The sequence below is a fragment of the Cupriavidus phytohabitans genome, from assembly GCF_000426345.1.
Lineage (GTDB): Bacteria > Pseudomonadota > Gammaproteobacteria > Burkholderiales > Burkholderiaceae > Cupriavidus.
In genome coordinates this window covers 1-56,808 of the sequence record NZ_AUFE01000029.1, presented here as the reverse complement: position 1 = coordinate 56,808, position 56,808 = coordinate 1, and the positions used below count along the sequence as shown (strand labels likewise).

The 56,808-nt window shown below is 67.7% G+C and carries 50 protein-coding genes (1 of these 50 only partly in view); 18 read left to right on the top strand and 32 right to left on the bottom strand.

Translation table 11 applies throughout. From position 1 onward, the window contains the following. Positions 1–417, top strand: the 3' portion of a protein-coding gene (locus tag K309_RS41800) for a hypothetical protein (protein ID WP_156914404.1). 552 nt of this gene lie to the left of the window's left edge; 417 of the gene's 969 nt are visible here — the last part of the coding sequence; its start codon lies off the left edge, out of view; it ends in the stop codon at positions 415–417. 545 nt (positions 418–962) lie between these two features. Here the strand turns inward: K309_RS41800 and K309_RS0120485 are convergent. Continuing rightward, positions 963–1,817: a tyrosine-type recombinase/integrase gene (locus K309_RS0120485; RefSeq protein WP_369796465.1), complete on the bottom strand. Its 855-nt coding sequence runs from the start codon at positions 1,815–1,817 to the stop codon at positions 963–965. Between the two features lie 267 nt (positions 1,818–2,084). Then, a complete protein-coding gene (gene moaC / locus K309_RS0120480) occupies positions 2,085–2,570 on the bottom strand; it encodes a cyclic pyranopterin monophosphate synthase MoaC (protein WP_029048159.1) in 486 nt (161 codons plus the stop codon). Between the two features lie 83 nt (positions 2,571–2,653). Here moaC and K309_RS0120475 point away from each other — a divergent pair, with 83 nt between their 5' ends. Then, positions 2,654–4,483 (top strand): M48 family metalloprotease, encoded by a 1,830-nt coding sequence (locus tag K309_RS0120475; RefSeq protein ID WP_029048158.1) that lies wholly within the window; start codon positions 2,654–2,656, stop codon positions 4,481–4,483. A gap of 27 nt (positions 4,484–4,510) precedes the next feature. Here K309_RS0120475 and K309_RS0120470 read toward each other — a convergent pair whose 3' ends face one another. The 6 genes from K309_RS0120470 to K309_RS0120445 form a co-directional block, all read right to left on the bottom strand. Continuing rightward, positions 4,511–5,077, bottom strand: coding sequence for a DUF2946 family protein (locus K309_RS0120470; protein WP_029048157.1), 567 nt, complete (start codon positions 5,075–5,077; stop codon positions 4,511–4,513). A gap of 44 nt (positions 5,078–5,121) precedes the next feature. After that, entirely contained in the window at positions 5,122–6,216 is a 1,095-nt protein-coding gene (locus K309_RS0120465) for a YheT family hydrolase (protein ID WP_029048156.1), read from the bottom strand. A gap of 89 nt (positions 6,217–6,305) precedes the next feature. Beyond that, complete coding sequence (locus K309_RS0120460) at positions 6,306–6,746, bottom strand: YybH family protein (protein WP_029048155.1); 441 nt, start codon at positions 6,744–6,746, stop codon at positions 6,306–6,308. Between the two features lie 18 nt (positions 6,747–6,764). Then, a complete protein-coding gene (gene waaF / locus K309_RS0120455; RefSeq protein WP_029048154.1) occupies positions 6,765–7,787 on the bottom strand; it encodes a lipopolysaccharide heptosyltransferase II in 1,023 nt (340 codons plus the stop codon). Between the two features lie 136 nt (positions 7,788–7,923). Next, complete coding sequence (locus tag K309_RS0120450; protein ID WP_010812205.1) at positions 7,924–8,118, bottom strand: zinc-finger domain-containing protein; 195 nt, start codon at positions 8,116–8,118, stop codon at positions 7,924–7,926. Positions 8,119–8,213: 95 nt separating this feature from the next. Beyond that, positions 8,214–9,134, bottom strand: coding sequence for a branched-chain amino acid transaminase (locus K309_RS0120445; protein WP_029048153.1), 921 nt, complete (start codon positions 9,132–9,134; stop codon positions 8,214–8,216). A 202-nt stretch (positions 9,135–9,336) separates the two neighbouring features. On the opposite strand from K309_RS0120445, the gene K309_RS0120440 reads away from it, so the two are divergent. Both K309_RS0120440 and K309_RS0120435 read left to right on the top strand, forming a co-directional pair. Beyond that, complete coding sequence (locus K309_RS0120440) at positions 9,337–12,327, top strand: DEAD/DEAH box helicase (protein ID WP_029048152.1); 2,991 nt, start codon at positions 9,337–9,339, stop codon at positions 12,325–12,327. Positions 12,328–12,477: 150 nt separating this feature from the next. Continuing rightward, positions 12,478–13,497: a Bug family tripartite tricarboxylate transporter substrate binding protein gene (locus K309_RS0120435; protein ID WP_029048151.1), complete on the top strand. Its 1,020-nt coding sequence runs from the start codon at positions 12,478–12,480 to the stop codon at positions 13,495–13,497. 92 nt (positions 13,498–13,589) lie between these two features. On the opposite strand, the gene K309_RS0120430 is transcribed toward K309_RS0120435, so the two are convergent. Beyond that, positions 13,590–14,726, bottom strand: coding sequence for a helix-turn-helix transcriptional regulator (locus K309_RS0120430; RefSeq protein WP_029048150.1), 1,137 nt, complete (start codon positions 14,724–14,726; stop codon positions 13,590–13,592). A 104-nt stretch (positions 14,727–14,830) separates the two neighbouring features. Next, positions 14,831–15,937 (bottom strand): helix-turn-helix transcriptional regulator, encoded by a 1,107-nt coding sequence (locus K309_RS0120425; RefSeq protein WP_029048149.1) that lies wholly within the window; start codon positions 15,935–15,937, stop codon positions 14,831–14,833. Between the two features lie 356 nt (positions 15,938–16,293). On the opposite strand from K309_RS0120425, the gene K309_RS0120420 reads away from it, so the two are divergent. From K309_RS0120420 to K309_RS0120390, 7 genes are all read left to right on the top strand, one after another. Continuing rightward, a complete protein-coding gene (locus K309_RS0120420; protein ID WP_029048148.1) occupies positions 16,294–17,490 on the top strand; it encodes a phosphoglycerate kinase in 1,197 nt (398 codons plus the stop codon). Positions 17,491–17,549: 59 nt separating this feature from the next. Beyond that, positions 17,550–18,986 (top strand): pyruvate kinase, encoded by a 1,437-nt coding sequence (pyk, locus tag K309_RS0120415; protein WP_029048147.1) that lies wholly within the window; start codon positions 17,550–17,552, stop codon positions 18,984–18,986. Positions 18,987–19,035: 49 nt separating this feature from the next. Then, entirely contained in the window at positions 19,036–20,100 is a 1,065-nt protein-coding gene (fba, locus tag K309_RS0120410; RefSeq protein WP_029048146.1) for a class II fructose-bisphosphate aldolase, read from the top strand. A 240-nt stretch (positions 20,101–20,340) separates the two neighbouring features. Beyond that, on the top strand, positions 20,341–21,249 hold the full coding sequence (locus K309_RS0120405) for a phosphoribosylaminoimidazolesuccinocarboxamide synthase (RefSeq protein WP_029048145.1): 909 nt from the start codon (positions 20,341–20,343) through the stop codon (positions 21,247–21,249). 169 nt (positions 21,250–21,418) lie between these two features. Next, on the top strand, positions 21,419–21,916 hold the full coding sequence (gene purE / locus K309_RS0120400; protein ID WP_029048144.1) for a 5-(carboxyamino)imidazole ribonucleotide mutase: 498 nt from the start codon (positions 21,419–21,421) through the stop codon (positions 21,914–21,916). 55 nt (positions 21,917–21,971) lie between these two features. Further along, positions 21,972–23,216, top strand: coding sequence for a 5-(carboxyamino)imidazole ribonucleotide synthase (locus tag K309_RS0120395; protein ID WP_029048143.1), 1,245 nt, complete (start codon positions 21,972–21,974; stop codon positions 23,214–23,216). Between the two features lie 54 nt (positions 23,217–23,270). Next, positions 23,271–24,260, top strand: coding sequence for an L-threonylcarbamoyladenylate synthase (locus K309_RS0120390; protein WP_029048142.1), 990 nt, complete (start codon positions 23,271–23,273; stop codon positions 24,258–24,260). Positions 24,261–24,303: 43 nt separating this feature from the next. Here K309_RS0120390 and K309_RS0120385 read toward each other — a convergent pair whose 3' ends face one another. The 7 genes from K309_RS0120385 to K309_RS0120355 form a co-directional block, all read right to left on the bottom strand. After that, positions 24,304–24,627, bottom strand: a complete 324-nt coding sequence (locus K309_RS0120385) for an AzlD domain-containing protein (RefSeq protein ID WP_029048141.1) — start codon at positions 24,625–24,627, stop codon at positions 24,304–24,306. After that, positions 24,624–25,439: an AzlC family ABC transporter permease gene (locus tag K309_RS0120380; protein ID WP_029048140.1), complete on the bottom strand. Its 816-nt coding sequence runs from the start codon at positions 25,437–25,439 to the stop codon at positions 24,624–24,626. Before K309_RS0120380 ends, K309_RS0120385 begins: the two co-directional genes overlap by 4 nt. 194 nt (positions 25,440–25,633) lie before the next feature. Next, positions 25,634–27,277: a D-alanyl-D-alanine carboxypeptidase/D-alanyl-D-alanine endopeptidase gene (gene dacB, locus K309_RS0120375; RefSeq protein ID WP_029048139.1), complete on the bottom strand. Its 1,644-nt coding sequence runs from the start codon at positions 27,275–27,277 to the stop codon at positions 25,634–25,636. Positions 27,278–27,320: 43 nt separating this feature from the next. Then, a complete protein-coding gene (locus K309_RS0120370) occupies positions 27,321–27,905 on the bottom strand; it encodes a MarR family winged helix-turn-helix transcriptional regulator (RefSeq protein ID WP_029048138.1) in 585 nt (194 codons plus the stop codon). Then, a complete protein-coding gene (locus K309_RS0120365; RefSeq protein WP_029048137.1) occupies positions 27,902–29,071 on the bottom strand; it encodes an ABC transporter substrate-binding protein in 1,170 nt (389 codons plus the stop codon). The genes K309_RS0120370 and K309_RS0120365 overlap by 4 nt, the downstream gene beginning before the upstream one ends. A gap of 52 nt (positions 29,072–29,123) precedes the next feature. Beyond that, complete coding sequence (locus tag K309_RS0120360; RefSeq protein ID WP_029048136.1) at positions 29,124–30,377, bottom strand: flavin-dependent oxidoreductase; 1,254 nt, start codon at positions 30,375–30,377, stop codon at positions 29,124–29,126. 135 nt (positions 30,378–30,512) lie between these two features. Then, positions 30,513–30,968, bottom strand: coding sequence for a PACE efflux transporter (locus K309_RS0120355; protein WP_029048135.1), 456 nt, complete (start codon positions 30,966–30,968; stop codon positions 30,513–30,515). Positions 30,969–31,081: 113 nt separating this feature from the next. Between K309_RS0120355 and K309_RS0120350 the strand changes: the two genes are divergently transcribed. Continuing rightward, positions 31,082–31,984 carry a LysR family transcriptional regulator gene (locus tag K309_RS0120350; RefSeq protein WP_029048134.1) on the top strand — a complete coding sequence of 301 codons (903 nt, stop codon included), beginning with the start codon at positions 31,082–31,084 and terminating at the stop codon, positions 31,982–31,984. Here the strand turns inward: K309_RS0120350 and K309_RS0120345 are convergent. Genes K309_RS0120345 through K309_RS36925 form a run of 4 tightly spaced genes read right to left on the bottom strand, consistent with a single transcriptional unit; the run spans position 31,981 to position 41,479 of the window. After that, positions 31,981–33,543, bottom strand: a complete 1,563-nt coding sequence (locus tag K309_RS0120345; protein ID WP_232232436.1) for an efflux transporter outer membrane subunit — start codon at positions 33,541–33,543, stop codon at positions 31,981–31,983. The two genes, K309_RS0120350 and K309_RS0120345, sit on opposite strands and share 4 nt — an antisense overlap. A gap of 17 nt (positions 33,544–33,560) precedes the next feature. After that, positions 33,561–36,863 carry an efflux RND transporter permease subunit gene (locus K309_RS0120340; protein WP_029048132.1) on the bottom strand — a complete coding sequence of 1,101 codons (3,303 nt, stop codon included), beginning with the start codon at positions 36,861–36,863 and terminating at the stop codon, positions 33,561–33,563. Positions 36,864–36,865: 2 nt separating this feature from the next. Next, the gene (locus tag K309_RS0120335; RefSeq protein ID WP_029048131.1) at positions 36,866–39,988 is read right to left on the bottom strand and encodes an MdtB/MuxB family multidrug efflux RND transporter permease subunit; all 3,123 of its coding nucleotides are present in this window, start codon (positions 39,986–39,988) and stop codon (positions 36,866–36,868) included. A gap of 9 nt (positions 39,989–39,997) precedes the next feature. Further along, entirely contained in the window at positions 39,998–41,479 is a 1,482-nt protein-coding gene (locus K309_RS36925) for an MdtA/MuxA family multidrug efflux RND transporter periplasmic adaptor subunit (RefSeq protein WP_035877983.1), read from the bottom strand. Between the two features lie 351 nt (positions 41,480–41,830). Here K309_RS36925 and K309_RS0120325 point away from each other — a divergent pair, with 351 nt between their 5' ends. Together K309_RS0120325 and K309_RS0120320 are read left to right on the top strand one after the other, a co-directional pair. After that, complete coding sequence (locus K309_RS0120325; protein ID WP_029048130.1) at positions 41,831–42,574, top strand: response regulator; 744 nt, start codon at positions 41,831–41,833, stop codon at positions 42,572–42,574. Between the two features lie 66 nt (positions 42,575–42,640). Then, positions 42,641–43,909 carry an ATP-binding protein gene (locus K309_RS0120320; protein ID WP_029048129.1) on the top strand — a complete coding sequence of 423 codons (1,269 nt, stop codon included), beginning with the start codon at positions 42,641–42,643 and terminating at the stop codon, positions 43,907–43,909. Positions 43,910–44,008: 99 nt separating this feature from the next. Here K309_RS0120320 and plsY read toward each other — a convergent pair whose 3' ends face one another. The 6 genes from plsY to K309_RS0120290 all read right to left on the bottom strand — a co-directional run bounded on the left by plsY (position 44,009) and on the right by K309_RS0120290 (position 48,590). Further along, positions 44,009–44,617 carry a glycerol-3-phosphate 1-O-acyltransferase PlsY gene (gene plsY / locus K309_RS0120315; protein WP_029048128.1) on the bottom strand — a complete coding sequence of 203 codons (609 nt, stop codon included), beginning with the start codon at positions 44,615–44,617 and terminating at the stop codon, positions 44,009–44,011. A 135-nt stretch (positions 44,618–44,752) separates the two neighbouring features. Beyond that, the gene (locus K309_RS0120310; protein WP_029048127.1) at positions 44,753–45,244 is read right to left on the bottom strand and encodes an aminoacyl-tRNA deacylase; all 492 of its coding nucleotides are present in this window, start codon (positions 45,242–45,244) and stop codon (positions 44,753–44,755) included. A gap of 24 nt (positions 45,245–45,268) precedes the next feature. Then, positions 45,269–46,192 (bottom strand): site-specific tyrosine recombinase XerD, encoded by a 924-nt coding sequence (xerD, locus tag K309_RS0120305; protein WP_029048126.1) that lies wholly within the window; start codon positions 46,190–46,192, stop codon positions 45,269–45,271. A 29-nt stretch (positions 46,193–46,221) separates the two neighbouring features. Continuing rightward, complete coding sequence (locus K309_RS0120300) at positions 46,222–46,713, bottom strand: methylated-DNA--[protein]-cysteine S-methyltransferase (RefSeq protein ID WP_029048125.1); 492 nt, start codon at positions 46,711–46,713, stop codon at positions 46,222–46,224. Positions 46,714–46,830: 117 nt separating this feature from the next. After that, positions 46,831–47,799, bottom strand: a complete 969-nt coding sequence (locus tag K309_RS0120295; protein ID WP_029048124.1) for a tripartite tricarboxylate transporter substrate binding protein BugE — start codon at positions 47,797–47,799, stop codon at positions 46,831–46,833. A gap of 125 nt (positions 47,800–47,924) precedes the next feature. Next, positions 47,925–48,590, bottom strand: a complete 666-nt coding sequence (locus K309_RS0120290) for a chalcone isomerase family protein (RefSeq protein WP_084402475.1) — start codon at positions 48,588–48,590, stop codon at positions 47,925–47,927. 181 nt (positions 48,591–48,771) lie between these two features. Between K309_RS0120290 and K309_RS0120285 the strand changes: the two genes are divergently transcribed. Next, complete coding sequence (locus K309_RS0120285) at positions 48,772–49,665, top strand: AEC family transporter (RefSeq protein WP_029048122.1); 894 nt, start codon at positions 48,772–48,774, stop codon at positions 49,663–49,665. Between the two features lie 19 nt (positions 49,666–49,684). Here the strand turns inward: K309_RS0120285 and queG are convergent, their stop codons facing one another. Further along, complete coding sequence (gene queG, locus K309_RS0120280) at positions 49,685–50,902, bottom strand: tRNA epoxyqueuosine(34) reductase QueG (RefSeq protein WP_029048121.1); 1,218 nt, start codon at positions 50,900–50,902, stop codon at positions 49,685–49,687. A gap of 16 nt (positions 50,903–50,918) precedes the next feature. Here queG and tsaE point away from each other — a divergent pair, with 16 nt between their 5' ends. After that, positions 50,919–51,452: a tRNA (adenosine(37)-N6)-threonylcarbamoyltransferase complex ATPase subunit type 1 TsaE gene (gene tsaE, locus K309_RS0120275; protein ID WP_029048120.1), complete on the top strand. Its 534-nt coding sequence runs from the start codon at positions 50,919–50,921 to the stop codon at positions 51,450–51,452. Then, on the top strand, positions 51,446–52,945 hold the full coding sequence (locus K309_RS0120270; RefSeq protein ID WP_029048119.1) for an N-acetylmuramoyl-L-alanine amidase: 1,500 nt from the start codon (positions 51,446–51,448) through the stop codon (positions 52,943–52,945). Before tsaE ends, K309_RS0120270 begins: the two co-directional genes overlap by 7 nt. Positions 52,946–52,977: 32 nt before the next feature. Here the strand turns inward: K309_RS0120270 and K309_RS0120265 are convergent, their stop codons facing one another. Beyond that, positions 52,978–53,250: a hypothetical protein gene (locus K309_RS0120265; RefSeq protein ID WP_029048118.1), complete on the bottom strand. Its 273-nt coding sequence runs from the start codon at positions 53,248–53,250 to the stop codon at positions 52,978–52,980. 67 nt (positions 53,251–53,317) lie between these two features. After that, a complete protein-coding gene (locus K309_RS0120260) occupies positions 53,318–54,343 on the bottom strand; it encodes a bile acid:sodium symporter family protein (RefSeq protein WP_029048117.1) in 1,026 nt (341 codons plus the stop codon). A gap of 92 nt (positions 54,344–54,435) precedes the next feature. Here K309_RS0120260 and K309_RS0120255 point away from each other — a divergent pair, with 92 nt between their 5' ends. Continuing rightward, a complete protein-coding gene (locus K309_RS0120255) occupies positions 54,436–55,353 on the top strand; it encodes a LysR family transcriptional regulator (RefSeq protein WP_029048116.1) in 918 nt (305 codons plus the stop codon). A 13-nt stretch (positions 55,354–55,366) separates the two neighbouring features. Here K309_RS0120255 and K309_RS0120250 read toward each other — a convergent pair whose 3' ends face one another. Next, positions 55,367–56,125: a 3-hydroxyacyl-CoA dehydrogenase gene (locus K309_RS0120250; protein ID WP_029048115.1), complete on the bottom strand. Its 759-nt coding sequence runs from the start codon at positions 56,123–56,125 to the stop codon at positions 55,367–55,369. 192 nt (positions 56,126–56,317) lie between these two features. Then, positions 56,318–56,808: integrase core domain-containing protein (locus K309_RS36920; protein WP_035877979.1), on the bottom strand; the 491-nt coding region annotated here is incomplete at its 5' end.

Genomic DNA, 56,808 nt, shown 5'->3' with positions numbered 1-56,808 from the left:
AACGGTTCTTTCACTGAAAAGCAATCAATGTCTGGAACCGTGCAAAGCGGTACGCAGACGGTGACATTCAATGGCAACTACAATTCGCTCTACGACACGCCCGTAACCCTCGCTGACGCCCAAGGTACGTGGACGGGTGGCCTTGCGGGGTCCAGCAACCCTGTAACGGTGACTGTCGGGGCGAGTGGTTCATTTACCGGGGGAGATGGGGTTTGCAATTTCGCCGGCACATTGACTCCTCGCTCTACAGGCAAGCACGTGCTCGACGGCACAGTCACGTTCCAGAACTCTTCTTGTGCGTTGGGGTCGGGGACCAGCGTCAATTTTGAGGCTGTTCCGTCTGGAAATCAGGTTGTGGCCGCCGGTGTTACATCGCAGCGGAACGGCGCCTTCGTTTTCATCGGCAACAAGAATTAATCAGGCCCTAATCGCTTGGTCTGGCCGGGGAGGAGGGCAACCTCCTCCCTTTGTTTTTCTGCGAACCGCAGGCCAGCCAACGCCACGCACTGAACAGCGATGTGGATGTTGTTTAATTCTGTCGTAAGAAAAATCCACGCCACCCTAGAATTGACGTGGAAGTCCTTGCTACCGCCCACAGGCCACCCCGGCACCGTGGGCATTTTTTTGTCCGCCGGAAACACCGCCCTTCGGACGGAATGACCGTGCCGAAGAAGGCGATCTACGCTGAGTCACTTCATCGATTCGCCATCACGATTTGCCCCAATAGGTGAACGCACGCCGGTGCCCGTAGACTGGCTTCAAGTCGGAACGACCGTAGCCAAAGGCGGTCACCCATACCGGGCCGCAACCCCACTTCTGCATCGTTCCGACACCCCACCCATCAACCCGTTTTGGCGGGTTTTTTGTTTGTACTTCCGAATGTCGAGCGGCTCAGAATGCATGCGCCACCAGTCGAAGGAAACCAGTGCACCGATGTCCTTCAGTCATGAATGCCGGTCCGGTCAACCGATCTTCTTCGCCAAATCGGCAGCAGATGGGTGGTAGTACCGCTTCAGCATGGTTAGGCTGCGGTGCCCGGATACTGCCGCCAGTTCGATGAGGTTCGGCAGCTTCGTCGCCAGCCGGGTGATGGCCGTGTGACGAAGGTCATGCCAGTGCAGGTCATCCAGTCCGGCCCGCTTGCACGCGCGTTTGAACGCTTTATGGTGCGCTGGTGCATTGATCGGGAATACGCTTCCATCGATGCAACGCGGGAGGTCGTGTAACAGGTCCACCGCTTTCCGGGACAGAGGCACAGTCCGTGCTGTGCCGTTCTTGGTCATCGGCAAGAACGCGGTCTGGGCTTCAAGGTTGATGTTCGACCAGCGCAGGGCAAGTAGCTCACCACGTCGCATTGCCGTTTCCAAACTCAGGATAGCCATTGGTCGAAGCCACGGATTCCGGCGTGCAGTTGGTGCCAGCGCCACCAGCAATCGAAATTCTTCCTCCGCCGTCAGTACCCTGTCTCGTCCCTGCGGCGTCGGAGGTTTGCGAACAGATGCGACCGGGTTTGTGATGTTGATACCCCATTCGCGCCGGGCGTGGTTGATGATGGCGGACAGGTAAGCCAGTTCGCGAATCACAGTCCCCGGCTGTACTTGCTTCAGCCGTTCGTCCCGATACGCTGCGATTGCCATCGGCGTCAATGCAGCCATGCTCAATTTGGCAAGTTTCGTGCGGCACATCGCACGTAGCCTGATGGTGTCTTCAGTGCCGCCACGCATCGAAGGGCAGACCTCTGCAATGTAGCGTTCGAGGACATGCCCAAGCGTGGTCGATTCAGCCTCACTGAGGCTGACATAGCTGCCCCGGTCCATCCCTGTTTCCACGGACCTCGCCCACCGTTCGGCGTCTTGCCGCAACGCAAAAGTCTTTACTTCAGGCGGAAATCCATTGCGCGTTACCCGCGCCTGCCATCGGTTTCCTCGTTGCCTTATCGATGCCATCTCCTGTCTCCACTTGGACAGAATTTGGACAAGATCGATTTTTCGTCACTCCGTGGCAGCCGCTGCGGTCAGGCAATTGGCACAGTCGGTGAGTAGGGCAGACAACGATCTGGCGTCAAATTAAGGCTTATAAAACAATCACTTAATGTCGCCCGCCACCCAGTCGCCCGACTTGCCGCCGTGCTTCTCCAGCAGCTTCACATTCCCGATCACCATGCCCCGGTCCACCGCCTTGCACATGTCGTAGATCGTCAGCAGCGCCACCTGCACGCCGGTCAGCGCTTCCATCTCGACGCCGGTCTGGCCGCGGGTCTCGGTGCGGACGGTGCAGGCGACGGTGGCGTTGGCCTCGTCGAGCGCAAAATCGACCGCGACCTTGGTCAGCCCGATCGGATGGCACAGTGGGATCAGGTCGGCGGTGCGCTTGGTGGCCATGATCGCGGCCACGCGCGCGATGCCGAGCACGTCGCCTTTCTTTGCATTGCCGTCGCGCACCAGTGCGAAGGTGTCGGGCAGCATGGTGATGGTGCCGGTGGCCACGGCCACGCGGTGCGTGCTGGCCTTGTCGCCGACGTCGACCATGTGGGCCTGTCCGGCGGTATCGAAATGGGTGAGCTGGGTCATGGCTGGGCGTTGTGCGGGAGGCCTTTGGCTGGGGTGGAAGCCGTCTGATGGGAACGGCCACCGGAGGCCGCTATCATAGCAACATGCCAAAACAACCATCGCTTCGCAGGTCTGCCGCATCCGGCCGTTGTGCTGCTGTGGATGCCACGCCTGCCGGTTCGGCGTCACATCGTGGCCGCCCCGGGTCGCCATGGCGGCGGTCGCTGGCGGCGCTGCTGGCGCTGAGCATCGCGTCGCCGGCGTGGCCGCAGGCGACGCCGCGAACAGCGGCCGCAGCCCCGGCCTCGGCCGCTGTAGCGCCGGCCAGGCCGGCGGCGTCCACGCGCGCGCCGCAGCCGGTGCCATCGTTGTCCGGCGAGGCCAGCGACCAGGTCTACGACAACCTGAACCGCAGCATCAAGGCCGGGCAGAAGTCGGAGTTCGGCCTGCGCACCAATAACGCGGTGGTGGAAAGCGGCGGGGTGCAGCTGCCTGACCTGGGCGACCCATCCACGGCATCGCTGTCGCCCGACATGGAAAAGCGCCTGGGCGACCGCATCATGCGCGATATCCGCCGCGATCCGCTGTACGTGCCGGATCCGCTGCTGTCGGATTACCTGAACGCGCTCGGCTACCGGCTGGTGCAGGCGGCGCGGCGGCAGAGCATCTCGGGCTCGACCGGAGCCGGCACCTTTGCCACCGGCTTCGACCTGTTCGCGGTGCGCGACCGCAGCATCAATGCCTTCGCGCTGCCGGGCGGCTATATCGGCGTGCATACGGGGCTGCTGGTGCAGTCCGACACCGAGTCGGAACTGGCCTCGGTGCTGGGCCATGAAATCGGCCACGTGATGCAGCGCCATATCGCACGCGGCATCACGTCGCAAGACCAGTCGATGTGGATCGCGCTGGCGTCGATGGTGCTGGCCGGCCTCGCCGCCACGCGCAGCCCCGATGCCGCGGCGGCGCTGGCGATGGGCGGGCAGGGCGCCGCCGTTGCGAACCAGCTCTCGTTCTCGCGCGGCGCGGAGCGCGAGGCCGACCGCGTCGGTTTCCAGATCATGACCGCGGCGGGCTTCGACCCGCAGGGCATGCCCGATTTCTTCGCGCGGCTGCAGCGCGTGTCCGGCATCTCGGAAAGCTCGGTGCCGTCCTATGTGCGCACCCACCCGCTGACTTCCGAGCGGCTGGCCGACATGCAGGACCGCGTGAGCCATGCCAATGCGCGCAAGGTGCCCAATACGCCCGAGTACGAGTTCGCACGGATGCGCGCGCGCGTGATCCAGGAATCGTCGCCGAGCGACCTGCAGGCCTTGCGCAACGCGCTGCGCGCGCAGTTGCCGGGCGCCTCGGCGCTGCGCGCGCCGGCGCTGCACTACGGCCTTGCCTTCACCGAGCAGCGCCTCGGCCGTGCCGCCGCCGCCGAGCAGGAACTGGCCGAGGCGCGGCGGCTGTACGGCACCATCCCCGGCGCCAGCTCGGGCAGCCCCATGCTAGACGTGATGGCGATCCAGCTGGCGCGCACGCAGGGCCGCGTGCCCGAGGCGCTGTCACAGGCCACGGCGTCGATGAAAGCTTTCCCGCTCTCTCATGCGGTATCGGTCGTCTATGCCGAGACCCTGATTGGCTCGGGCCGTTATGACGAAGCGGTGCGCTTCCTGCGCGAACGCACGCGCCAGGAAACCAGCCGCAGCGACTGGTGGGAGATGCTGGCGCGCGCGTACGCCGGCCAGGGCAAGCGGGTACAGCAGCACCAGGCGCTGGCCGAGAAGTACGCGATGGACGGCGCCTACCAGGCCGCGATCGAACAGTTGCAGATCGCCCGCAAGGCCGGAGACGGTGACTTCTATACGCTGTCCGAGGTCGACGCCCGCCTGCACCAGCTGGAACGCCAGTACCGCGAGGACAAGCAGGACAGCAAGGGCATGCCGAACTGAGGCAGCGCCGGTCAGCGCCGGTCGGCGTCAGGCCGCCGGCTGGCGCACAAAGCCGAAGCGCTTCGGCACCTCGCTTTCCGCGATGGGCTCGATCGGCAGGTCGCGGCCGTCGTGGTGGAACAGGCCGAGTTCGGTGCCGCAGGCTTCGCCATGCCAGGTGCTGCTGCCGCTGAAGGTCTCGAGGTCATGGTCGTGCAGCAGCGCTGCCTGCGTGCCATCCACGCCGTCGACCGTCCCTGACAGCACCACGTTGCCATTGTCGTCGGCGTAGCAGGCCTGCAGCGTGAAGGGCTGCCGCGAGGTCGTGCAAAACGCGCGCTGGTGCAGCCGCACGATCCACGGCGCGTACGCCAGCGCCACGAACACCTTCTGCGGCCCGTTCTGGAAGTACCACGCGCCGCGCTCGTCGCACAGGTAGTTGCGTTCGATGAAGGCGACCAGCGCTTCGTTGCGCACCGGCTCGCCGGACAAGCCGTGCTGCTGGGCGTATTCATTGCGCAGGCGCCACTGCCCGCGCCGGTCCAGCGCGAGCCAGCCATAGGCGTTGGGCACGTTGGGCCAGCGCGCCATGGCTTGCCTGACGATGTCGTCCATCTCCTTCTCCTCTGCCGCCCAGGCGGCACGCGCCGCCGGCGGCTTTACATCATGCTGTCGAAAAAGCGCAGGATCCGCGCCGGCAGCCATTCGATGTGGCCGCCGAAGGCTACGCCCCACTGGCTGTCGGGCAGCCACAGATGGCGCCGCCAGCCTTCATCCGGGGTCATGAAGCCGACATGGCCGCCATGCTCCGGCTGTTCCAGCCAGACCTGCGGGCTGACGTCGGCCGGGCCGGGCAGGTGCCGCCCGGGCAGGAAAGGATCGTTGCGCGCATTGAGCACCAGCGTGGGCACGGCGATCGCGCCGAGCACCGGCTTGCTGGCGGCGCGGCGCCAGTAGTCGTCGGTATCGGCATAGCCGTGCAGCGGCGCCGTGACCACGTTGTCGAACGCGTACAGGTCGCGGCTGGCCAGCATCGCCTCGCGGTCGAACAGGCCGGGGAACTGCTGCAGCTTGGCCAGCGACTTGCGCTTGAGGGTCTGCAGGAACATGCGCGTATAGAGCATGTTGAAGCCGGCCGACAGCGCCGCGCCGCCCGCGGCCAGATCCAGCGGCGCCGAGATCGCGGCGGCGGCGTGCACATGGCCGGCACTGTTGCCGTCTTCGCCGAGCAGGCGCAGCAGCGCGTTGCCGCCCAGCGAGATGCCGACCACCAGCAGCTTGCGGCCATGGGCGCAGTGCTGGCGGTGCACGCGCTCCAGCACCCAGCGCAGCTCGGCCGAATCGCCCGAGTGGTAAAAACGCGGGGCCAGGTTGAGCTCGCCGGAGCAGCCACGGAAATGCGGGATCACGCCCTGCCAGCCGCGCGTGCCCAGCGCGTGCATCAGCGCCTGCGCATAGTGGCTGTTTGAATCGCCCTCCAGCCCATGGAACATCACCACCAGCGGCGTGTCCGGCCGCAGCGGGTGGGTGGTCCAGTCGAGGTCGATGAAGTCGCCGTCAGGCGTGTCCCAGCGCTCGCGCCGATAGGCAACGCGCGGCGGGCGGCGCGAAAAGCGCGCGGGGATGATGGTCTGGGCATGGCCGCCGCGCAGCCACCAGGGCATGGCGATGCCGTCGCCGTAGCCGTGGCCATGCTCGGGCGGCGTGGCGGCAACAGGCAAACGATGCGTCAGGAGGTCGGGGCGCTGCGTCATGCCAGCTCGGTAATGCGGTCTAGCGGTCTTGCGTTCTTGCCTTCTCGCAGCCCTGCCCGGTTGCAGCCGGGCCGCGCGGCCCGGCAGGCTCAGTGCAACGCCTGGCCGGGCGCCGCGGCCACCGCGGCTACCTGCACGGCGTTGGCCGGGCTGCAGTGGATATGGGCCAGGCGCCAGCCTTCGTGGTTCTGCATCAGCACATAGGTGGTGTGCACGTACAGGTCGGCTTCGACCCGGTCGCTGCCAAAGCGCAGCGCCTCGGTGACGTCGAAAATCGACACGGCCATCGATGCGTGGCTGCTGGTTTCGATCGCGTCGACCAGCACCGGCTGCTCTTCCAGCAGCTGCGAGAACGCCTGGCGCAGTTGTTCGTGGCCAATCATGCGCTGGCCGTCGGGCAGCACGCAGGTGATCGAATCCTCGTCCAGCCACAGGCGCAGCGCGGCTTCGGCATCGCGCAGCTTGAGCGCCTCGCGGAAGGCTTCGACGATGTCTTCGGCAGAATCGAACAGGCGGGCAAAACGAGGCATGGTGGCAGTGTCAGGGTATCAGGGCCGGTGCAGCAGCTTGCGCAGCTCAACGAAGACCATTTCGGGTTCGATCTCTTTCAGGCAACGCAGGTGGCCCAGCGGGCACTCGCGCTTGAAGCACGGGCTGCACTCCAGCTGCAGCCACATGATACTCGCAGCCTGTGACAGCGGCGGCGTGTGGCGCGGATCGCTCGATCCATAGACCGCCACCTGCGGGCGGTTCAGTGCCGCGGTCACGTGCATCAGGCCGGAATCGTTGCAGACCGCGGCCTCGGACAGCGCCAGCAGGTCGACGGCGTCATCGAGCGAAGTCTGCCCGCACAGGTTGCGCACGAACGGCGCGTCCTTGACGATCTCGGCGGCGATCTCGGCGTCCTTGGCCGAGCCCAGCGTGATCATCTGCGCGTACGGGTAGGAGCGCCGCAGCATCTGCGCCAGCCTGGCGAAGTGGCCGGCAGGCCAGCGCTTGGCGGGGCCGTATTCGGCGCCCGGGCAGAACGCGATCACGCGCGTGTGCGGGGCGATGCCGAAGCGCTCCGCGGTCGCCGCCATGCGCGCCGGGTCGACGCGCAGGCGCGGCTCGGGGATGTTCTCGGGCAGGCGCGCGCCGGGCTTGAGCGCGAGGCGGGCATAGTGCTCGACCATCGGCGGACGGTGGTCGCGCGGCGGGTTGGCATGGCGCACGTTGAGCATGCCGAAGCGCGCTTCGCCACGGTAGCCGATGCGCAGCGGAATGCCTGCCAGCCACGGGATCAGCGCCGACTTGAGCGAATTCGGCAGCACGTAGGCGAGGTCGTAGCCTTCGTTCTTGAGCTGCTGCGCGAACATCAGCCGCGCCGACAGCTGCAGCTTGCCGTGCGCCAGGTCGGACGGGAATACGCGGCCGATCTCGGGCATGCGCGCGAGCACGGGCGCCACCCACTTGGGCGCGAGCGCGTCGATGACCAGGCGCGGATGGCGCGCCTTGAGCAGCGCGAACAGCGGCTGCGCCATCAGGGCGTCGCCGATCCAGTTGGGGGCGATGACGAGGGCTTTCTTCATGGGCGGGGCGCGGGAAGCCGGTTCGCCGGCACGATCGCAGACATGGGCGCCGGCGCAATCGCCGGCAACAGCAACGCCCCGGGGCGCCTGCTGGCGGCCCGGAGCGTCTGGGTCGTGCGAAAACCGGCGGCTCGGGTCAGTGGTGGCCCTTCAGCACGGTGCCCGGCTTGAGCTTGTAGACGGTACCGCAGTACGGGCACTTGGCTTCGCCGGTGTCGGCCACGTCCAGGAACACGCGCGGGTGGTAGTTCCAGGCCGGGGTGTTGGCGGTCGGGCAGTGCAGCGGAATGTCTTCGGCGCCGATTTCGATGATGGTGGCGGTTTGCGTCATGGTGTTGCGGGGATTGAGGCTTGTTGTTCGTCAAAACAAGGCATGCCCCGCGCGCACGGCGGCGGGTGCGGGGCACGAGGGCTGGCGGCCGGTGCTCAGACCAGCGTCAGCCACTTCTTGTACTTTTCGTCGGTGCCGCCCACGGCGGCAAAGAACGCGTCCTGGATCTGCTTGGTCACCGGGCCGCGGCGGCCTTCGCCGATGATGCGGTCATCCAGCTCGCGGATCGGCGTGACTTCGGCGGCGGTGCCGGTGAAGAAGGCTTCGTCGGCGCAGTACATCTCGTCACGGGTGATGCGCTTCTCGCGCACCTCGATGCCCAGGTCGCGCGCGATGGTCAGCGTGGCGTCGCGCGTGATGCCGTCCAGGCACGAGGCCAGGTCCGGGGTGTAGATCACGCCGTTGCGCACGATGAAGACGTTCTCGCCCGAGCCTTCGCTGACGTAGCCTTCGGTGTCGAGCAGCAGCGCTTCGTCGTAGCCCAGGCCGGTCGCTTCCTGGTTGGCGAGGATCGAGTTGATGTAGTAGCCGCTGGCCTTGGCGCGCACCAGCGACACGTTGACGTGGTGGCGGGTGAACGACGAAGTCTTCACGCGGATGCCGCGCTCCATGCCTTCCTCGCCCAGGTAGGCACCCCACGGCCACGCCGCGATCGCAACGTGGATGGTGTTGCCCCTGGCCGACACGCCCAGCTTTTCCGAGCCGATCCACACCAGCGGGCGGATGTAGCAGGATTCCAGGTTGTTGGCGCGTACCACTTCGCGCTGGGCGGCTTCCAGGGTGGCCTCGTCGAACGGCATGGCCATCTGGAAGATCTTGGCGGAGTTGAACAGGCGGCGGGTGTGCTCTTTCAGCCGGAAGATGGCGGTGCCTTCGGGCGTCTTGTAGGCGCGCACGCCCTCGAATACGCCCATGCCGTAGTGCAGCGTATGCGTCAGCACATGGATCTTGGCGTCGCGCCATTCGATCAGCTTGCCGTCCATCCAGATCTTGCCGTCGCGATCCGCCATCGACATGTCTATTCTCCCAGCGCCGTGAAAGTAGCAAAAACGACATTGTAAGCCCGGGGGGCATGGGTGCCAACGCGAGCGGCGGGGGGAGGGCGGGGGAATGCGGGAGAAAAAAGGGGCAGCGGCGGACTAGAATCCTCATTTCCGTGCGTTTGCCGGCTCGCGGGTCGCATCGTCCGCGCCCGTCCCGACGCCAGTCCGTTCCCTCGTGCCTTTGACCACACATTCCGACCCGCATGCCGAACCCGGCCAGCCTGGCTGGGAGCAGGCGCTGGAAGCGCTGCGCGCGCTCGCCAGCGCCGAACCCGCCGCTGCCAGCGAGGGCGGCCGCCGCCTGCTGTGGGCGCTGACGCTGGAACCGGACGGCGCGGTGGCCACCATCGAGCCGCTCGAGCAGGTGCGCGGCGCGCGCGGCTGGGGCAAGCCGAAGCCCGTAGCGCTGGCGCGCGTGGCCGAGGATGACCGGCTCGAGCCGTGGGACGCACGCATCGCGCGCGCGATCCGGCGCGACGCCTCGCACAACCGGCGCTATGTGCTGGATCGCGCGGCGGCCGCCATGGCGCTGGTCGGCCATCCGGGCGTGGTGCTCGCCCACGCGACGTCGCAGACACTGGAGGTGGTCGAGGACGCGCCCGCGCTGGAGGCCGTGCACAGCGCCGGCCGCTTCGTGCTGCGCCTGTACCCGCCATTGCGCGAGGCGCCGGCGATGGAGGCCTTGCTGCCCGCCGCGGCGCGCCAGGAGGCCGAGGCGCTGCGCCAGGTCACGGTGCTGCGCGACGGGCCGCACCGGCTCAAGGTGCTTCGCTTCACCCCGGCGCAGTTCGACGCCGCGCGGCTGATCGGCGACGGGCTGGCGATTCCGGAGGACGGCCAGGCCCAGCTCGACCGCACCCTGCGGGCGCTGGCCGGCCACTTCCAGGTCCATGCCGACCAGGCCGCCGGCACGCGCCCTGTCGAAGCCGAAGCGAGGCTGCGGGCCGAGGTCGCGCCCATCGGCGGCGTGGCCGGGCGCGGCATCACGATGCGGCTGGTGGTCACGCCGCTGGGCCAGCTCGGGCCGAGGCTCGCGCCGGGCGCGGGCAGGGAACGCCTGATGGCCGCGGTACGGGGCGAGACGCTGGTCACGCAGCGCGATCTCGATGCCGAACTGGCCAGCGTGGCCGAGGTCTTCGCCGCGCTGCCGGTGCTGGTCACGCAGTCGCCGCCGGGCGGCGAATATACGTGGACACTGGACGACCCGGAGGACGCGCTGGCCGTGCTGGAAGCGCTGCCTGGCCTGCCCGCGGTGCAGGCCGTGGAATGGCCACGCGGCAAGGAAATCCGCATCGTCGCCGCCGACCTGCCGCAGCTCGGCGTCCATATCGAAAGCCGCGGCGCCTGGTACCGGCTGGCCGGCGAGTTGCGCGTGGCCGAAGGGCTGGTGCTGGAGCTGGGCAAGCTGATCGACTGGACCGGCAGCCACGCCGGCCGCTTCGTGCCGATGGGGCAGGGCGTCTACGTGGCGCTGACGCGGGCACTGCGCGGCCAGCTGCGCGACCTGGCCGCGGTGGCCGAGCGCATCCCCGACGGCATCCGCGTGCCGCAGATGGCCACGCCGTGGCTGGACGACGTGCTCGCCGGCGCGGGCGTCGATCCCGACGCGCATTTCCGCCAGCGCATCGCCCGCCTGCGCGCGGCGCGCGACACGCAGATCACCGTGCCCGCCACGCTGGCGGCGGAACTGCGCCCGTACCAGGAAGCCGGCTACCGCTGGGCCATGACGCTGGCCGCCTCGGGGCTGGGCGCCTGCCTGGCCGACGACATGGGCCTGGGCAAGACCGTGCAGTCACTGGCGGTGCTGGTGGCGCGCGCGGCCGGCGGCGCCGCCCTGGTAATCGCACCCACCTCGGTGTGCGGCAACTGGGCCGCCGAGGCGCGCCGCTTCGCGCCCACGCTCAATGTCCACGTCTATGCCGAGGGGGCAGACACTGTGCGCGACACGCTGCTGGAGCAGGCCGGGCCGCAAGACCTGGTGATCGTCTCGTACACGCTGCTGCAGCAGGCGCGCCAGGATTTCTGCGCGCGCGGCTGGCACACCGTGGTCGCCGACGAGGCGCAGGCGTTCAAGAATGCCATCACGCGGCGCGCGCAGGCGATGTTCGACCTGCGCGCCGATTTCCGCATGGCACTGAGTGGCACCCCGGTGGAAAACCGGCTGGCCGAGCTGTGGTCGGTGATGCGCTTCTGCAACCCGGGTTTGCTGGGCTCGCTGGCGCGCTTCAACGAACATTTCGCCAACCCGATCGAGCGCGGCGGCGTGCGCGAGGCCCGCCAGCGCCTGCGCCGCATGATCGCGCCCTTCGTGCTGCGCCGGACCAAGGCCCAGGTGCTCGACGAACTGCCGCCGCGCACGGAGCTGGTGATACGGGTCGAGCCCGAAGCGGTGGAAGCCGCGCACTACGAAGCGCTGCGCCGGCAAGCGCAGACCCAGGCCGAAGCCGCGCTGGCGCGGGTGGAGGCCGCGCGCAAGGCCACGCAAGGCGCGCCGGCGGGGGCAAAGGCGCGCGCCCTCGCGCAGGCGCAGCAGCAGTCACAGGCGCGCATCCATGTGCTGGCGCAGATCATGCGCCTGCGCCGCGCCGCGTGCGACCCGCGCCTGGCCACGCCGGAAATCGCCAGCCAGCTGGAAGAGGGCGCCAAGCTGCGCGCCTTTGTGGCACTGGCCGGCGAACTGGCCGCCAGTGGCCACAAGACGCTGGTGTTCAGCCAGTTCGTCGATTTCCTGCAGCTGCTGCGCCAGGGCCTGGAGCGCGCCGGGCTGGCGCTGCAGTACCTGGACGGCGCCACGCCGGCGGCAGAGCGCACGCGCCGCGTGGCCGCCTTCCAGGCGGGCGAGGGCGATGTCTTCCTGATCAGCCTGAAGGCCGGCGGCTTCGGCCTGAACCTGACCGCTGCGGACTACGTGATCATCGCCGACCCGTGGTGGAACCCTGCCGCCGAGGACCAGGCCATGGGCCGCGCGCACCGTATCGGCCAGCAGCGCCCGGTGACGGTGTACCGGCTGATCAGCGCCGGCACCATCGAGGAGCGCATCGTCGACCTGCACCGCGACAAGCGCGCGCTGGCCGACGGCTTGCTGGAGGCGGATGACGAACGTGCCGCGGGAACCGGTGCGCCATTGCCGGATATCGACGAACTGGTGGGCCTGCTGCGCCGCTGAGCGCCACGCCATGCGCACCATATGCCGCCACGGCATACCTTCAAGCGAACTGGTTCGTTGGGTTTTGGCAGGATCCTTGCTATCTTGTGGCACTGGCCCGGGGCTCAGACCCCGGCCTTTTTTTGTGCTGCCTTTCCTGACGGTGCCCCCATGCCCATTTCGTCCCGCCTGCCGCGCTTGTCCTTCCGTTCCACCTTCCGCCTGGCCGCAGGCATGGCCGCCCTGTGCGCCGCCGCTGCCGTGAGCGCGCCCGCCCGGGCGCAGGGCGAGTGGCCGACGCAGCCGGTGACGATCCTGATGGGATTCACCGCCGGCTCCGGCGTCGACATGGTGGGCCGCGCGCTGCAGGAATCGCTGCAGAAGTCGCTCAAGACCACGATCATCTATGACTACCGTCCGGGCGCCGGCGGCAACGTCGCCTCCGAAGTGGTGGCGCATGCCAGGCCTGACGGCTACACGCTGCTGCTCGGCACCGCGGCCACGCACGGCATCAATCCGGCGCTGTACAAGAACCTGCCGTTCGACGCCGACACCGATTTCACGCCGGTGGCGCCGCTGGTCGAAGTGTCCAACGTGCTGACTGTCAATCCGGCCGTGATCGACGTGAAGACGGTGAAGGAATTCATCGAGAAGGTGAAGGCCAATCCGGGCAAGTACAACTATGCCTCGACCGGCAACGGGACGGGCACGCACCTGGCCTTCGCCGAATTCAACGCCCGCGCGGGCCTGGACATGACCCACGTACCGTACAAGGGCGGCCCCGATGCGCTGCAGGCCGTGCTCAAGGGCGAGGTCTGCTGCATCTTCAACCAGGTGCAGAGCGTGCTGCCGCAATACCGTGCCGGCAAGGTGCGGCTGCTGGGCGTGACCACCAGCAAGCGCGTGCCGGTGATTCCGGACGTGCCGACCATTGCCGAGAGCGGCGTCGCCGGCTACAACAGCACCATCTGGTTTGGATTCTTCGGGCCCAAGGGCCTGGATCCGAAGATCGCGCGCAAGATCAACGACGCGGTCAAGGTCGCGCTGGAAACGCCGTCGATCCGGCAGAAGCTGGTCGATGCCGGCAATACGCCGCGGATCGAGTCGGTGGAGCAGTTCAAGGCTACCGTCAAGGCGGACCGGCAGAAGTGGGCGGGGGTGGTGAAGACGGTGGGGGCTTCGATCGATTGAGGCTAGGCAAGGGCTTCACTTCGTTGAAGCTCCGGCCCTCTCCCCCGGCCCCTCTCCCGCAGGCGGGAGAGGGGAGCAGACAAGCGGGTGCCTTAAGCCCTAACTCCCAACCGCGTCAGCAAATGCGCCAGCTGCGCCTGCGTCCCGGTAGCAGTCTTGTTGAAAATCGCCTTCAACTGCGTCCTCCCGGTTTCCCGCCGAATCCCGATCTGCTCGCAAGCTTCAGGCAGCCCGATCCCCGTTGACAGCTGCAGCGCCAGGCGCGTCTCCGCCGGCGTCAGCCCATACAAGTCCCGCAGCACAGCGGGCAGCGTCATCGGCACGACTCCCGGCTCATGGATCGCCACCAGCACGCTGGGCCGCTGCCAATCCATCGACAACTGGTGCGCCGGCGGCAAAGGCAACAGGATCACCTGCGCCTGCCGCCCACTGCCATCCACCGCCCGCAGCGCCTGCGCCGGCTGCTTATTGCCCGGATCGCACGCGGCCTTCAATGCTTCAGCAAACGGCCGTGACAGCCGCCATTCTTCAGGCCGCGCGCCCGCCGCAGACGCCGCCGCGCTGGTCTCGATCGACACCGCCGGCAGCAGCCGCCGCACCCACGCCTCCCCGGTACTGTTGGCCAGCAGCGTCTTGCCATCGTCCCGCAACACGATCACCCCGAACGGCAGCCGCTCCAGCAACTGGCTCGATGCATGCGCCAGCGCCGACACCTGGTGCGTACGGTCGCGCAGCGCCATGGCGTGGCGCACATGCGGAATCGCCCAGTCGAGCGCGCGCGCGTCCTCGGGTGAATACTGGTTGCCGCCCAGCGGCCGCTGCAGCGACAGGAACACTTCATAGTGCGGCTTGCGTTCGATCAGGCAAGCCATCACCGACGATTGCTCGAACTGGTGCAGGAACTCGCCGTAGAACGGCGAGTGGCGCATCGCCTGCGAACCAAGCTCGCGCGAATCGATATACCAGTTGCCCACCGACATGCGCTGGGCGAAGGGCAGGGCCGGGTCGATGGTCTCGTAGTATTCGCTATAGGCGGCCACTGCTTCGGGAACGGGATTGACCACCTGGTTCACCAGCACGCGTTCGTGGACCGTATCGCGCACCAGCAGCAGCGCATGCGAGCTGTCGCTGGCCTGGCAAAGCGCGCCCAGGCTGCGGCGCCAGGCATCGGCGTCAAAGATTCCCTCGTACAGCGCGCGGATGGTGTCATGCATCGGCGTGTCGCTCATGGTTTTTCTTCTTTCTTCTTTTTTGTACTTTTGGTACTTTCTTTGCGCGGCTGTGCCAGGGCTGCCGGTGTGTTGCCGGCCGGTGTACCGCGCGAGGGTGTAATTCAGGCCCCTTCCAGCGCCGCGCCCAGGCGCGAAAGCAGGTGGGTGAGCTGGGCCTGGCTGTTGGTGCCGGTCTTGTGGAAGACGGCCTTGAGCTGCGTGCGCGCCGTTTCGTGGCGGATGTTCAGCTGCTGGCTGGCTTCGGGCAGGCCCTGGCCGCCGGCGAGCTGGGTCGCCAGCCGCGTTTCCGCCGGCGTCAGGCCGTACAGGTCGCGCAGCACGGGAGCCAGCAACAGCGGCGCGTTGTCATGCTCGTGCACCACCACCAGCGCCGCCGGCTCCTGCCATTGCGCGGCAAAGGCGTGCGAGGGCGGCAGCGGCAGCACGATCACCTGCGCGCTGGCGCCGCTGCCGTCGGTGGCGCGCGCGGCCTGGGCGGCCACCGCGCGCTGCGGGTCGCAAGCCGCGGCCAGCATTTCGCCGAAGGGCCGCGACAGGGTCCAGTCCGAGACCTTGCCCGCCGGGTCCAGGCGCCGCACCCAGCGTTCGCCGGCGCGATTGCCCAGCAGCACCTGGCGCTGCGGCGAAAACACCAGCAGCGCGAAGTTGAGCCGCTCCACCAGCTGCGACGACAGCCGCGCCAGCACGGTCAGCCCCAGCGTGCGGTCGCGCATGGACATGGCACTGCGCATATGCGGGATGATCCAGTCCATGCCGCGGGTGTCGTCGGTCGAGAACAGCGGCTGCGTGCGCCCGCGCTGCATCGAGAAATAGACTTCGTAGTGCGGCTGGCGCGCGACCAGGCATGCCACGTAGGAGCGCAGGTCGTAGCGGTGGAAGAAATCGCGGTAGAACGGGTGGCGCGCCATGGCGCCTTCGCCCAGCTCGCGCGCGTCGACGTACCACGCGCCCGGCTGAAGCCGCGGTGCGAAGTGCTTGGCCGGATCGATGGCCTGGAAATCCGATTCGTACTCGGTGAACAACTCCACCACCGGATTGACGATTTCATTGACGGTGACCTGGTCGCGTACCGTGTCCCAGACCATCATCGAGGCGTGCGCCGAGCCGGCCATATCGGTCAGGGTGCGCAGGCTCTGCTGCCAGGCACCCGGATCGAGAATGCCCTCGTACAAGCCACGGATCGCTCCGTGCATGTCGGCTTCGTTCATCTGATTACCCCCTGCATTCGCGACAAGATAATGCGCGGCGCCGGCTGTGCGCCCACGCACGCCGGCATGCCTTGTTGTTATCCGCCTGGTGCGATCCTGGCCGTTTGCCTTACCGGCTCTGCTGTCAGCGCGTGTCTGTTTTAGCAGACGTTGCATACATTACCGCACTCGGGGGGGCAGGGGGACGTCCACGTGACCCTTCTTTCGTGGGGCGTGCAGGCCGGTGGGAAATGTCATTGTGTACGTTGATGCACATTGCAAGTCCATTGCCGCCCGGAATGCCAAAGCGTCGACCGCGATCAGGTAAAATCCCCGTTTCCCCGATTTTTCAGCGAAATCTCGCGCCTTTCACCGTCATGACCACTGTCCTGCGTCTTTCCGATCTGATTTCCCAAGGCAAAATCTCCGGCAAGCGGGTGTTCATCCGCGCCGACCTGAACGTGCCGCAGGACGACGCCGGCCATATCACCGAGGACACCCGCATCCGCGCCTCGGTGCCCGCGATCGAGGCCTGCCTGGCCGCCGGCGCCGCGGTGATGGTCACGTCGCACCTGGGCCGCCCGACCGAAGGCGAGTTCAAGCCGGAAGACTCGCTGGCGCCGATCGCCACGCGCCTGTCCGAGCTGCTGGGCAAGCCGGTCAAGCTGGTGCAGAACTGGGTCGACGGCGTCGAGGTCGCGCCCGGCCAGGTGGTGCTGCTGGAAAACTGCCGCGTCAACAAGGGCGAGAAGAAGAACAGCGACGAGCTGGCGCAGAAGATGGCCAAGCTCTGTGACGTCTATGTGAACGACGCCTTCGGCACCGCGCACCGCGCCGAGGCCACCACCCATGGCATCGCCAGGTTCGCCCCGATTGCCTGCGCCGGCCCGCTGCTGGCCGCCGAGATCGACGCGCTGGGCAAGGCGCTGGGCCAGCCGGCCCGGCCGCTGGTGGCGATCGTGGCCGGCTCCAAGGTCTCGACCAAGCTGACCATCCTGAAGTCGCTGGCCGACAAGGTCGACAACCTCGTCGTCGGCGGCGGCATCGCCAACACCTTCATGCTGGCCGCCGGCCTGAAGATCGGCAAGTCGCTGGCGGAAGCCGACCTGGTCGGCGATGCCAAGGCCATCATCGACATCATGGCCGGGCGCGGCGCCTCGGTGCCCATTCCCGTCGACGTGGTCTGCGCCAAGGAATTCAGCGCGACCGCCGCGGCGACCGTCAAGGACGTCAAGGACGTGGCCGACGACGACATGATCCTGGACATCGGTCCCAAGACCGCCGCCCTTCTGGCCGGGCAACTGAAGGCCGCCGGCACCATCGTCTGGAACGGCCCGGTGGGCGTGTTCGAGTTCGACCAGTTCGGCAACGGCACCAGGGTACTGGCCGAGGCCATTGCCGATTCGAAGGCATTCTCGATCGCCGGCGGCGGCGACACGCTGGCCGCCATCGCCAAGTACGGCATCGCCGACCGCGTCGGCTATATCTCCACCGGCGGCGGCGCGTTCCTGGAATTCCTGGAAGGCAAGAAGCTGCCCGCCTTTGAAGTGCTGGAACAACGCGCAGCAGGCTGAAGCATCCGCCGGGCCTGGCGCCATGCCGGGCCACTGTCCTTCACCAAGGAAACCCGCGCATGACCCGTTCCACCAAGATCGTCGCCACCATCGGCCCCGCCTCCAGCTCGCTGGAGATCCTGACGCGCATGATTGCCGGGGGGGTCGACGTGGTGCGGCTGAATTTCTCGCACGGCACCGCGCAGGACCATATCGACCGCGCCCGGCTGGTGCGCGAAGCCGCCCAGGCTTGCGGCCGCGAGGTGGCGATCATGGCCGACCTGCAGGGCCCCAAGATCCGCGTCGGCAAGTTCGAGCACGGCAAGATCACGCTCAAGCCGGGCGATCCCTTTGTCCTCGATTCCGCCTGCCAGCTCGGCAATGAAGAACGCGTTGGCCTGGACTACCAGGACCTGCCGCGCGATGTCGGTCCGGGCGACCTGCTGCTGCTGAACGACGGCCTGATCGTGCTGGTGGTGGACCGCGTGCTCGGCACCGAGATCTTCACCACCGTGCGCATCGGCGGGGACCTGTCCAACAACAAGGGCATCAACCGCCAGGGCGGCGGCCTGTCGGCGCCGGCCTTGACGGCGAAGGACATGGACGACATCAAGACCGCCATGGCCCTGGGCGCGGACTACGTCGCGGTCAGCTTTCCGAAGAACGCCACCGACATGGAAATGGCGCGCCAGCTGGCCGCCGTGGCCGGACAGCCGCATGGCCACAAGGCCCGCATGATCGCCAAGATCGAGCGCGCCGAAGCGATCCACCCGGGCGTGCTGGAAGAGATCCTGCAGGCCTCCGACGGCATCATGGTGGCGCGCGGCGACCTCGCCGTTGAAGTCGGCAATGCCGCCGTGCCGGCGCTGCAGAAGCGCATGATCAAGCTGGCGCGCGAAGCCAACAAGCTCACCATCACCGCGACGCAGATGATGGAAAGCATGATCGTCAACCCGGTGCCGACGCGCGCCGAGGTGTCGGATGTGGCCAACGCCGTGCTGGACGGCACCGACGCGGTGATGCTGTCGGCCGAGACCGCCGCCGGGCGCTATCCGGTCGAGACCGTCGAGGCCATGGCCGCGGTCTGCATCGAGGCCGAGAAGTCCGAGGTGGTGCAGCTCGACACCGACTTCCTGAACCAGACCTTCTCGCGCATCGACCAGTCGGTGGCGATGGGTGCGCTGTTCACCGCCTATCATTTGCAGGTGAAGGCGATTGCCGCGCTGACCGATTCCGGCGCCACCGCACTGTGGATGAGCCGTCACCGCATCCATGTGCCGATCTACGCCATGACGCCCAACCTGGCCTCGCAGCGCAAGATGCAGCTGTACCGCAACGTGGTGCCGCTGCCGCTGCAGTCCAGCGCCGACCGCGACACCGCGCTGGAGCAGGCCGAAGAGCTGCTGCTCGCGCAGGGCGTGGTACAGCGCGGCGATTTCATCGTGCTGACCATCGGCGAACCGATGGGGCAGCCGGGCGGTACCAACACCCTGAAGATCGTCAGGGTGGGGCATTGAGCGCCGACAGAACAAGTAGAGACACCCCATTTTTATTTAGGAGTTAGACATGCCACTCGTTTCGATGCGCCAGCTGCTGGACCACGCAGCCGAGAACAGCTACGGCCTGCCGGCCTTCAACGTGAACAACCTCGAGCAAGTGCAGGCCATCATGCAGGCGGCCGACGAGGTCAACGCTCCGGTGATCATGCAAGCCTCGGCCGGCGCCCGCAAATACGCCGGCGAGCATTTCCTGCGCCACCTGATCGAAGCCGCGGTCGAAGCCTACCCGCACATCCCGGTGGTGATGCACCAGGACCACGGCCAGTCGCCGGCGATCTGCCAGGGCGCGATCGACCTGGGCTTCTCGTCGGTGATGATGGACGGCTCGCTGCGCGAAGACGGCAAGACCCCCGCCGAGTACGACTACAACATCGACGTCACCCGCAAGGTGGTGGAACTGGCCCACGCCGTCGGCGTGACCGTGGAAGGCGAACTGGGCTGCCTGGGCTCGCTGGAAACCGGTGAGGCCGGCGAGGAAGACGGCATCGGCGCCGAAGGCGTGCTGGACCACTCCATGCTGCTGACCGATCCGGAGCAGGCCGCCGACTTCGTCAAGGCCACCCAGCTGGACGCACTGGCCATCGCCATCGGCACCTCGCACGGCGCGTACAAGTTCACCCGCAAGCCCACCGGCGACATCCTGGCGATCAGCCGCATCAAGGAAATCCACGCCCGCATCCCCAACACCCACCTGGTGATGCACGGCTCGTCGTCGGTTCCGCAGGAACTGCTGGAAGAAATCCGCAAGTTCGGCGGCGACATGAAGGAAACCTACGGCGTGCCGGTCGAGGAAATCCAGGAAGCCATCAAGTACGGCGTGCGCAAGATCAACATCGATACCGACATCCGCCTGGCCATGACCGGCGCGATCCGTCGCTTCTTTGTCGAGAACCCGAGCAAGTTCGACCCGCGCGAATACCTGAAGCCGGCCCGCGAAGCCGCCAAGCAAGTGTGCAAGGCGCGCTATATTTCGTTCGGCTGCGAAGGCCAGGCCAGCAAGATCAAGCCGGTCACGCTGGTCGACGTCGCGCAGCAGTACAAGTCGGGCAAGCTGGCGCAGGTCGTGCAGTAAGCAGTGCCCTGGCCCCGCACCGACGGGGCCGACGCTGACGCCTGGGGCTTCGCTACCGCACGAAGCCCCGCATTGTTTTCTCCCCTCTCCCGCTTGCGGGAGAGGGGTCGGGGGAGAGGGCAGGCGGTTGCCCGTGCCACGGTGCCCGTTGATGCGCTCCCCCTCTCCCCCAGCCCTTAGCCCCTCCCTCCCGCGAGCGGGAGAGGGGAGCAAACCGGACGGCGATTTGCCAACTACATCATGTCCAACGCTCTCTACCAGTCCTCCATCAACTCGCTGCCGCTGCTGGGCCACGGCAAGGTGCGCGACAACTACGCCGTCGGCAATGACAAGCTGCTGATCGTCACCACCGACCGCCTGTCGGCGTTCGACGTCATCATGGGCGAGCCGATCCCCGACAAGGGCCGCGTGCTGAACCAGATGGCCGACTTCTGGTTCAAGAAGCTGGCGCATATCGTGCCGAACCATGAGACCGGCATCGCGCCCGAAACCGTGGTGGCGCCGGCGGAAGTGGAACAGGTCAGGGGCCGCGCCGTGGTGGTCAAGCGCCTGAAGCCGATCCTGGTCGAAGCCGTGGTGCGCGGCTATCTCGCCGGCAGCGGCTGGAAGGACTACCAGGCTACCGGCAAGGTATGCGGCATCGCGCTGCCCGCCGGCCTGCAGAACGCGCAGAAGCTGCCCGAGCCGATCTTCACCCCGGCCGCCAAGGCCGAGATGGGCGAGCACGACGAGAACATCTCGTTCGCCGAGGTTGAGGCCCGCATCGGCATCGCGCTGGCGCGCCAGATGCGCGAGATCTCGATCCGCCTGTACAAGGAAGCGGCCGAGTTCGCCGCCACGCGCGGCATCATCATTGCCGACACCAAGTTCGAGTTCGGCCTGGACGACAACGGCGTGCTGACGCTGATGGACGAAGTGCTGACCGCCGACTCGTCGCGCTTCTGGCCGGCCGATTCGTACCAGGTCGGCACCAACCCGCCGTCGTTCGACAAGCAGTTCGTGCGCGACTGGCTGGAAGCCGTGCGCATCGACGGCAAGCCGTGGCCCAAGACCGCCCCGGCGCCGCAGCTGCCGGATGACGTGATCGAGAAGACCGCGGCAAAGTATCGTGAGGCGCTGACGCGCCTGACCGGTGAAGAATTGAAGTAAGGTTTCCACCGGCTTCCCGTAAGCCGACTGTGTTCCCCTCTCCCCGCATGGGGAGAGGGTAGGGTGAGGGGTGGTTTAGCAAGACACCACGCGTCGAGAGGCGCATGGCCCTCTCCCCCGGACCCTCTCCCGCAAGCGGGAGAGGGGAGCAAACAAGCAAGGATCAAACGTGAGCAAGCAAGACAAGCCGCTGGTCGGCGTCGTGATGGGCAGCAGTTCCGACTGGGACGTGATGCAGCACGCGGTGGCCATGCTGAAGGATTTCGGCGTGCCGTTCGAGGCTAAGGTGGTGTCCGCGCACCGCATGGCCGACGACATGTTCCGCTATGCCGAGACCGCGCGCGGCCGCGGCATCCGCGCCATCATCGCCGGTGCCGGCGGTGCCGCGCACCTGCCGGGCATGATTGCCGCCAAGACCATCGTGCCGGTGTTCGGCGTGCCCGTGCCGTCGAAGTACCTGCGCGGCGAGGATTCGCTGCTGTCGATCGTGCAGATGCCCAAGGGCGTGCCGGTCGCCACCTTCGCCATCGGTGAAGCGGGCGCCGCCAATGCCGCGCTGCATGCCATCGCCACGCTGGCGACCACCGACGACGCGCTGGCCGTTGCGCTGGAAGCCTTCCGCGCGAAGCAGACCGAAGCCGCGCGTGCCATGACGCTGCCGCTGTAATGCTGCCGCTGTAATGCCGCCGCTGTAATTCTCCGGACCCACACGGAACCGAGCAATGCCGACCGATATCCATCCCTACCTCTCCGAAGCCCATACGCCGGAATCGCGCGCCGAGTTCGGCGTCGACCGTCCCGACGCGCCCATCCTGCCCGGCGCGTGGCTGGGCATGCTGGGCGGCGGCCAGCTCGGCCGCATGTTCACGCATGCGGCGCAGGCGATGGGCTATCGCGTGTGCGTGCTCGATCCCGACCAGGACAGCCCGGCGGGCGCGGTGGCCGACAAGCATATCTGCGCCCAGTACACCGACGAGGCCGCGCTGGCCGAGATGGCCAAGCTGTGCCCGGCGGTGAGCACCGAGTTCGAGAACGTGCCGTCGCTGTCGCTGGACCGCCTGGAGCAACTGGGTTCGTTTGTCGCGCCGCGCGGCTACTGCGTGTCGATCGCGCAGAACCGCATCGGCGAGAAGAAGTTCTTCGCCGCCTGCGCCGAGCGTACTGGTGTGCCGACGGCCCCGCACTGGGTGATCCAGCACGACGCCGACGTCGACCAGCTGCCCGACCACGTGCTGCCCGGCATCCTCAAGACCGCGCGCATGGGCTACGACGGCAAGGGCCAGGCGCGCGTGAAGACGCGCGACGACGTGCGCGCCGCGTGGAAGGCGATGCAGCACGTGCCATGCGTGCTGGAACAGATGCTGCCGCTGGCCTATGAAGTCTCGGTACTGGCCGCGCGCGCCGCGGACGGCTCCACTGCGACCTGGCCGCTGGCGGAGAACGTGCACCGCGACGGCATCCTGTTCTCGACGGAAATGCCGTCGACCAGCGTCTCGCCGGAGATCGCCGACCGCGCCCGCGCCGCGGCCGCCGCCATCGCGACGGAAATGGGCTATGTCGGCGTGCTGTGCATCGAGTTCTTCGTGCTGACCGACGGCTCGCTGGTCGCCAACGAAATGGCGCCGCGCCCGCACAACTCGGGCCACATCACCATGGATGCATGCGAAACCAGCCAGTTCGAGCAGCAGGTGCGGGCCATGGCCCGCCTGCCGCTGGGCAGCACGCGCCAGCATTCGGCCGGCAAGATGCTGAACCTGCTGGGCGATGTGTGGTTCGAGTTCGGATTGGAACGCACGCCTGCGTGGGACGAGGTGGTGGCGCAACCCGGCGCCAAGCTGCACCTGTACGGCAAGAACGATCCGCGCCCGTCGCGCAAGATGGGGCACGTCAACTGCATCGGCGAGCATGCGGAGGCGGCCGAGGCCGCCTTTACGGCCGCTGCGCAAGCACTGCATATCCCGCTCTGATCCCCGCTCTGATTCCCTCTCTGATTCCCGCTCTGATTCGACGCAAGGAACACGATGTCGCCGCGCATGCCAACGGCTGCTGAACTCGAAGAAGCCGTCCGCCTGCTCGAGGCGGGGCAGCTGGTCGCTTTCCCGACCGAGACGGTCTACGGGCTGGGCGCCGACGCCGAGAATCCCGACGCGGTCGGCCGCATCTTTTCGCTCAAGGGGCGGCCGTCCAACCACCCGGTGATCGTGCACGTGGTCGATGGCGCGGATATCAGCTACTGGACCGACGAGGTCCCTGAGGTCGCGCAGAAGCTGATCGATGCGTTCTGGCCGGGGCCGCTGACGCTGATCCTGAAGCGAGCCTCGCATATCGACGCCGCGGTGGCGGGGGGGCAGGACAGCATCGGGCTGCGGTGCCCGTCGCATCCGGTGGCGCAGGCGCTGCTGGCTCGCTTCAAGCGCGGCCGCGGCGGCATTGCGGCGCCTTCGGCGAACAAGTTCGGCCAGGTGAGTCCGACCACCGCGCAGCATGTGCGCGAAGAGTTCGGCGACGCGGTCTATGTGCTGGAAGGCGATGGGGTCGAGGTCGGGATTGAATCGACCATCGTGGATCTGTCGCGCCTGGACGCCGGGGTCGGGCCGGTCTTGCTGCGTCCCGGCGCCGTCACGGTCGGGATGCTGGCGCAGGTGCTGGGCGAGGCGCCGTTGCCGCCCGATGCCGCAGCACCGCGCGCGTCAGGAACGCTGAAGGCCCATTACGCGCCGCACACGCCCTTGTTGCTGGCGGATGCGCAGGCGGCTGCCGCGCGGCTGGTCGCCCTGCCGGCCGATGCGCGCGTAGCATGGGTAGGACGCGCGCCGCTGGCGGATCAGCGCTGCACGTGGGTGCAGGCGCCGGCCGATGCTGCCGCGTATGCGCAGGAGTTGTATCGGTTGCTGCGCAAGCTCGACAAGCAGGGCTATTCGCAGCTGGTGTTCGAGACCTTGCCTGAGGGTCAGGATTGGGCCGGGGTGCGGGATCGGCTGGAGAGGGCGGCTGCGGCGTTCGGGGGCTGAAGGGGAACCAGGCTGGTCACTGACAACAGGCCCGCGCTTGCCCTCACCCCAACAACCGCAACGCCGTATAAACCGCCATCCCCACCGCAATCATCCCCACCATCCGCCGCGTCAGCAGGTAGAACGCGGTGGCTACCACCCCGGCAACCAGCTTGTAGTTCGACAGCGCCACGGTGAAATGCCCCTGCCACGTCATCAGGTCCGGCAGGATGATCGCCGCCAGTGCCGCTGCGGGCGCATAACGCAGCGCTCGCTGGATGCGGTCAGGCACCGAGACGTGCTCGCCGGCCATCAGGAACAACGCGCGCGTAATCACCGTGATCACGGCCATGCCGACCAGCGCGATCCAGGTCTCGACATGGCTCATGCCCGGTCTCCCGGCGGCGCGTCAGCCGCATTGCCGATCGGCGCAGACTTGCGTCCGCGGATACCCCGCAGCGCAGCCCGCGCCGCCAGGTCATCGCTGGCCATGCCCGCGGCGATTGCACCGACCACTGCCACCACCAGCCCAAGCCGGTACGGCAGATCAAAGCACAACAACGCCAACACCGCCGAAATCACCACAGCCATCAACGTCGACCGCGAATTGATCGTGGCGATCATCACCGGGATCAGCGCCATCGTGCCCGCCAGCCCCAGCCCCCAGCTGTCCGGGAACAGGCTGGCCAGCAAGATGCCGAGGATCGACGACACCTGCCACATCGCGAAGTTGGTCAGCGCCATGCCCCAGAAGTAGCCTTCCTTGCCGGGCTCATAGCCCGGCGTCGAATACTTCTGCAGGAAATAAACAAAATGCAGATCGCCGTTGAAGAACCCCAGCACCGTGCGCCGCGCCAGCGTCAGGTAGCTGAAGTGCGGCTGCATGGCGGCGCTGAAGATGACGAAGCGCAGGTTGACCATGGCCGCGGTCAGCCAGATCGTCCACAGCGGCAGGCCGGCGGCGAACAGCGGCAGCACCGCCAGCTGCGCCGAGCCCGCATAAACCAGCAGCGACATGCCGATGGCTTCGGGCACGGTCAGCACCGATTTGCTCATCGCCACCCCTGTCACCAGCCCCCAGGAAAACACCGCGGGAAGGGAGGGGGCGAAGCGGCGCACGCCGGCCATGAAGCCGTCGCGTTCGGCGGGCGCGAAGCGATGCCAGAGGCGCAACCACACCGGGGGTTGTCGGAAAGTCATGTCAGAGGAAGGGGGCAATGCAGGTCCGGGACCGAGGGCCGGTCCGGGAAGCTGCCGCCGCAGGACGCGGCCGGCACCCTGGCATTATAGGGTCGGATCGCGTCCTGGTAAGCGGGCGCTTAACAAAAGGGCGCGCCGGCGTTGGCGGCAGGCCACGCGGAGTGGTCCGGCGGGCGCAATCCCAACGCGCAATCTCAGGGCGCGCCGCGATACACCCACTGCATCAGCGCATCGTGCGCCTCCCGCGCCTGCGAGGCGTTGGGGTGGTTGATCATGCTCACCAGCACGTAGCGGTTGCCGTCTTCCGCGTCGACATAACCAGCAAGCGCACGCACGTCGGCCAGCGTGCCGGTCTTGAGGTAGCCGCTGCCGGCCGCATTGGCGCCGGTCAGCCGGTTGCGCAGCGTCCCGTCGACGCCCAGCACCGGCAGCGAATCGACCAGCACCGGGCCGACGCTGCTGGCGGCGGCCTGCTGCAGCAGGCGCGCCATGTCGTAAGTGCTGATGCGTTCCTCGCGCGACAGGCCGGAGCCGTTGTCCAGCACCAGCCCGGGCATGTCCAGTCCCTGCTTCGCGAGCCAGCGCCGCACCACGCGGATCGAGCGCTCGGGGCTGGCCGGGCCGCCGCGGTCCAGCTCGGCGCCGATGGTCAGGAACAGCTGGCGCGCCATCACGTTGTTGGAGAACTTGTTGATGTCGCGCACGATGTCGGACAGCGGCAGGCCATAGTGGCGCGCCAGCAGCACCGCGCTGCGCGGCACCTTGCCGCTGCGCAACGCCGGCAAATGGGTAAAGCGCCCGCCTGCGCGCTGCCATTCGGCGACAAAGCCGCCCCAGGTGAACTCCGCGTGCGACAGCGTGGCGATATTGAGCACGTGCTCGCCGCAGTCGCTGGAATAGTCGCCGGCGAACGATGCCAGCACGGTGCCGTCGGACTGCGGCTGCACGCTGGGGGTGGCGCGGCTCTGCCAGTCGCCGCAGCGGGCGTTGGTCAGCGTCAGCTGGTTGTCGAGCTTGAGTTGCGCCAGCTCCGGCGTGACGCTGACCGCGACAGTCTGCGTGACGGGATCCGGCGTCAATGTGAACGACAGCGTCTTGAAGGCGTAGAGCAGCGCATCGGGGCCGACGTTGTAGGCGCGCTGCACTTCGCCGTCGATGGTGCCATTGCCGTCCAGGCCATCGGCAAAGTAGCTGCGATCCAGCACCAGGTCGCCGTTGATGGCGGTGGCACCCCCGGCGCGGGCGCTGGCGACCAGCTTGGCCATCTCCTCCGGCACCAGCTTGGGATCGCCGCGGCCGCGCAGGTAGACATTGCCGTTGACGGTGCCGTCGAAGCCGGGCTGCGCGTCGGCGTAGAGCGCGGTCTGCCAGCGGTACTCCGGTCCCAGCAGTTGCAGGCCGGCGAAGGTCGTGACCAGCTTCATGGTCGAGGCCGGATTCATCGGCTGCAGCGCGTTCCAGCTGGCGCGCGCGCTGGGTGCGCCCAGTTTGACCACGTAGAAGCTCGCGGCCGAAGCCGGCACGCCGGCGCGGCGCAGGGCCGCGGCCACCGGCGCCGGCACGCCGGCCTGCACTAGGCCAGCATCGGCGGACGGCGCGGCTTTTGCCGCTTTGCCGGCAATCTGGTCCTTCTGTGCTTTCGCGCTTTTCTGGACCTTCTGCGCTTTCTGCGCCTTCTGGGATTTCTGTACCTTGGCCGGCGGCTTGGCCAGCGCCGGCGCGATGACAGGCCCACCGGCCATCAGCAAGGCGGCGGCAAGAAGAGGCGACAGGCGGCGCAGCAGCGCGCCGGGCCGCGATGCGGTTCGCGTGGCGGTTGTTCTTGGCATGGCGGCCATGTTAACGCATGGCAAGCGCCTGCCGGATGACAGCGGCCTGGCGTCAGCCCGCGCGCGGCGGCGCCAGCCGGGACAGCAGCGATTTCAGCGTGGCCTGGTCGCTGTCGGACAGCGCGCTGCCCACATGCGCGTCATGTTCGACCACCGCGCGGGTGGCAGCGTCCAGCGTCTTGCGGCCCGATGGCGTCAGCACCAGGCTGTAGGCGCGCCGATCGCCCGCCGCCGGGCGGCGCGCGACCAGGTTCATCTCTTCCAGCGCATCGACCAGCAGCACCGCGCCCGAGCGCGCAATGCCCAGGATGCGCGCCAGCTCGGTCAGCTTCAGGTGCGGATTGCGCGAGATGATCACCAGCGCAGAAAAGCGCGGCGGGGTGATCTGCCATTGCGACAGCGACAGCACGAAATCCTCGTAGATGCGGATCTGCGCGCGGCGGATGGCGTAGCCGATCAGGCTGTCGAGCACGCCATAATCGACATTCGGCACATGCGGATCGAAGCCGCTGTCGGCCACCGCCGGATCCGGCGCAAGCGGCTCGCGCGGTTTGCGCCGCGAGCTGGCGGTGTGGGTGCCGCCAGTCTTGCCTGCCGCGGCGGGTGCGTCGGATGCACCGGATGCGTCGGGGATCATTGCACTAGTTTCCAGTTGCCGTTGTCGATTGTCAGCATAACGCGGCCGCGCTGGTCAAAGCCATAGTGGTCTTGCCCACTGTAGTTGAGCACGCCGTGCGACACCACGATGTCCTTTTCGCTCTCCAGCGCCTGGCGCAGCGCCTGGCGGAAGGCCTGCGTCCCCGGCCTGGCGCTTTTCAGCGCCACCGGCACGATCCGCTCGAGCACCAACCCGGCATCGTAGGCATGCGCGCCGAACTGCGTGCGCGACTCGGCGCCGTATTGCTTCTCGTAGCGGGTGACGTAGTCGAGCCCCGGCTTGCGTACCGGATCGCCGGCTGGCAGCTGCTCCGGCACGATCACCGGGCCCGCCGGCAGGATCGCGCCATTGACCATGCGTCCGCCGATGCGGATCAGGTCCTTGGTGGCGGCCCCGTGGGTCTGGTAGATGGTGCCGCCGTAGCCGCGCTCGCGCAGCGTGGTGTGCGGCAGGGCCGCACCGGTGCCGGCGCCGGCGACCAGGATGGCATCGGGTTTGGCGGCGATCAGCTTGATGGCCTGTGCGGTCACGCTGGTATCGGCGCGGCCATAGCGCTCGGTGGCGATCAGGCGCAGGCCGTTGGCCGTTGCCGCGGCGGTGAAATCCTTCAGCCAGGTTTCGCCGTATGCGTCGGCAAAGCCGATAAAGCCGATGGTCTTGACGCCCATGGTCTTGGCGGTGGCGGCGACGGCATTGGCCATCAGCCGCACCGGCTGCGCCAGGCGGAAGGTCCAGGCGCCCCGGCCGGGCTTGAGCTCGATCGGCGAGAAGGCAAGCTGGACGGTCTGGCTTTCCTCGGCGACCTCGGCAATGGCGATCGACGGCGCGACCGCGGAGGAGCCGAGAATGATGTCGACCTTGTCCTCGGACACGAAGCGGCGCGCGACCTTGGCGCCCTGGGTCGGATCGGAGGCGTCGTCCAGCACGATGTAGCGCACCGCCTCGCCGCCGATCTTCTGCGGCAGGTATGGCATCGAGTTCTTCTGCGGGATGCCGAGCGAAGCGGACGGGCCCGTCGTCGACAGGCTGACGCCGACGGTGATGTCGGCCTGTGCGGCGGTGGCGGTGAAGGCGAGGACGGCGGCCAGCGCAATGTGCGCGGGGCGGGTGAGCCGGGTGAGCCGGGTGAGATTGGGGGGCGCCATGTTGTCTCCTCTTGATGGCTTGTTTCTTGTTGTGGCCTGGCGGATCGCGATGCTATCGCGCGCCCTGCATCGACTGCCGGTCGAACCCGGCCAGCTGCTTGTACCGCAGCGAAATCGCTTCCAGTTCGGCGCGCGGAATCACCTGTTCGACATCGTGGAACCCCTGCGGCGCGCGTTCCTCCGCCAGCTGCATCACCTGCTCCGGCCCGTTCATGCGGTTGCGCAGCACGATGCCCGCAGTGCGCGGCAGGCGCTCGGCCTCGTATTCGCGCAGCGCGTAAGGGGTGTCCTGCGTGCCGAGCAGGCTGTCGAGCAGGTAGCGCGCATCCAGGATGGCCTGCGCGCTGCCGTTCGAGCCGATCGGGTACATCGGGTGCGCGGCATCGCCGAGCAGCGTGACGCGGTCAAAGGTCCAGCGTGGCAGCGGGTCCTTGTCGACCATCGGGAATTCATAAATGGCCTCGGCACCGTCGATCAGCGCGGGGATGTCGATCCAGTCCCACTGCCAGCCGGCAAACTGTGCCCGGAACACCGACTTGTCGACCTGCTTGTTCCAGTCGCTGCGCGGCGGGGTGTCCGGCACGCTGTCGGGCACGCGCAGCTCGGCGATCCAGTTGACCAGCGAGCGGCCCTGCCGGCGCAGCGGCTCGGAGATGGGATAGGCGACGAACTTCTGGTCCTGGTGACCGGCCATGAACATCGAGCGTCCATCGAGGTAGGGCGGCGCCTCGGTGACCGCGCGCCACAGCATGCGGCGCGAGAAGCGCGGTGCATCGCCGCTGGCATAGAAGTGGCGGCGCACCGCGGAGTGGATGCCGTCGGCGCCGACCAGCACGTCGGCGCTGGCTTCCACCTCGGCGCCATCGCTGCGGCGGCGCAGGCCGAAGCGCGCCGGCCCGCGCGCGCCGGTATCGAGCACGGTCTCGAACGCATGCCCTGTGTGGATGGCATCGGCACCCAGCCTCTCGACCACGGTGCGATGCAGCAACATCTGGAACTCGCCGCGATGGATCGAGAACTGCGGCCAGTCATAGCCCGCCGCCAGCCCGCGCGGTTCATGCCAGATGCGCTGGCCCAGCTTGTTGTAGTACGAGAGCGACGAGGTTTCGATCGCGATTTCCGACAGCGCGTCGCGCAGGCCGAGCTCGGACAGGATGCGTACCGCGTGCGGCAGCAGGTTGATGCCCACGCCCAGCGGGCGCAGCGATTCGCTGGCTTCCCAGACTTCGGCGTCGATGCCATGGCGGTGGCAAAGCAGCGCCAGCGTCAGCCCGCCGATGCCGCCGCCGGCGATTGCGATCTTCATGTTGTCTCCCCGCTTGCGGCGCGCAGGTACGCGCCTGGTCGTCGAATTTTGTTATGGAGTATAACAATTCGCGTCCGCTGGGCAAGACGGGGAACACCCCGGAGTGGCCTGTCCGGGGTCAGGAAAAACCCGGCCTCAGCCGGCTGCCACGCCGTCGGGCCTGGCCGCGGCTTGCTTCAGCGACGGCACCGGGAAAACGATGTCGTAAAGCCAGTTGTACACCAGCGCGTAGGCCATGTAGAAGACGGCCACGGCGATATCCATGATCAGCGCGTCGATCAGGCTGATATTCAGGTACCACGCCAGCGCCGGCAAAAACACCACCAGCAGGCCCAGCTCGAACAGGATCGCGTGCAGCACCCGCACCATGACCGATTTGCGGACCTGCCCGGTGATGCGCAGCATGGCCTTGTCGAACAGCAGGTTGTACAGGTAGTTCCAGCCGGTCGCGATCAGCGAGGCGACCGCGCCGATCACGCCCATCTCGTGCAGCTCGTAGCCAAAGGCCCAGCTGGCCAGCGGCGCGAAGATCAGCAGGCCGACAACCTCGAAGCCAACGGCGTGGCGAATCCGGTCCCGGGTGGTGCGCATGGTTTTTCTCCTGCGAGGCAAGAATTCAGACCGGGCCAAGTCTATCTGCTTTGCTGGGATTGCCAAGTTGGATACTATCGTCAGAACCGATAGATCTCGCAGGGGAGCGCCGCATGAGTCTCTCGCTAGACCAACTCCAGGCCTTCGTCGCTGCTGCCGAAGCCGGTTCTTTTTCCGCCGCCGCGCGCCGGCTCGGCAAGGCTCAGTCAGTGGTCAGCGCCGCCGTCTCGAACCTGGAGATCGATGTCGGCAACGCATTGTTCGACCGCACCGGCCGCTATCCCGTGCTGACCCCGGCCGGCGAGCGTCTGCTGGCGGAAGCGCGCGTGATCCTGGAGCGCTGCGAGCATTTCCGCGGCGTCGCCAAGAGCCTGGGAGAGGGTGTGGAGACGCGGCTGGTGCTCGCCGTCGACGAGCTCTACCCGGAAGAAACACTGGGCCAGCTGCTCGAAGCGTTCTCCGGCCGCTTTCCGGCGGTCGAGCTGGAAGTGCTGTTCCCCTTGATGGAAGACGTGAGCCGGCTGGTGCTCGAGGGCGGCGCCGATCTCGGCATCATGTGGCGGCAGGAAGTGCTGCCGCCCGAACTGGGTTTCCATGCGCTGGGCTGGATGCCGATGCAGATCCTGTGCGCGCCCGATCATCCGCTGGCGTCGCAGCGCGTGGACTGGGAAGAGCTGAAGCGCTACCGCCAGCTGATGGTCGCGACACGTACCGACAGCGAGGAGAAGATGCGCCTGCGCGTGGCGGCGGACGTCTGGTGGGTGGAGAGCCAGTGGGTCATCGTCGAGCTGGTCAAGCGCGGGCTCGGCTGGGCGTTCGTGCCGTGGCACGTGGTGGCCAACTCGCCGGCCGCGGCGCAGCTGGTGTCGCCGCCGCTGGCGTTCCAGCAGCAGGACTGGCCGGTAGCGATGGAACTGGTGTGGCACAAGCAGCGGCCGCTGGGCAAGGCCGCCACCTGGCTGCGCGAGCGCATCTGCGCGCAGCCGTTGCCGAACGCGCCCCAGCGCGGCGCCTAGCGCCGGCCGACTGTGATGGCGGGTGCCGCAGGTGTGGCTGGTGCAGCGCCGGCGGGCCTGCTGCCGGTCGCGCCATCCAGCGGCTGCGGATGCCAGTTGCCGCCCAACGCCTTGATCAGCACCACCGCGGCCGTGTACTGGCGTCCGGCGATTGTCAGCGCGGTGCGCTCCGCGGTGTAGGCCGCGGTTTGCGCGGTCAGCACGTCGAGCAGGCCCGCGGTGCCGGCGCGGTAGCGGTTGTTGACCAGCACCAGCGCGTCGCGCGCGGAGCGCAGCGCGTCGTTCTGCACTACCGCTTCCTGTTCCAGCAGCCGCTGTGCGGCGAGGTTGTCCTCCACTTCCTGGAACGCCGACAGCACGGTCTGGCGGTAGTTGGCTACGGTCTGGTCGTAGGCGGCCACGGCCTGCGCCTTGGCCGCGCTGCGCAGTCCGCCATCGAACAGCGTGCCGGCCAGCCCGCCGCCGATCGACCAGATGCGGTCCGGCAGCGACATCCAGCGCGCCAGTGTGCTGGCGGTCAGCCCGCCGCTGGCCGACAGCGACAGCGTCGGGTAGTAGGCGGCCTGCGCCACGCCGATCTGCGCGTTGGCGGACGCCATGCGGCGCTCGGCCGCGCCGATGTCGGGCCGGCGCTCCAGCAGTTCCGACGGCACCGCGGCCGGCACGCGCGGCGGGGCCTTGCGGAAATCGTCCGCGGCCAGCGACAGCGCCGCGGGCGGCTTGCCGACCAGCACGGCGATGGCATGTTCCAGCTGCGCGCGCGTGATCTGGATGTCGATCTGCTGCGCCTGCGCGCTCTTGAGCTGGGTCTCTGACTGCAGCACATCGGAGCGTTGCGCGGTGCCGGCGGCGTACTGGTTCTGCACCAGCTGCAGCGACTTCTGGTAGTCGGCCACGGTGCGGTCGAGCAGCGCCTTCTGCGCATCGGCCACGCGCAGCAGGAAATAGCTCTGCGCCAGCGTCGCCTGCGTCGACAGCAGCGTCGAACCCAGGTCGGCCTGGCTTGCTTGCGCGCTGGCTTCGCTGCTTTCCACCTGGCGGCGCACGCGGCCCCACACGTCGATCTCCCAGGTCGCGCCCAGCGTCAGGCTCTGGCCGTTAAGCGTATTGCCGCTGGCGCCGCGCGCGCGCGACGCACCGGCCTGCGCATCGACGGTCGGGAAGAAGCCGGCGCGGGCCGCCTGCAGCGCGGCCACGGCCTGGCGGTACTGCGCTTCGGCCGCCTTGATGTTCTGGTTGGAGATCTGCACTTCCGACATCAGCGCATCGAGCTGCGGGTCGCCGAAGACCGTCCACCAGTCGGCGCGCGCGACGGCATCCTGCGGCTCCGCGGTCTTCCAGTCGCCGCGCCAGGCATTGGCATCGGTGGTGGTATCGCTGGTGGCATCGCTGGTGGCATTGGCTTCCTTGAAGGCTTCCGACACCGGCGCATCGGGTCGCTTGTAGTCGGGGCCGACCGCGCAGCCGGCCAGCAGCAGCGCGCACGCCAGTGGCAGCGGCAGGGCATGGGTCAGCAAGCGGCTAAACACAGGGCTAAACACGGGGCTAAACACAGTCATGTGGAATCTCTGCAAATTCAGACAGCGGCCGGCTGGTCCGGCGTGCCGCGATCGCCGCGGCGGCGCTGGCGCCAGGCCTTGACCTTCAGGCGCCAGCGATCCAGCGTCAGGTAGACCACCGGCGTGGTGTACAGCGTCAGCAGCTGGCTCACCACCAGGCCGCCGACGATGGAGATGCCCAGCGGCGCGCGCAGCTCGGCACCGTCGCCGCGGCCGATCGCCAGCGGCACCGCGCCCAGCAGCGCGGCCATGGTCGTCATCAGGATCGGGCGGAAGCGCAGCAGGCAGGCGCGGTAGATGGCATCGCGCGGCGACAGTCCTTCGCGGCGCTCGGCGTCGATGGCGAAGTCGATCATCATGATCGCGTTCTTCTTCACGATGCCGATCAGCAGGATCACGCCGATCAGCGCGATGATGCTGAAGTCCGTCTTCGACGCCATCAGTGCCAGCAGCGCGCCCACGCCCGCCGAAGGCAGCGTCGACAGGATCGTCAGCGGGTGCACGTAGCTTTCATAGAGCATGCCCAGCACGATGTAGATCGTGATCAGCGCGGCCAGGATCAGGATCGGCTGGCTCTTGAGCGAATCCTGGAACGCCTTGGCGCCGCCCTGGAAGTTGGCGCGCAGCGTTTCAGGCACGCCGATGCGCGCCATTTCGCGGTTGATCGCCTCGGTTGCCTGCGACAGCGAAGTCCCTTCGGCCAGGTTGAACGAGATCGTCGATGCCGCGAACTGCCCCTGGTGGTTCACGCCCAGCGGCGTGCTGGTCGGCACCACGCGCGCGAACGCGGACAGCGGCACGCGGTTGCCGTTGCCGGTGACGACGTAGATGTCCTTGAGCGCGTTCGGCCCTTGCAGGTATTCCGGGCTCAGCTCCATCACCACGCGGTACTGGTTGAGCGGATGGTAGATGGTCGACACCAGCCGCTGGCCGAAGGCATTGTTCAGCACCGCGTCGACCTGCTGAGCGGTCACGCCCAGGCGCGATGCAGCATCGCGGTCGATGATCACCGAGGTCTGCAGGCCCTTGTCGTTGGTGTCGGTGTCGATGTCCTCCAGCCCCTTCAGGTTGGACAGCGCCGCGCGCACCTTGGGCTCCCACGCGCGCAACACCTCCAGGTCGTCGGACTGCAGCGTGAACTGGTACTGCGAGCTGCTCTGCCGCCCGCCGACGCGGATGTCCTGCACCGATTGCAGGAAGAGCCTTGCCCCCGGTTCCTTGGCCAGCTTGTCGCGCAGCCGCGCAATGACCGCGTCGGCCGATTCCTTGCGCTCCGCCAGCGGCTTGAGCGTGACGAACATCTGCCCGGTATTGCGCTGCGAGCCGCCGGTAAAGCCGGTCACGTTCTCCACGGCCGGGTCCGACTGCACGATCTTGATGAAGCTGTCGAGCTTGCCACGCATGGCCTGGAACGAGGTGGCCTGGTCGGCGCGGATAAAGCCGATCAGCCGGCCCGTGTCCTGCTGCGGGAAAAAGCCCTTGGGCACGATCACGTACAAGTACACATTGAGCGCGATGGTGGCGATCAGCACCAGCCACACCAGCGGGCTTAGCCGCAGCGCGGTGGACAGCGAACGCGCATAGCCATCGTGCAGCCACTGGAATATGCGCTCGGTAGCGCGGAAGAAGCGACCCTGCTTCTCCGGTTCCACCGGCCGCAGCATGCGCGCGCACATCATCGGCGTGGTGGTCAGCGATACCACCAGCGACACCAGGATCGCTACCGACAGCGTGATCGCAAACTCCTGGAACAGGCGCCCGACGATGCCCCCCATCATCAGCAGCGGAATGAACACGGCGATCAGCGACAGGCTCATCGACAGCACCGTAAAGCCCACCTCGCGCGCGCCGCGCAGCGCGGCCGCGAGCGGCTTCATGCCTTCCTCGATATGGCGCGAGATGTTTTCCAGCACCACGATGGCATCGTCGACGACGAAGCCGGTGGCGATCGTCAGCGCCATCAGCGACAGGTTGTTCAGCGAGAACCCGGCCAGGTACATCACCGTAAAGGTGCCGATCAGCGATACCGGCACCGCGACGCTGGGGATCAGCGTCGCGCGCACGTTGCGCAGGAAGATGAACACCACCATGATCACCAGCGCCACCGAGATCATCAGCGTGTGCTCGACCTCGCGCAGCGAGGCGCGGATGGTGGGCGTGCGGTCCATCATCACGTCCATCGAGATCGCCGCCGGGATCATCTTCTGCAGGTTCGGCAGCATCTCGCGCACGCGGTCGACGGTCTCGATGATATTGGCGCCGGGCGAGCGGTTCAGCACCAGCAGCACCGACGGCTTGCCGTTGGCCGAGCCGGCGTTGCGGATGTCCTGCACCGAGTCGACCACGTTGGCCACGTCGCGCAGCCGCACCGGCACTGGGAACGAGTTGGGGCCGCTGGTGGCGCTGGTGCCGCCGGTGGCGCCGCTGGTGATGGTGGTGGTGCCGCTGCTGGTGGTCAGCGTGGTCACGGTGACGCCGTTGACCACCTTGGTGCTGACGCCGCCGCTGGCCGTCGCATTGGCGGTGCTGGCGATCAGCGCGCCCGCCGACGCCGACGAGTACGTGCCCGGCGTGGCGTAGCGGATGATCAGCGGCATGTAGTCTTCCGCCTTCATCATCTGGTCGTTGGCGTAGACCTGCCAGTTGTTGCTGGTGTTCTCCAGCGTGCCGAGCGGCCGGTTGGCGTTGGTCGCGCTGATGGTGTTGCGCACATCCTCCAGCGAGATGCCGTAGTTGTTCAGCGCGGTCGGGTTCAGCTCGACCCGCACCGCCGGCAAGGAGGCGCCGCCGATGGTGACCTGGCCAACGCCTTCCACCTGCGACAGCTTCTGTGCGAGGATGGTCGAGGCCGCATCGTAGAGCTGCCCGCGCGTCATCGTCGGCGACGTCAGCGCGATGATCATGATCGGCGCGTCGGCGGGGTTGACCTTGCGGTAGGTCGGGTTGTTGGGCAGGCTGGTCGGCAGGGTCGCGCGCGAGGCGTTGATCGCCGCCTGCACGTCGCGCGCGGCGCCGTCGATGTTGCGCGACAGGTCGAACTGCAGCGTCACGCGGGTCGAGCCGAGCGAGCTGCTGGAGGTGATTTCGGTCACGCCGGCGATGGTGCCGAGCGCGCGCTCCAGCGGCGTCGCCACGGTGGCGGCCATCGTTTCCGGGCTGGCGCCGGGCAGCGACGCCGATACCGAGATGGTCGGGAAGTCCACCTGCGGCAGCGGCGACACCGGCAGCAGCCGCAGCGCCGCCAGCCCGGCCAGCAGGATGCCGAGCGTGAGCAGCGCGGTCGCGACCGGGCGATGGATGAAGGCAGCCGAAAGATTCATGGTCAGACCGGCTCCTCGCCCGTGCCGCCTTCCTCCGGATCGCCGAAGCGGCGCTTGCGCCAGCCCTTCACGCGCGTCGCCACGCGGTCGAACGCCAGGTAGATCACCGGCGTGGTGAACAGCGTCAGCACCTGGCTGACCAGCAGGCCGCCCACCATGGTCACGCCCAGCGGCTGGCGCAGCTCGCTGCCGATGCCGGAGCCCAGCATCAGCGGCAGCGCCGCCAGCAGTGCCGCCATCGTCGTCATCAGGATCGGGCGGAAGCGCAGCAGGCAGGCCTGGAAGATCGCGTCGCGCGGCGTCATGCCGCCTTCGCGCTCGGCCTCGAGCGCGAAGTCGATCATCATGATCGCGTTCTTCTTGACGATGCCGATCAGCAGGATGATGCCGATAATGGCGATGATGCCCAGGTCCATGCCCGCGACCAGCAGCGCCAGCAGCGCGCCTACGCCCGCCGACGGCAGCGTCGACAGGATGGTGACCGGGTGGATCGTGCTTTCATACAGCACGCCCAGCACGATATACATCGTCACCACCGCGGCCAGGATCAGCCACAGCGTGTTCGACAGCGACGCCCGGAACGCCAGCGCCGCGCCCTGGAAGCTGGTCTGCATCGAGATCGGCAGGCCGAGCTCCTGCTCCACCCTGGTGATCTTGTCGACCGCGGCGCCGAGCGATTCGCCATGCGCCAGGTTGAACGAGATCGTCGCGGCCGGGAATTGCCCCTGGTGGTTGATCACCAGCGGCCCGGTGCGCTCGGTGATGCGCGCGAACGCGCCCAGCGGCACCTGTCCGCCGGACGAGGAGGGCAGGCGCAGTTCGGCCAGCGATTGCGGGCTGGTGCGGAACTCCGGCATGGTCTCCAGCACCACGCGGTACTGGCTCGACTGCGTGAAGATGGTCGACACCAGCCGCTGGCCGAAGGCGCTGTACAGCGCGCTGTCGATCACCGCGGTGGTGATGCCGAAGCGCGCCGCGGCGTCGCGGTCGATATCGACATAGGCGCGCAGGCCGTTGTTCTGCTGGTCGCTGGTGACGTCGCGCAGTTCGGGCTCCTGGCGCAGGCGCTCCACCAGCTTCGGCACCCAAGCAGCCAGTGTCTGGGGATCGGGGTCCTCCACCGTGAACTGGTACTGCGTGCGCGAGACCTTGTCCTCGATGGTCAGGTCCTGCACCGGCTGCGTGAACAGCGACACGCCGCCGAGGCTCTGCACCGATTGCTGCAGGCGCTGCGTGACCACGTCGATCGGATCGCGCTCGCCCTTGGGCTTGAGGTTGATCAGCATGCGCCCGGCGTTGAGCGTGGTGTTGCCGCCATCCACGCCGATGAACGACGACAGGCTCGCCACCGCCGGGTCCTGCATCACCACCTTGGCCACCGCCTCCTGCTTGCGCGCCATGGCGCCGAACGAGGTGGTCTGCGCGGCCTCGGTGATGCCCTGGATCACGCCGGTGTCCTGCACCGGGAAGAAGCCCTTGGGCACCAGCAGGTACAGCAGCACGGTCAGCGCCAGCGTGGCCACCGCCACGACCAGCGTGGCCTTCTGGCGGTCGAGGACCCACTCCAGGCCGCGGCCATAGCGCTCGATCACGTTGTCGAAGAAGCGGCCGGCGGCGCGGTGGAAGCGCGACAGCTTCTCTTCCGGAACATGGTGCAGCAGGCGCGCGCACATCATCGGCGTGAGCGTCAGCGATACCACCGCCGAGATCAGGATCGACACCGCCAGCGTGATCGCGAACTCGCGGAACAGCCGGCCGACCACGTCGCCCATGAACAGCAGCGGGATCAGCACCGCCACCAGCGAGAAGGTCAGCGAGATGATGGTGAAGCCAATCTGCTTCGAGCCCTTGAGCGCCGCCTGCATCGGCGAATCGCCCTTCTCGATGTAGCGCATGATGTTCTCGATCATCACGATCGCATCGTCGACCACGAAGCCGGTGGCAATGGTCAGCGCCATCAGCGTCAGGTTGTTGATCGAGAACCCGGAGAGGTACATCACGCCGAAAGTGCCCACCAGGGACAGCGGCACCGCCACGCCGGGGATGATGGTGGCGGGGATATTGCGCAGGAACAGGAAGATCACCAGCACCACCAGCGCGATCGCCAGCAGCAGTTCGAACTGCACGTCCTCGACCGAGGCGCGGATGGTGGTGGTGCGGTCGGTCAGCAGCTGCACGTGGACCGACGCCGGCAGCGCGTTCTGCAGCTGCGGCAGCAGCGCCTTGATGCGGTCGACCACCTCGATCACGTTGGCGCCGGGCTGGCGCTGGATGTTCAGCACGATCGCGGGCTTGTCGTTGGCCCACGCGGCCAGGCGGCTGTTCTCGGGGCCGTCGACGATCTCGGCCACGTCGGTGATGCGGATCGGGGCGCCGTTCTTGTAGCCGAGGATGATCTGGCGGTATTCGTCGGCGGAGCGCAGCTGGTCGTTGGCGTCGATGGTCGACGCGCGCTGCGGGCCGTCGAAGCTGCCCTTGGCGCCGTTCACGTTGGCGGAGCCGATCGCGGTGCGCAGGTCGTCGATCGACATGCCGAGCGAGGCCAGTGCGGCCGGGTTGGCCTGGATGCGCACCGCGGGGCGCTGCCCGCCGCTGATGGTGACCAGGCCCACGCCCTGGATCTGCGAGATCTTCTGCGCCACGCGCGTATCCACCATGTCCTGCAGCTTGGGCAGGGGCATGGTGTCGGACGTCATGGCGATGGTCATGATTGGCGCGTCGGCCGGGTTGACCTTGCTGTAGACCGGCGGCATCGGCAGGTCGGACGGCAGCAGGTTGCTGCCGGCGTTGATGGCGGCCTGCACTTCCTGCTCGGCCACGTCCAGCGGCAGCGTCAGCTCGAACTGCAGCGTGATCACCGAGGCGCCGCCCGACGAGGACGACGACATCTGCTTCAGCCCCGGCATCTGGCCGAACTGTCGTTCCAGCGGCGCGGTCACCGACGAAGTCATCACGTCGGGGCTGGCGCCGGGGTAGAGCGTGGTCACCTGGATCGTCGGGTAGTCGACTTCCGGCAGCGCCGACAGCGGCAGCAGCCGGTATGCCACCAGCCCGGAGAGCAGGATGGCCAGCATCAGCAGCGCCGTCGCGACCGGGCGCTCGATGAAGAGGCGTGAGGGGTTCATGCGCGGTCCTTACTGCTGCGGCGGCTGGCGGCGCTGGCCTTCGGCAACCGGGGCACTGGCGTCGCCTTCACGATGGCGGCGCTGTTCCCCCGCCACGCCGGATGCACCGCTGGCCGCCGCGCCACTGGCATCGCCGCGCGGCGCGCTGGCACCGCCCCAGCCCGCGCCATCGCGGTTGCGCCGGCCGCGCCCGCGCGGCTGGCTGGCCGGCACCGTCGCCGCGGCACGCGCGGCCGGGTCGACCGCTTCCACTGTCATGCCTTCCTTGAGCCGGTCGGCGCCATCCACCACCACGCGCTGGCCGGGCTCCAGGCCCTTGAGCACGGCATTGCGGCTGCCATCGCCGGGCCCGAGCGTGATCACCTGCACCTTGACCTTGCTGGCGTCGTCCACGGTGTAGACAAAGGTGCCCTGCTGGCCGCGCTGGATCGCCGCCACCGGGATCACGGTGGCATCCCTGAGCGTGTCCACGCGCGTGCGCACGTTGACGAACTGGTTCGGGAACAGCATGCCGTCGGCATTGGGGAAGACCGCCTTGAGCTTGACGGTGCCGGTGGTGGTGTCGATCTGGTTGTCGGTGGTCAGCAGCTCGCCTTCGCCAAGCTGGTTGCGCACCTGGCGATCCCACGCCTGCACCGGCAGCTTTTCGCCGGCGTTGAGCTTCTTCAGCACCGACGGCAGGTTGTCTTCGGGGATGGTGTACATCACGGCGATCGGCTGGATCTGCGTGATCAGCGCGATGCCGTTGGTGTCGCTGGTGTTGACGATATTGCCCGGATCCACCTGGCGCAGGCCGATGCGGCCGGACACCGGCGCCACGATCCGGGTGTAGCCCAGCTGCAGGCGTGCATTGGCGACGTTGCCCTGGTCGGTCTTGACCACGCCTTCGTACTGGCGCACCAGCGCGTCCTGGGTATCGACCTGCTGCTTGGCAATGGAATCCTGCCCCAGCAGGGTGCGGTAGCGCTGCTGGTCCAGCTTCGCGTTCTGCAGCAGCGCCTGGTCGCGCGCCAGCTGGCCCACGGCCTGGTCGAGCGCGGCCTGGAACGGGCGCGGGTCGATCTCGGCCAGCACGTCGCCGGACTTGACCATCTGGCCTTCCTTGAACAGCACCTTCAGCAGCGGGCCGGAAACCTGCGCGCGCACGGTCACGTTCGAGACCGGGGTCACGTTGCCCAGCCCGTTCAGGACCACGTCCATGTCGCGCTGGGCCACGGTGGCGACCACCACCGGCGAGCGCGGCATGCCGGCGCCTCCGCTCGGGCCGCCTGCACCGGGTCTGCTGGCGCCACCCGGGCCGCCTGCGGTGCCTTTGGTGGCATCCCCGCGGTGCGCATACCAGTACCAGCCGCCCCCGGCCAGCAGCAGCACCAGCAGCCCGGCATACAGCCGGCGCCGGTTCCTGCGCGGTGGAGTGCCGCCGGGCGGCAGGGGCGGTCGGGAAGACGGGGACGGGGAAGGGTTAGGTTGGCCTTGTTCGGGGTTGGACATGTCCGCAATCCTGGGTACGGCGCGCCCGGCGCGCCGCGGTGTTCTGCCGGCAAGTGCTGCCGGCAAGTGACGATGCAGCACAGCAGTATGCCGCAACGCAAAGGGCGCCGGCCGGCCGCGGGGGCGGGGCGCCCAAGGGCCGCCGGCGTGCCGGCAAGTGCCGTGCGGCGCGCATGGGCGGCGCCGATGGCAAGTCATGCGGCAAGGATAATGTGCGGGTGCGGACGCCCGTATTTCGGCGCCCGGCGCTTTTATTACAGAGGATTACCAGCGCCCCAGGTGTAACCTCCGGAAACAAAACCGCCCGGCCGATCCGGCATGTGCGCCGCCCGGGCTGACTATCATGTGCCTATGCGAACGAACCAGCCTACCCAGATCCTCGTTGTCGACGACGATCCCGAACTCCGCGACCTGCTGCGCGAGTACCTGACCCAGCAGGGGTTTGCCGTCTCGGTACTGCATGACGGCGACGGCCTGCAGGCGCGCCTGGAGCGCGAACGGCCGGCGCTGATCGTGCTCGACCTGATGATGCCCAAGGTCGACGGCCTGACCGCGCTGCGCAACCTGCGCGCCAAGAACGACGACATCCCGGTGATCCTGCTCACGGCCCGCAGCGACGAGATCGACCGCATCGTCGGCCTGGAGATCGGCGCCGACGACTACCTCGGCAAGCCCTTCTCGCCGCGCGAGCTGCTGGCGCGCATCAACGCCGTGCTGCGCCGCAAGCTGGCCCGCCCCGCCGCGGCGCCCGAGGACCGCGAATCGGTCGCGTTCGGCCCGTTCCGCGTCAATTTCCGCCAGCGCACGCTGATTCGCGCCGGCCAGCCGCTGTCGATCAGCGATACCGAATTCGCGCTGCTCAAGCTGCTGCTGATGCATCCGCTTGAAGTGCTGTCGCGCGAGCGCATCGTCGAGCTGATGTACGGCAGCGCCAGCGGCATCAGCGACCGCGGCATCGACGTGCAGATCTGGCGCCTGCGCCGCCTGCTGGACGAAGACGCGCAGCGCCCGCGCTATATCCAGACCGTGCGCGGCCGCGGCTACACCTTCGTGCCCGACGAAGCGGAAGAGATTCCCGCCGTGCTTTCCGATTAAAGCCAGCGGCGGCCGGCCGTTTTACCGCCTGACGTGCCGCCGCGTGCCACCCGAGCCTGCTTCCCGATGAAGTTGCGACGTATCGACACCCTGTTCGGCCGCATTGCCTTGCTGATCGCGGCCGTGCTCGTGATCAGCCATTTCTCGTGGCTGGCCATCCTGCGCATGGACCGGCGCCAGCAGCAGGTCGACTATTCCGTGGAGCAGATGCTGTTCCAGCTCGACAGCATCGAGCGCGCCCTCGATGCGCGCCCGCCGGCGAAGCTGCCCAGCCTGGTGGAGACCGCCGATACCGCCAGCGCCGATGAGCACGCCACCGCGCCCAAGGGCGGCCGCTCGCGCCGGCTGGTCGAACAGTTCATTTCGCGGCTGCCGCCGGGCACCGAGGTCCGGCTCGAGGACGAGACCACGCCGCGCATCTGGATCAAGCTGCCGAGCCGCGACGACTGGATAGCGATGCCGATTCTCTGGGTTCACAACCCGCCGCCGGACAACCGTCTGGTGCCCGGCGTGATGCTGGTGGTGGGCGTGGCGATCGTGTTTGCACTGCTGATCGCGTGGCAGCTGCAGCGGCCGGTGCGGGACATGGCCAATGCGGCCGAGTTGCTGTCGCGCCAGCGCGCGGTGCCGCCTTTGCGCGAACGCGGGCCGCATGAGTTGCGGCAGTTGATCGAGCGCTTCAACCGCATGGTGGCGGACCTCGCACGCATCGACCAGGAGCGCAATACGATGCTGGCGGGCATCGCGCATGACCTGAAGACGCCGCTGGCGCGGCTGCGGTTGCGCGCGGAGATGCTGTCCGATCCCAAGGCTGCAGCGGGGGTTACCCGCGACGTCGATTCGATGCAGGCGATTGTGGAGCAGTTTCTGAGTTTCGCGCAGACCAGTGAATCGACGGCACGGCCGGTGCCGGTGGACCGGCGGGTCAATGAACTGGCGGCTTCGCTGGCCGAGCAGGAGCGGCAGGTGGTGTTGTCGCTGGGCGCGGGGGACGGGTTCCGGATGATTGCCACGCAGCTGGACCGGATCATCGGGAACCTTGTTGACAATGCTTATGCCTATGGCAAGCCGCCGGTGTGTATCGCCACGACGCGGACGGCTGATGGTTATTTGCTGGTGGTGGAAGACCAGGGGGTGGGGATTCCCGAAGAGGACAAGGAACGGGTTACGTTGCCGTTCGTGCGGCTGGACCCGGCGCGTGGCGGGAATGCGCATTCCGGGCTGGGGCTGGCGATTGTGGATCGGCTGGTGCGGCAGGCTGGGGGCAAGCTCAACCTGGTCAATGCTGACGGGGGTGGGTTCCGGGTCGAGATGGCGTTTGGGGGCGCGGTCTGAGGGGTGGCTTGTGGTGGCTTGCGGTGGCTTGCGCTCGCCGCGGCCAGATGCCCGACCGCGGAAAGCGCGCCGGACGCCGGCGCTGGCAACGCAACCCGCTCAGACCTTCTTCTTGTCCCCGATCCGGCTTTCCTTGCCGGCCAGCAGCTTGGCAATATTCTGCCGATGCCGCGCGATCAGCAGCACGCTGATCGCGAAGATGGCACCAGTCATCACATCCACGCCATTCATCAGCACATAAAAGAACGGCGCGAAGATCGCTGATACCAGCGCCGCCAGCGACGAATAGCGGAAGAAGAACGCAATGATCAGCCAGGTGGCCAGCGTGCCCAGCCCCAGGATCGGGTCGATCGCCAGCAGGATACCGGCCGCCGTGGCCACGCCCTTGCCGCCGGCAAAGCGGTGGTACACCGGGAACAGGTGGCCGAGGAATACCGCCAGCGCCACCATGGCCAGGCCGGTTTCATTCAACCCGTAGGCGGGGCCGAAGCGCGCCGCCAGCCACACCGCCAGCCAGCCCTTCAGCGCATCGCCGATCAGCGTCAGGATCGCGGCCTTCTTGCTGCCGGTGCGCAGCACATTGGTCGCCCCCGGATTGCCCGATCCGTACGAATGCGGGTCCGGCAGCCCCATCAGCTTGCTGACGACAACAGCAAAGGAAATCGAGCCGATCAGGTAGGCGGCGAGGGCGAATAGCAGGTTGGCCATGTGCAGTGGGGTGTTTTCAAGCTGGCGGGATTGTAGCGCGGCGGCGCCTTCACCACGTGCGTGACTTCCCGGATTGGCATGGGTGGCGGCTATGCGCGTGGTGCCAGGTGGCGGCTGCGGCGCCTGGCCGGTGCCTCAGTCAGGCAGTGCGCACTGGACCGGGTGTGCATCCACCAGTCCCGGCAGCAGCTTCGGGTCCAGGCTGACGAGATAACCGCGCCGCCCGCCGTTGATGTAGATGCGCTCCAGCTCCAGCACCGTGGCTTCCACATACACCGGCATGCGCTTGCGCGTGCCGAACGGCGAGGTGCCGCCGACCAGGTAGCCGCTGTGGCGCTGCGCCACTTCCGGCTTGCACGGCTGCACGCTCTTGCGCCCGGTCTGGCGCGCCAGGTTCTTGGTCGAGACCGAGCAGTCGCCGTGCATCAGCACCACCAGCGGCTGCGCGCGATCGTCTTCCATGATCAGGGTCTTGACCACGTCGTGCTGGGGAACGCCGAGCTGGCGCGCCGATTCTCCGGTGCCGCCATGCTCGACGTATTCATAGGGGTGTTCGCCGAAGGCCACGCCTTGCTTGCGCAGGAACTGGGTGGCAGGGGTTTCGGAGACGTGCTTGTTCTTGCTCATGGCGATGGGGTCGCTCGGTGCCGCTCAGCCGCGCGGATGGTGCTGCTGGTGCAGCTCGCGCAGGCGCTCGCGCGCGACGTGGGTGTAGATCTGCGTGGTGGAGATATCGGCGTGGCCGAGCAGCAGCTGCACCACGCGCAGGTCGGCGCCGTGGTTGAGCAGGTGCGTGGCAAAGGCGTGCCGCAGCGTATGCGGCGACAGCGGCGCGTGCACGCCGGCATCGCGCGCGTGGCGCTTGATCAGATGCCAGAACGCCTGCCGCGTCATGCCTTCGCCGCGCTGCGTGACGAACAGCGCGTCGCAGGCGCGCCCTGCCAGCAGCACGGGACGGGCGCTGGCGAGGTAGCGGCGCAGCCAGTCGGCGGCCTGCTGGCCGAACGGGACCAGCCGTTCCTTGTCGCCCTTGCCGCCGACCACGCGCGCCACGCCCTCGTTCAGGCCGATCTCGACGGTCTTCATCTGCGTCAGCTCGGACACGCGCAGGCCGCTGGCGTACATCAGCTCCAGCATGGTGCGGTCGCGCAGGCCCAGCGGCGTGCTGGTGTCGGGCGCTTCCAGCAGCGCGTCGACCTGCGCCTCGGTCAGTGTCTTGGGGTAGCGCGGCGGCTGCTTGGCGGGGCGCAGCAGCAGGCAGGGATCGGCCTCGACCACGTGCTCGCGCAGCGCCCACTGGTAGAAGCGGCGGAACACCGCCAGCCGGCGGTTGGCCGACGACGCGCGCGTCTGCGTATGGCGTGCGTTGAAGTAGGCCGACAGCACGCTGTCGTCCACGCCCGGCAGCTCGCCACGGCCTTCGTGGCGCAGCCAGCGCGCCAGCAGGGTCAGGTCGCGGCGGTAGGCGTCGATGGTGTTCTGCGACAGGCCGTCTTCCAGCCACAGCGCATCGCAGAAGCGCCCGACCAGCGCCGCGTCGGCATCGCTGGGAGCCGTGGCAAGCTCTGGCGGCATGTCCGCCGCTACCGCTCGTGATACCGGGCTCATATCAGCATGGCGCCTTCATGACGCAGCAGCCAGCGTTTGACGTCGAGGTGGAAACCATCTTCGGCATGATGGGAGAAACCGCCGATGCCGCGGGCCGAGACCACGCGATGGCAGGGGATCACGATCGGGAACGGGTTCTGGCCGCAGGCCTGGCCTACCGCACGCGGCATCGCGCCGATGGCCCCGGCAATGGTGCCGTAGGTGGTGGTGGCGCCGCGCGGCACGGTGGCGATGGCCTGCCAGACGCGCTGCTGGAATTCGCTGCCCACCGGTGCGAGGGGCAGGTCGAAGTGCGCGTCGGGGTTGGCGTAATAGGCCTCAAGCTGGGCTTCGAGCCGGGCCACGACCTCTCGCGCCTGCGCATCGGCCGGCGCGAGGGATTCGACGTGCCCGGGCAGGTACACGATGGCCCGGATGCGGGAGCCGTCCGTGCGCACGCCGACCTTGCCGAACGGGGCAGGGAGGATGGCATCGAAAGTGGCTGGCATGGCGGTCTGACTGGGGCGAATGCTGGATTTTAGTGCTTTTTGCATTGGCAAGAAAAAAGGCCGCCTTTGCAGGCGGCCTTTGGTGGCGTGCGATGGCAGCCGGTGCTGCAAGCCGGATTACTGCTCCAGCTTGATGTTCTGCACCTTCACCAGGTTCTTCATCTTGTCGAACTCTTTCTTGATCTCGGCCGCGTGCTGCGCCGGCGTATTGCCCGACGGCTCGGCGCCGGCGGCGCGCAGGCGCTCCTGGAAGCCCTTGTCCTGCAGTGCCTTGACCGCGGCGTCGTTCAGCTTCTTGATGACATCGTCAGGCGTGCCGGCCGGCGCCACCAGGCCATACCAGGCCGGGTCGTTCGGCTCCTTGAGGCCCATTTCGCCGAAGGTCGGCACGTCCGGCAGCGAGTCCACGCGCTTGTTCCAGGCAACCACCAGCGGGCGCAGCTTGCCGGCCTTGATGTAGGGCATCGACGACGGCAGGTTGTCCACCATGATCGGCACCTGGCCGGCCAGCACGTCGTTCAGCGCCGGGCCCGCGCCGCGGTACGGGATATGGACCATGAAGGTCTTGGTCGAGACCTTGAACTGCTCGCCCAGCATGTGGCCGAAGCCGCAGGTGCCCGACGACGCGTACGAATACTTGCCCGGGTTGGCCTTCAGCACGGCCAGGAATGTCTTGTAGTCCTTGGCCGGGAAGTTCGGGTTGACCGCGATCACGTTGGCCACGTTGGCCAGGTTGGTGATGGGCTTGAAGTCCTTGATCGGGTCGTACGACAGCTTGGGGTTGCAGGCCGGGTTCACGGCCATGGTCGACACCGTCGAGATGCCGATGGTGTAGCCGTCCGGCGCCGCCTTGGCGATCGCGTCCGCACCGATCGAGCCGCCCCCGCCCGCGCGGTTTTCCACGACCACCGGCTGGCCCAGGATGCGGCTCATCTGGTCGGCGGCACCGCGGCCGACGATGTCGGTGGTGCCGCCCGGTGCGAACGGAATAATCAGGCGGATCGGCTTGGTCGGATAGCTCTGGGCGTGCGCCGTGGTGGCGGCCGCGACCAGGGCCAGGGTCAGAGCGAGTTTGCCAGCTTGCATGAGATCATGTCTCCCGTCAGATGTCCGGGCAGGGTGCTGCCCGGAAGCAAAGAAACCGTCGCGGTGCCACAGGTGAAGGCACGGCGGCGGCAGCGTAAAAAAGGGCTACCAGAGGGCAGCCTCTGTCAGCCGCCGAGCAGTCCGCGCTTGACGTCCGGGTCGACCGGACGGTCGCCCAGGAACACCCGCAGCACGGCCTGGTAGAAGTCTTCGCCAGGGATCGGACGGCCGCGCGGCGTGCCGTTGATGGCGATGACAGTGCCCGTCTGCGGGGCAAAGTCCAGGTTGATCACGTCGCCCTTGTGCGCGTTGCCGACCTCGCCCAGGGTGCGCTCGAACTGCACCAGCCGCGCGGCCAGGCCCTGCACCTGCGCTTCGCTGTGGTTGTCGCGAATGCCCTGGCGAATGGCGCGGGCAAAGGCAGGCGGCTCGGCCTCGCGCAGCATGCGCAACTGTAGCCGCTTGGCGCCGGGCGTGCCGAGTACCACGGTCGCGTTGCGGGCTTTTTCCTGCAGGTACAGCGCGGCCACGTAGCCCTTGGTCAGGAAGCGCGCCCGCAGTGCGGTGCCGTTGAGCTGCAGCTCCTTGCCGGCCACGCGAGCGGCATCGTCGAAGCGGATCCCTTCCATCTCGACCGCGCGCGCCGGCACGGCGCCGGCAGCAGTGGCGGCGCACAGCATCACCAGCAGGGCGGCCGCGCGCGAGCGCAGGCCGGTGTACAGGCCAGGGCGTGAACGGGAGCGAAAGTGGGTGTCCGGGCCTCGCGGCGCGGAACGGATGCGGGACAACATGGCGGCAGGGCGTACAACTTGGCATGCCATGTTGACCTAAATCTGGAAAAATACCTATCCGTATCTGCCCTAGCCTGCACATTCCTGCGCGCCAGCCGTTATTTCTTCCCCCATGCGGCCGGGATCGTACCCGGATCCCAGGCAGATACCGCGCCGTGCCCTCGCCATTACAACAACGACAATGTCTTCTGCTCTCCTGCTGGTGCCGGACTTCAGCCTGATCCTGATCGGCTGGCTGCTGGTGCGCTATTCGCCCTTCGACCGCGCCTTCTGGGGCGGGGTGGAGCGCCTGGTCTACTTTGTGCTGTTCCCGGCGCTGCTGCTGCAGTCGACCAATGCCGCGGTCTTCGATTTCTCTTCAACCTCGGCGATGCTGGGCCTGGCGCTGCTGGCGCTGGCCGTGGGCATGGCCGGCGGCTACGCCGTCAAATGGGTGCTGAAGCCCGATGCGCTGAGCTTTGCCTCGGGCCTGCAGACGGCCTTTCGCTTCAACTCTTATATCGGCCTGGCGCTGGCGTCGCGCCTGGGCGGCAGCGAGGGGCTGGCGCTGATGGCGGTGATCGTCGGCTGCACTGTGCCGCTGTGCAACGTGGCGGCGGTGTGGGCGCTGGCCAGGCACGGCGAAACCGCGCTGTGGAAGGAGCTGGCGCGCAACCCGCTGATCCTGGCCACTGCCGGCGGGCTCGTGACCAACCTGCTGGGCCTGCACCCGCCCGAGGTGGTGGCGATGACGCTGAACCGGCTTGGCTCGGCGTCGACCGCGCTGGGGCTGATGACGGTTGGCGCCGGGCTGCAGATGAGCGGGGCGACCGGCACGGTCGGACCGGTCGCGTGGTGGACCGGGATCAAGCTGCTGGCGATGCCGTGCGTGGCCTGGCTGGTGGGCCGGCACCTGCCGCTGACCGCGCTGCAGTACCAGGTCGTGGTGCTGTATGCCTCGCTGCCGACCGCGTCGAGCGCCTATATCCTGGCGGTGCGCATGGGCGGCAACGGGCCAATGGTGGCGGCCACGATTTCCGTGATGACGGTGGCGGCCATCGTCACCACGCCGCTGTGGCTGGCGCTGGCCAGCTAGTTCGGTCAGCTGGATTCCGTCACCCGATGCGTGCGGGCTCGCCCTGCGAGAGCGCCCAGTCGATATGCTCTTGCACCAGCGGCGACGCGCCATCGCGCCGCGCCTGCAACGCCTCGCGGATGCGCGCGGCCAGGGCGGCGTCTTCCGCGCGGGTGCTTGAAAGCGCCGCGCGCAGGCTGTTGCCAAGTCCGACGGCCAGGTTGCGCAGCCAGCGCTCATGGCCGATGCGGCGGATCGGGCTGCCCTCCAGGCGCTGGTTGAACTCGTCCTCGGTCCACTGGAACAGCGCCACCATGTCGGGCGCGTCCAGGCCATTGCGCACGTCGAAATCCGGCAAGCTGGCCACGTGCGCAAACTTGTTCCACGGGCAGGCCAGCTGGCAGTCGTCGCAGCCATAGACGCGGTTGCCCATCGGCGCGCGGAACTCGACCGGGATCGGGCCCTTGTGCTCGATGGTCAGGTAGGAGATGCAGCGGCGCGCATCGAGCCGGTAGGGCGCGACGATGGCGCGTGTGGGGCAGATGTCGAGGCAGCGGTGGCAATTGCCGCAGTGGTCCGGTTCGGGCGCATCGGTTGGCAGCGGGATATCGACCAGGATCTCGCCCAGGAAGAACATCGAGCCGCCGTCGCGGTCGAGCAGCAGCGTATGCTTGCCGCGCCAGCCGAGTCCGCCCTGGCTGGCCAGCGCCACTTCCATCACCGGCGCGGAATCGGTAAAGACGCGGTAGCCGAATTTGCCGATTTCAGCCTCGATCCGGCTGGCCAGCTGCTGGAGGCGGCTGCGCAGGACCTTGTGATAGTCGCGGCCGCGCGCATACAGGGACACCACCGCGGTGGCCGGATCGCCCAGCCGCGCCAGTTCGCGCCGGCGCCAGTCGGGCGCGCCCGGCGGGGTCTCGGTGGCGGGGACATAGGGCATGCGCGCCACGATGGCGCGTACCGTGCCCGGCACCAGTTCGGCCGGACGGGCGCGCCGCAAGCCGTGGTTCGCCATATAATCCATGTCGCCGTGGTAACCCTGCTCCAGCCATGCCAGAAGCCCCGGCTCGGCATGGCCAAGATCGACGTCGGCGATGCGCACCGACGCAAAACCCAGCCCGGCGCCCCATGCGCGGATGGACTCCGCAAGCGCCGCCAGCTCCCCCGGGCCGGCCTGGCCGGATTGCCCTGGAGAGTCTGCGGGAACACTGTGCGCGCCTGTTGCGCTGGCCGGCGGCTTGACTGCTGGGTCGATCATCCCTGAATTGTACGCAATGCCCTTGCTCGAAGAACGCACCCTGACGCTGTCCGACGAAGCCGCCACCGCGCGCCTGGGCGCCGCGCTTGCCGCCACGGTGCAGGCCATGCCGCCGCGCACGGTGCATGTGCAGCTCTCCGGCGACCTTGGCGCCGGCAAGACCACGCTGACGCGCGCGGTGCTGCGCGCGCTCGGCCATGCCGGCAAGGTGCGCAGCCCCACTTACACGCTGTGCGAGCCTTACGAAGTCGCCCGCGCCGACGGCTCGCCGCTGACGGTTTACCACTTCGACCTGTACCGCTTCGCCGATCCGGAAGAGTGGGTCGACGCGGGTTTCCGCGACTGTTTTGCCGAACCGGCCTTCAACCTGGTCGAATGGCCGGAGAAGGCGGGCCGCCTGCTGGGGGAACCCGACCTGCATGTGTTGCTCCAATCGGACATGGCGCGGGCGGCGGACAGCGAAAAGCTTGCCGGCGATGCCGGCGAGCGGCGAATCGCGACCTTGCGCGCCTATACTCCCACTGGACTTACCTTGCTGAACGCATGCTGATCAAGCGACTTGCCACCGACCGCCCCGATGGACCCGACGGCCTGCTGCAGGCGCGCCGCAAATGGATGGCGCAGGCGCTGAAGCTGGGCGCGGGTACCGCCGTGCTGACGCTCGCCGGCCCGCAGATCGCGTTCGGTGCCGGCATCGTCGCGGTGCGCGTATGGCCGGCCGAGGACTACACCCGCGTCACCATCGAATCCGACGCGCCGCTGGTCGCGGTGCACCAGATGATTCGCGATCCGGACAGGCTGGTGGTGGACATCGATGGCCTGGACCTGTCGCCCACGCTGCGCGAACTGGTGGCCAAGATCACCCCCAACGATCCGTATATCCAGACCGTGCGCGTCGGCCAGAACCGCCCGCGCGTGGTGCGCATGGTGTTCGACCTGAAGGAGAGCGTGGCGCCGCAGGTGTTCACGCTGCTGCCGATCGGCAACTACCGCAACCGGCTGGTGTTCGACCTGTACCCGGTCAACCCGCCCGACCCGCTGTGGAAACTGGTGCGCGACACCGAGGACAAGCAGCGCCGCTTCGCCACCATGGACCCGGCCCCGGGTCCGGACAGCATCGCCGGCGCCCCGGCCGGTGCCGAGGAAGATGCCATCGGCGCGCTGGTGCGCAGGTTCGACGAGAAGGGCGAAATGCCGGCCACCACCGCGCCGCCGCCGCCGGTGGTCGCCGCCCGGCCCAGGCCGTCCGCGCCGGTGGTGCCGAAGCCCGATGCGCCCGTGGTGCCGCCTGTCGCGCGCGACAACCCGACTGCCGAGCGCCCGTTCAAGATGCGCCGCCTGCTGACGGTGGCCCTCGATCCCGGCCACGGCGGCGAAGACCCCGGCGCGATCGGCGCCGCTGGTTCTCGCGAGAAGGACGTGGTGCTGCAGATCGCGCACCGGTTGCGCGCCAAGATCGACGCCCAGCCCAATATGCGCGCGATGATGACGCGCGATGCGGATTTCTTCGTGCCGCTGAACGTGCGCGTGCAGAAGGCGCGCCGGGTGCAGGCCGACCTGTTCGTGTCGATTCACGCCGATGCCTTCCTGTCGCCGGAAGCCAATGGCGCTTCGGTGTTTGCGCTGTCCGAGCGCGGCGCTTCCAGTACCGCGGCGCGCTGGCTGGCCAACAAGGAAAACGCTTCCGACCTGATCGGCGGCGCCAACATGGGCAACAAGGATGCGCAGGTTGCGCGCGTGCTGCTGGACCTGTCCACCACCGCGCAGATCAACGACAGCCTGCAGGTCGGCAAGTCCGTGCTGGGAGAGATCGGCGGCATCAACCGGCTGCACAAGGCGCACGTGGAACAGGCCGGGTTTGCGGTGCTGAAGGCGCCGGACATCCCGTCGATCCTGATCGAGACCGCGTTTATCAGCAACCCGGCGGAGGAGCGCAAGCTCAACGACAGCGCGCACCAGGAACAGCTGGCGAATGCCATCCTGCGCGGGATCAAGGCGTACTTCGCGAAGAATCCGCCGTTGTCGAAAAATCCGTCGGTCTGACGGTCTGACCATAGCGCCGCCACGGCGCACGCTCAGCGCTCGCCGAATTCCTTCTCGCTGCGTGGCGCATCAGGGCATTGCCGGTCCAGCGATTCGCGGTACTTCACGCAGCCGCGCATAAACTGGGGCCACGCCGGAACCGTCGGGACCTGGTCGCCGGGCTCGGGCAGCAATGCCCACAGATCCGGATGGTGCCAGCACAGGTCGTGACCCGAAGCATCCCGATGGCGGCGTATGCCCGCGCGCAGTACCTTCACTTCTGCGATCAGCCGCTCGCGGCTCATCGTATCGAGGTCGTCGTCCATATCCACTCCTCAACCCCCAAGCGTTGCACGCCATGCAGCGGGCCGGCGCGACGACGGATGGCGCGGATCAGGCGCGCGCCGCCGCGCGGTCCTCCAGCAGCGCATCGCGGTTGGCATAGCGCGACGCAATCACCGAGCAGACGATCAGCTGCAGCTGGTGATAGACCATCAGCGGCAGCACCAGCAGCCCCAGCGCGGGATGTCCGGCAAACAGGATCTTTGCCATCGGAATGCCGTTGGCCAGGCTCTTCTTCGAGCCGCAGAACACCGCGGTGATTTCGTCCTCGACCGAGAAACCCATCCGGCGGGCGGTCAGCGTGGTGAAGCCCAGCACCACGAACAACAGTACTGCGGCAATCAGCATCACCGCGCCGATGGTCTGCCACTGGTACTGGTGCCACAGGCCTTCGGCAGTCGCATCGCAGAACGACGAATAGACGATCAGCACGATCACGCCGCGGTCGATCTTGGTGGTGATCGGCTTCTTCTTCGCCAGCCAGCTGCCGATCAGCGGACGCAGCAGCTGGCCCAGCGCGAACGGCAGCAGCAGCTGCAGCGCCACGCCGGTGAGCGCCTTGCCCAGCGGCATCGAGGCGCCGCTGGCGCTGATCACCAGCCCCATCAGCAGCGGCGTGACCAGCATGCCGATCAGGCCCGAGATGGTGGCATTGAAGATCGCGCCTGACACGTTGCCGCGCGCCATCGAGGTCATGGCCACCGACGACGACACTGTCGACGGCAGCGCGCACAGGAAGAACACGCCCAGCAGCAGATCCGCCGGCAGCGTGTTGTGCAAGGCCAGCATCAGCAGCGCGCCGACCACCGGGAAGACCACGTAGGTGAACGACTGCACGAACACATGCAGGCGCCAGTTCTTGGCGCCCGCCACCAGCTTGTCGCGCGACAGTGCCGCGCCATGCAGGAAAAAGACCAGTGCCACGCCCACGCTGGTGACCACGCCCAGGTGCAGCGGGCCCTTGCCGGCGCCGATTTCCGGGGCCGCCAGCGCGATGGCGATGGCGGTCAGCATGATGAGGACGAAGCCGTCGATCAGGTCATAAAGTTTCTTGAGCTTGGCAAAAAGTCGAGACATGACTGCGGTTGGTTAGGGTTTTGCCTAGTATTGGACGCCAGCCGGGTCTAGAATGCAAATTCATTTATAGAATCTATTTATCCGGTCGTTGCATGAATTACACACTGCGCCAGCTGCGCGTCTTCCTGGCGGTGGCCAGCAGCGGCGGTTTCAGCCGTGCTGCCGACGTGGTGGGGCTGACCCAGCCGGCGGTCAGCCGGGGCGTGGCTGAGCTGGAAGAGGCACTTGGCGTCAAGCTGCTTGACCGCACCACGCGTGAAGTGGTGCTGACCGATGCCGGCCACGCGCTGGTGCCGGCGCTGGAGCGGCTGCTGGGCCAGCTCGACGACACCCTTGAAGAAACGCGCCAGTTAGGCGAGCGCTATCGTGGGCGTGTCGTGATAGCCGGCGCTCCGACCATTTCCGCCCGGCTGATGCCGATGTATGTCGCCGCCTGCGCCGCGCAATACCCCGATATCCGCCTGACCGTGCGCGACAACGTGCAGGCCGACGGCCTCGAGCAGGTCCGCGCCGGCGCCGTCGATTTCGGCGTGCTGATCGATCCGCTGGCGCGCGAAGGGCTGGCGGTGGAGGCGGTGGCGACTGATCCGTTCTGCTTTGTCTGCCGGCGCGACCACCCGCTGGCGCAGTCGGCGACGGTGCCGTGGTCGGCGCTGCACGGCATGCGGCTGGTGCTGCTGGACTTTGCCTCGGGCAGCCGGCCGCTGATCGACCGCATCTTCGGTCGCCATGGCGTGGCGCCGCAGGTGGTGCAGGAACTGGGGCACTCGGCCAGCGTGTTCGGCATGGTCGAGGCCGGCATCGGCGCTTCCGTGCTGCCCTCTTTCTCGCTGCCGCTTCCTGCCGCATCGCCGCTGGTGTGGCGGCCGCTGGTGCCCCGCGAAGAGCGCAGCATTGTCATGGTCCGGCGCGAGGACCGCTCACTCTCGCCGTCCGCGGAGGCGGTGTGGGCGCTGGTGCGGCGCCTGACGCTGCGCGTCGAGGCGCCCGCAATGGGCGCTGCGGCCTGAGTGCCGGAGCTTATTACTTCGGCTGCATCCGGATCGCGCCGTCGAGGCGAATCACTTCGCCGTTAAGCATCGTGTTCTCGATGATCGCGCGTGCCAGCTTGGCGTATTCCGCCGGGCGGCCCAGGCGCGGGGGAAACGGAACCATCTTGCCGAGGGCGTCCTGCACTTCCTGCGGCATGCCAAGCAGCATCGGCGTTTCAAAGATCCCCGGGGCGATGGTCATGCAGCGGACGCCGTCGCGGGACAGGTCGCGGGCGATGGCCAGGGTCATGGCGACCACGCCGCCCTTGGAGGCGGCATAGGCGGCCTGGCCGATCTGGCCATCGAAGGCCGCCACCGAGGCGGTGTTGATGATCACGCCGCGCTCGCCTTCGCTGTCGGGGGTGTTCTGGACCATGGCGGCGGCGGCCAGGCGGATCATGTTGAAGGTGCCGACCAGGTTGATGCGGATGGTCTTGTCGAAGGCATCCAGCGGATGCGGCCCGTTCTTGCCAACCGTCTTGTTGGCGGTGGCGATGCCGGCGCAGTTGATGAGGCCGGACAGGCGGCCCAGGGACTGGGCGGCGGCGACCACGGCCTGGCCGTCGGATTCGGAGGTGACGTCGCAGCGGATGAACTGGCCGTTCAGTTCGGTGGCGAGGGATTGGCCGGTTTGCTCGTTGAGGTCGGCGATGACGACTTTGGCGCCGGCTTCGGCGAGCATGCGGGCGGTGCCGGCGCCCAGGCCGGAGGCGCCGCCGGTGACGATGAAGACGTTGTCTTTGATTTGCATTTGCTGTGTCTCCTTGTTGGAAGTGTTTCCGTTTACGTAAACGTCAATTATTGTACGGGGCGGAGGTTGTTGTGCAAGGGTTTTGGGCCCGTGTGGGCATCTGGTGGCTATTGGATATGCCCGGTTCCGCCCTGAAGGGCGGGTAACTTTTTGTCCGAGCGGTGTGTGTCAAGGTAGTTGTCGCGTCCGCCGTTATGCTGCTTTCCGGTGCTCCTTAGCTTCCAGCTCAGCTCGCTCGGGGTTCAGGTAGACCACTGGCTCCAGCTTCCAATTCCGGATCCCTCGCGACCAGCGCTGCGGATGTCGGGTGCGGGCTGCCTGATATAGCATCGTGCGTCGCGCCAGTAGGGGCGGCGCTTCCCCGCGGTGCCGCTGGTTCGGCGTGACGTACTTCAGGCCGCTGTGGCGATGCTCCTCGTTGTACCAGCACACAAACCGGTGCACCCAGTCGCGCGCCTGCTGCAGCGTATTGAAGGGCCGATCCGGCCACAGCGGGCAGTACTTGGCCGTGCGGAACAGAGCTTCCGCGTAAGCATTGTCATTGCTCACACGCGGACGACTGTATGAGGGCTGCACGCCCAGGTAACCCATCATCGCCAGCATCGTCCCTCCTTTCATGACGCTGCCATTGTCCGAATGCAGCACTAGCGGCCGGCCGGCGGTCTGCTCGCGCAAACAGCCCA

Excerpts from the sequence above, each read along its gene's own strand:
- dacB (WP_029048139.1), bottom strand. The coding sequence starts at position 27,277 with ATGGCCGCCATGCCAAGAACAACCGCCACGCGAACCGCATCGCGGCCC.
- K309_RS0120250 (WP_029048115.1), bottom strand. The coding sequence starts at position 56,125 with ATGCAAATCAAAGACAACGTCTTCATCGTCACCGGCGGCGCCTCCGGC.
- moaC (WP_029048159.1), bottom strand. The coding sequence starts at position 2,570 with ATGACCCAGCTCACCCATTTCGATACCGCCGGACAGGCCCACATGGTC.
- K309_RS0120385 (WP_029048141.1), bottom strand. The coding sequence starts at position 24,627 with ATGAGCCATGTCGAGACCTGGATCGCGCTGGTCGGCATGGCCGTGATC.
- K309_RS0120260 (WP_029048117.1), bottom strand. The coding sequence starts at position 54,343 with ATGTCTCGACTTTTTGCCAAGCTCAAGAAACTTTATGACCTGATCGAC.
- K309_RS0120355 (WP_029048135.1), bottom strand. The coding sequence starts at position 30,968 with ATGCGCACCACCCGGGACCGGATTCGCCACGCCGTTGGCTTCGAGGTT.
- K309_RS0120320 (WP_029048129.1), top strand. The coding sequence starts at position 42,641 with ATGAAGTTGCGACGTATCGACACCCTGTTCGGCCGCATTGCCTTGCTG.
- K309_RS36925 (WP_035877983.1), bottom strand. The coding sequence starts at position 41,479 with ATGTCCAACCCCGAACAAGGCCAACCTAACCCTTCCCCGTCCCCGTCT.
- K309_RS0120465 (WP_029048156.1), bottom strand. The coding sequence starts at position 6,216 with ATGACGCAGCGCCCCGACCTCCTGACGCATCGTTTGCCTGTTGCCGCC.
- K309_RS0120370 (WP_029048138.1), bottom strand. The coding sequence starts at position 27,905 with ATGATCCCCGACGCATCCGGTGCATCCGACGCACCCGCCGCGGCAGGC.
- K309_RS0120270 (WP_029048119.1), top strand. The coding sequence starts at position 51,446 with ATGCTGATCAAGCGACTTGCCACCGACCGCCCCGATGGACCCGACGGC.
- K309_RS0120290 (WP_084402475.1), bottom strand. The coding sequence starts at position 48,590 with ATGTTGTCCCGCATCCGTTCCGCGCCGCGAGGCCCGGACACCCACTTT.
- K309_RS0120425 (WP_029048149.1), bottom strand. The coding sequence starts at position 15,937 with ATGAACGAAGCCGACATGCACGGAGCGATCCGTGGCTTGTACGAGGGC.
- queG (WP_029048121.1), bottom strand. The coding sequence starts at position 50,902 with ATGATCGACCCAGCAGTCAAGCCGCCGGCCAGCGCAACAGGCGCGCAC.
- plsY (WP_029048128.1), bottom strand. The coding sequence starts at position 44,617 with ATGGCCAACCTGCTATTCGCCCTCGCCGCCTACCTGATCGGCTCGATT.
- K309_RS0120460 (WP_029048155.1), bottom strand. The coding sequence starts at position 6,746 with ATGCCTCGTTTTGCCCGCCTGTTCGATTCTGCCGAAGACATCGTCGAA.
- K309_RS0120350 (WP_029048134.1), top strand. The coding sequence starts at position 31,082 with ATGAGTCTCTCGCTAGACCAACTCCAGGCCTTCGTCGCTGCTGCCGAA.
- K309_RS0120405 (WP_029048145.1), top strand. The coding sequence starts at position 20,341 with ATGTCCAACGCTCTCTACCAGTCCTCCATCAACTCGCTGCCGCTGCTG.
- K309_RS0120325 (WP_029048130.1), top strand. The coding sequence starts at position 41,831 with ATGCGAACGAACCAGCCTACCCAGATCCTCGTTGTCGACGACGATCCC.
- K309_RS0120335 (WP_029048131.1), bottom strand. The coding sequence starts at position 39,988 with ATGAACCCCTCACGCCTCTTCATCGAGCGCCCGGTCGCGACGGCGCTG.
- K309_RS0120435 (WP_029048151.1), top strand. The coding sequence starts at position 12,478 with ATGCCCATTTCGTCCCGCCTGCCGCGCTTGTCCTTCCGTTCCACCTTC.
- K309_RS0120365 (WP_029048137.1), bottom strand. The coding sequence starts at position 29,071 with ATGGCGCCCCCCAATCTCACCCGGCTCACCCGGCTCACCCGCCCCGCG.
- pyk (WP_029048147.1), top strand. The coding sequence starts at position 17,550 with ATGACCCGTTCCACCAAGATCGTCGCCACCATCGGCCCCGCCTCCAGC.
- K309_RS0120255 (WP_029048116.1), top strand. The coding sequence starts at position 54,436 with ATGAATTACACACTGCGCCAGCTGCGCGTCTTCCTGGCGGTGGCCAGC.
- K309_RS0120395 (WP_029048143.1), top strand. The coding sequence starts at position 21,972 with ATGCCGACCGATATCCATCCCTACCTCTCCGAAGCCCATACGCCGGAA.
- K309_RS0120310 (WP_029048127.1), bottom strand. The coding sequence starts at position 45,244 with ATGAGCAAGAACAAGCACGTCTCCGAAACCCCTGCCACCCAGTTCCTG.
- K309_RS0120345 (WP_232232436.1), bottom strand. The coding sequence starts at position 33,543 with ATGACTGTGTTTAGCCCCGTGTTTAGCCCTGTGTTTAGCCGCTTGCTG.
- K309_RS0120295 (WP_029048124.1), bottom strand. The coding sequence starts at position 47,799 with ATGCAAGCTGGCAAACTCGCTCTGACCCTGGCCCTGGTCGCGGCCGCC.
- K309_RS0120475 (WP_029048158.1), top strand. The coding sequence starts at position 2,654 with ATGCCAAAACAACCATCGCTTCGCAGGTCTGCCGCATCCGGCCGTTGT.
- K309_RS0120430 (WP_029048150.1), bottom strand. The coding sequence starts at position 14,726 with ATGAGCGACACGCCGATGCATGACACCATCCGCGCGCTGTACGAGGGA.
- K309_RS0120390 (WP_029048142.1), top strand. The coding sequence starts at position 23,271 with ATGTCGCCGCGCATGCCAACGGCTGCTGAACTCGAAGAAGCCGTCCGC.
- K309_RS0120380 (WP_029048140.1), bottom strand. The coding sequence starts at position 25,439 with ATGACTTTCCGACAACCCCCGGTGTGGTTGCGCCTCTGGCATCGCTTC.
- K309_RS0120420 (WP_029048148.1), top strand. The coding sequence starts at position 16,294 with ATGACCACTGTCCTGCGTCTTTCCGATCTGATTTCCCAAGGCAAAATC.
- K309_RS0120450 (WP_010812205.1), bottom strand. The coding sequence starts at position 8,118 with ATGACGCAAACCGCCACCATCATCGAAATCGGCGCCGAAGACATTCCG.
- K309_RS0120470 (WP_029048157.1), bottom strand. The coding sequence starts at position 5,077 with ATGGACGACATCGTCAGGCAAGCCATGGCGCGCTGGCCCAACGTGCCC.
- K309_RS0120285 (WP_029048122.1), top strand. The coding sequence starts at position 48,772 with ATGTCTTCTGCTCTCCTGCTGGTGCCGGACTTCAGCCTGATCCTGATC.
- K309_RS0120360 (WP_029048136.1), bottom strand. The coding sequence starts at position 30,377 with ATGAAGATCGCAATCGCCGGCGGCGGCATCGGCGGGCTGACGCTGGCG.
- xerD (WP_029048126.1), bottom strand. The coding sequence starts at position 46,192 with ATGCCGCCAGAGCTTGCCACGGCTCCCAGCGATGCCGACGCGGCGCTG.
- K309_RS0120265 (WP_029048118.1), bottom strand. The coding sequence starts at position 53,250 with ATGGACGACGACCTCGATACGATGAGCCGCGAGCGGCTGATCGCAGAA.
- K309_RS0120485 (WP_369796465.1), bottom strand. The coding sequence starts at position 1,817 with ATGGACCGGGGCAGCTATGTCAGCCTCAGTGAGGCTGAATCGACCACG.
- fba (WP_029048146.1), top strand. The coding sequence starts at position 19,036 with ATGCCACTCGTTTCGATGCGCCAGCTGCTGGACCACGCAGCCGAGAAC.
- K309_RS0120445 (WP_029048153.1), bottom strand. The coding sequence starts at position 9,134 with ATGTCGATGGCGGATCGCGACGGCAAGATCTGGATGGACGGCAAGCTG.
- waaF (WP_029048154.1), bottom strand. The coding sequence starts at position 7,787 with ATGAAGAAAGCCCTCGTCATCGCCCCCAACTGGATCGGCGACGCCCTG.
- tsaE (WP_029048120.1), top strand. The coding sequence starts at position 50,919 with ATGCCCTTGCTCGAAGAACGCACCCTGACGCTGTCCGACGAAGCCGCC.
- K309_RS0120300 (WP_029048125.1), bottom strand. The coding sequence starts at position 46,713 with ATGCCAGCCACTTTCGATGCCATCCTCCCTGCCCCGTTCGGCAAGGTC.
- K309_RS0120340 (WP_029048132.1), bottom strand. The coding sequence starts at position 36,863 with ATGAATCTTTCGGCTGCCTTCATCCATCGCCCGGTCGCGACCGCGCTG.